This is a genomic window from Acinetobacter sp. ATCC 27244 (genome assembly GCF_000156555.1).
In the GTDB taxonomy this organism is placed as follows: Bacteria; Pseudomonadota; Gammaproteobacteria; order Pseudomonadales; family Moraxellaceae; genus Acinetobacter; species Acinetobacter haemolyticus.
Genome location: NZ_GG665962.1, coordinates 254105 through 297796 on the forward strand (window position 1 = coordinate 254105; position 43692 = coordinate 297796).

The 43692-nt window shown below is 40.2% G+C and carries 45 protein-coding genes and 1 pseudogene; 25 read left to right on the plus strand and 21 right to left on the minus strand.

Going from position 1 to position 43692, the window contains the following annotated elements:
- Window positions 1-63: 63 nt before the first annotated feature.
- Window positions 64-999, minus strand: a complete 936-nt coding sequence (locus HMPREF0023_RS13205) for a lauroyl acyltransferase (RefSeq protein ID WP_008942314.1) — start codon at window positions 997-999, stop codon at window positions 64-66.
- 207 nt (window positions 1000-1206) lie between these two features.
- On the opposite strand from HMPREF0023_RS13205, the gene HMPREF0023_RS13210 reads away from it, so the two are divergent.
- A complete protein-coding gene (locus tag HMPREF0023_RS13210) occupies window positions 1207-1749 on the plus strand; it encodes a DUF4334 domain-containing protein (RefSeq protein WP_005083657.1) in 543 nt (180 codons plus the stop codon).
- A 55-nt stretch (window positions 1750-1804) separates the two neighbouring features.
- On the opposite strand, the gene HMPREF0023_RS13215 is transcribed toward HMPREF0023_RS13210, so the two are convergent.
- Window positions 1805-3718, minus strand: coding sequence for an ATP-binding cassette domain-containing protein (locus HMPREF0023_RS13215; RefSeq protein ID WP_005088131.1), 1914 nt, complete (start codon window positions 3716-3718; stop codon window positions 1805-1807).
- Between the two features lie 32 nt (window positions 3719-3750).
- Between HMPREF0023_RS13215 and HMPREF0023_RS13220 the strand changes: the two genes are divergently transcribed.
- On the plus strand, window positions 3751-3996 hold the full coding sequence (locus HMPREF0023_RS13220; RefSeq protein ID WP_005083653.1) for a SlyX family protein: 246 nt from the start codon (window positions 3751-3753) through the stop codon (window positions 3994-3996).
- A gap of 41 nt (window positions 3997-4037) precedes the next feature.
- On the opposite strand, the gene HMPREF0023_RS13225 is transcribed toward HMPREF0023_RS13220, so the two are convergent.
- Entirely contained in the window at window positions 4038-5048 is a 1011-nt protein-coding gene (locus HMPREF0023_RS13225; RefSeq protein WP_005088135.1) for a zinc-binding alcohol dehydrogenase family protein, read from the minus strand.
- A gap of 118 nt (window positions 5049-5166) precedes the next feature.
- Here HMPREF0023_RS13225 and HMPREF0023_RS13230 point away from each other — a divergent pair, with 118 nt between their 5' ends.
- From HMPREF0023_RS13230 to HMPREF0023_RS13270, 9 genes and pseudogenes are all read left to right on the plus strand, one after another.
- Window positions 5167-5529 (plus strand): winged helix-turn-helix transcriptional regulator, encoded by a 363-nt coding sequence (locus tag HMPREF0023_RS13230; RefSeq protein ID WP_004637806.1) that lies wholly within the window; start codon window positions 5167-5169, stop codon window positions 5527-5529.
- A 160-nt stretch (window positions 5530-5689) separates the two neighbouring features.
- The gene (locus tag HMPREF0023_RS13235; protein WP_004637807.1) at window positions 5690-6139 is read left to right on the plus strand and encodes a hypothetical protein; all 450 of its coding nucleotides are present in this window, start codon (window positions 5690-5692) and stop codon (window positions 6137-6139) included.
- A 33-nt stretch (window positions 6140-6172) separates the two neighbouring features.
- Window positions 6173-8812 carry a type I DNA topoisomerase gene (gene topA / locus HMPREF0023_RS13240; RefSeq protein ID WP_008942315.1) on the plus strand — a complete coding sequence of 880 codons (2640 nt, stop codon included), beginning with the start codon at window positions 6173-6175 and terminating at the stop codon, window positions 8810-8812.
- Between the two features lie 88 nt (window positions 8813-8900).
- On the plus strand, window positions 8901-9659 hold the full coding sequence (locus HMPREF0023_RS13245; RefSeq protein ID WP_008942316.1) for a hypothetical protein: 759 nt from the start codon (window positions 8901-8903) through the stop codon (window positions 9657-9659).
- Between the two features lie 183 nt (window positions 9660-9842).
- A pseudogene (locus tag HMPREF0023_RS13250) lies at window positions 9843-10412 on the plus strand (HdeD family acid-resistance protein).
- 120 nt (window positions 10413-10532) lie between these two features.
- Complete coding sequence (locus HMPREF0023_RS13255) at window positions 10533-12512, plus strand: ATP-dependent helicase (RefSeq protein ID WP_004637812.1); 1980 nt, start codon at window positions 10533-10535, stop codon at window positions 12510-12512.
- Window positions 12513-12575: 63 nt separating this feature from the next.
- The gene (locus HMPREF0023_RS13260) at window positions 12576-12821 is read left to right on the plus strand and encodes an RNA recognition motif domain-containing protein (RefSeq protein ID WP_026056275.1); all 246 of its coding nucleotides are present in this window, start codon (window positions 12576-12578) and stop codon (window positions 12819-12821) included.
- A gap of 118 nt (window positions 12822-12939) precedes the next feature.
- Entirely contained in the window at window positions 12940-13443 is a 504-nt protein-coding gene (locus HMPREF0023_RS13265) for a DUF6586 family protein (protein ID WP_004637814.1), read from the plus strand.
- A gap of 113 nt (window positions 13444-13556) precedes the next feature.
- Window positions 13557-13835: a hypothetical protein gene (locus tag HMPREF0023_RS13270; protein WP_005083636.1), complete on the plus strand. Its 279-nt coding sequence runs from the start codon at window positions 13557-13559 to the stop codon at window positions 13833-13835.
- Window positions 13836-13885: 50 nt separating this feature from the next.
- Here the strand turns inward: HMPREF0023_RS13270 and HMPREF0023_RS13275 are convergent, their stop codons facing one another.
- From HMPREF0023_RS13275 to HMPREF0023_RS13290, 4 genes are all read right to left on the minus strand, one after another.
- The gene (locus HMPREF0023_RS13275; RefSeq protein WP_004637816.1) at window positions 13886-15601 is read right to left on the minus strand and encodes a cation:proton antiporter; all 1716 of its coding nucleotides are present in this window, start codon (window positions 15599-15601) and stop codon (window positions 13886-13888) included.
- Window positions 15602-15849: 248 nt separating this feature from the next.
- Window positions 15850-16005, minus strand: a complete 156-nt coding sequence (rpmG, locus tag HMPREF0023_RS13280; protein WP_003654787.1) for a 50S ribosomal protein L33 — start codon at window positions 16003-16005, stop codon at window positions 15850-15852.
- A 12-nt stretch (window positions 16006-16017) separates the two neighbouring features.
- Entirely contained in the window at window positions 16018-16254 is a 237-nt protein-coding gene (gene rpmB / locus HMPREF0023_RS13285) for a 50S ribosomal protein L28 (RefSeq protein WP_004649871.1), read from the minus strand.
- A gap of 168 nt (window positions 16255-16422) precedes the next feature.
- A complete protein-coding gene (locus HMPREF0023_RS13290; protein ID WP_004637818.1) occupies window positions 16423-17877 on the minus strand; it encodes a coniferyl aldehyde dehydrogenase in 1455 nt (484 codons plus the stop codon).
- A gap of 122 nt (window positions 17878-17999) precedes the next feature.
- On the opposite strand from HMPREF0023_RS13290, the gene HMPREF0023_RS13295 reads away from it, so the two are divergent.
- From HMPREF0023_RS13295 to HMPREF0023_RS13315, 5 genes are all read left to right on the plus strand, one after another.
- Window positions 18000-18704 carry a TetR/AcrR family transcriptional regulator gene (locus tag HMPREF0023_RS13295; protein WP_004637819.1) on the plus strand — a complete coding sequence of 235 codons (705 nt, stop codon included), beginning with the start codon at window positions 18000-18002 and terminating at the stop codon, window positions 18702-18704.
- Between the two features lie 83 nt (window positions 18705-18787).
- A complete protein-coding gene (gene purU, locus HMPREF0023_RS13300; protein WP_004637820.1) occupies window positions 18788-19654 on the plus strand; it encodes a formyltetrahydrofolate deformylase in 867 nt (288 codons plus the stop codon).
- Window positions 19655-19889: 235 nt separating this feature from the next.
- Window positions 19890-20648: an energy transducer TonB gene (locus HMPREF0023_RS13305; protein WP_005088145.1), complete on the plus strand. Its 759-nt coding sequence runs from the start codon at window positions 19890-19892 to the stop codon at window positions 20646-20648.
- Window positions 20649-20690: 42 nt separating this feature from the next.
- Window positions 20691-21311: a MotA/TolQ/ExbB proton channel family protein gene (locus HMPREF0023_RS13310; RefSeq protein WP_004637822.1), complete on the plus strand. Its 621-nt coding sequence runs from the start codon at window positions 20691-20693 to the stop codon at window positions 21309-21311.
- 1 nt (window position 21312) lies between these two features.
- Window positions 21313-21717 carry an ExbD/TolR family protein gene (locus HMPREF0023_RS13315; protein ID WP_004637823.1) on the plus strand — a complete coding sequence of 135 codons (405 nt, stop codon included), beginning with the start codon at window positions 21313-21315 and terminating at the stop codon, window positions 21715-21717.
- A gap of 57 nt (window positions 21718-21774) precedes the next feature.
- Here the strand turns inward: HMPREF0023_RS13315 and msrA are convergent, their stop codons facing one another.
- From msrA to HMPREF0023_RS13355, 8 genes are all read right to left on the minus strand, one after another.
- Window positions 21775-22299 carry a peptide-methionine (S)-S-oxide reductase MsrA gene (gene msrA, locus HMPREF0023_RS13320; protein WP_005088147.1) on the minus strand — a complete coding sequence of 175 codons (525 nt, stop codon included), beginning with the start codon at window positions 22297-22299 and terminating at the stop codon, window positions 21775-21777.
- A gap of 104 nt (window positions 22300-22403) precedes the next feature.
- Entirely contained in the window at window positions 22404-22880 is a 477-nt protein-coding gene (locus HMPREF0023_RS13325; RefSeq protein ID WP_005088148.1) for an META domain-containing protein, read from the minus strand.
- Window positions 22881-23004: 124 nt separating this feature from the next.
- On the minus strand, window positions 23005-24060 hold the full coding sequence (locus HMPREF0023_RS13330; protein ID WP_004637827.1) for a DUF4105 domain-containing protein: 1056 nt from the start codon (window positions 24058-24060) through the stop codon (window positions 23005-23007).
- A gap of 18 nt (window positions 24061-24078) precedes the next feature.
- Window positions 24079-24588, minus strand: a complete 510-nt coding sequence (locus tag HMPREF0023_RS13335) for a dihydrofolate reductase (RefSeq protein ID WP_004637828.1) — start codon at window positions 24586-24588, stop codon at window positions 24079-24081.
- A gap of 20 nt (window positions 24589-24608) precedes the next feature.
- A complete protein-coding gene (gene thyA, locus HMPREF0023_RS13340) occupies window positions 24609-25451 on the minus strand; it encodes a thymidylate synthase (protein WP_005083621.1) in 843 nt (280 codons plus the stop codon).
- A gap of 204 nt (window positions 25452-25655) precedes the next feature.
- Complete coding sequence (locus HMPREF0023_RS13345) at window positions 25656-26231, minus strand: xanthine phosphoribosyltransferase (RefSeq protein WP_004637831.1); 576 nt, start codon at window positions 26229-26231, stop codon at window positions 25656-25658.
- Between the two features lie 144 nt (window positions 26232-26375).
- Window positions 26376-27092, minus strand: coding sequence for a DUF3108 domain-containing protein (locus HMPREF0023_RS13350; RefSeq protein ID WP_004637832.1), 717 nt, complete (start codon window positions 27090-27092; stop codon window positions 26376-26378).
- Between the two features lie 194 nt (window positions 27093-27286).
- Complete coding sequence (locus HMPREF0023_RS13355) at window positions 27287-27970, minus strand: hypothetical protein (RefSeq protein WP_004637833.1); 684 nt, start codon at window positions 27968-27970, stop codon at window positions 27287-27289.
- 236 nt (window positions 27971-28206) lie between these two features.
- Between HMPREF0023_RS13355 and HMPREF0023_RS13360 the strand changes: the two genes are divergently transcribed.
- Together HMPREF0023_RS13360 and HMPREF0023_RS13365 are read left to right on the plus strand one after the other, a co-directional pair.
- The gene (locus tag HMPREF0023_RS13360; RefSeq protein ID WP_008942322.1) at window positions 28207-29091 is read left to right on the plus strand and encodes an energy transducer TonB; all 885 of its coding nucleotides are present in this window, start codon (window positions 28207-28209) and stop codon (window positions 29089-29091) included.
- Window positions 29092-29360: 269 nt separating this feature from the next.
- Entirely contained in the window at window positions 29361-31520 is a 2160-nt protein-coding gene (locus tag HMPREF0023_RS13365) for a TonB-dependent siderophore receptor (RefSeq protein WP_005088153.1), read from the plus strand.
- 70 nt (window positions 31521-31590) lie between these two features.
- Here the strand turns inward: HMPREF0023_RS13365 and HMPREF0023_RS13370 are convergent, their stop codons facing one another.
- Genes HMPREF0023_RS13370 through miaB form a run of 4 tightly spaced genes read right to left on the minus strand, consistent with a single transcriptional unit; the run spans window position 31591 to window position 34976 of the window.
- Window positions 31591-31890, minus strand: a complete 300-nt coding sequence (locus tag HMPREF0023_RS13370) for an antibiotic biosynthesis monooxygenase family protein (RefSeq protein ID WP_005088154.1) — start codon at window positions 31888-31890, stop codon at window positions 31591-31593.
- 11 nt (window positions 31891-31901) lie between these two features.
- Complete coding sequence (gene ybeY, locus HMPREF0023_RS13375) at window positions 31902-32387, minus strand: rRNA maturation RNase YbeY (RefSeq protein ID WP_005088155.1); 486 nt, start codon at window positions 32385-32387, stop codon at window positions 31902-31904.
- A gap of 18 nt (window positions 32388-32405) precedes the next feature.
- Complete coding sequence (locus HMPREF0023_RS13380; protein ID WP_017394568.1) at window positions 32406-33485, minus strand: PhoH family protein; 1080 nt, start codon at window positions 33483-33485, stop codon at window positions 32406-32408.
- Window positions 33486-33524: 39 nt separating this feature from the next.
- A complete protein-coding gene (miaB, locus tag HMPREF0023_RS13385) occupies window positions 33525-34976 on the minus strand; it encodes a tRNA (N6-isopentenyl adenosine(37)-C2)-methylthiotransferase MiaB (protein WP_004637839.1) in 1452 nt (483 codons plus the stop codon).
- 215 nt (window positions 34977-35191) lie between these two features.
- Between miaB and HMPREF0023_RS13390 the strand changes: the two genes are divergently transcribed.
- The 4 genes from HMPREF0023_RS13390 (at window position 35192) to HMPREF0023_RS13405 (ending at window position 39451) form a co-directional block, all read left to right on the plus strand.
- On the plus strand, window positions 35192-37183 hold the full coding sequence (locus HMPREF0023_RS13390; RefSeq protein WP_008942323.1) for a lytic transglycosylase domain-containing protein: 1992 nt from the start codon (window positions 35192-35194) through the stop codon (window positions 37181-37183).
- A gap of 28 nt (window positions 37184-37211) precedes the next feature.
- On the plus strand, window positions 37212-37898 hold the full coding sequence (locus tag HMPREF0023_RS13395) for a hypothetical protein (protein ID WP_004637841.1): 687 nt from the start codon (window positions 37212-37214) through the stop codon (window positions 37896-37898).
- 169 nt (window positions 37899-38067) lie between these two features.
- Complete coding sequence (locus HMPREF0023_RS13400) at window positions 38068-39054, plus strand: malate dehydrogenase (protein WP_004637843.1); 987 nt, start codon at window positions 38068-38070, stop codon at window positions 39052-39054.
- Between the two features lie 154 nt (window positions 39055-39208).
- Window positions 39209-39451: a DUF2789 family protein gene (locus tag HMPREF0023_RS13405; protein ID WP_004637844.1), complete on the plus strand. Its 243-nt coding sequence runs from the start codon at window positions 39209-39211 to the stop codon at window positions 39449-39451.
- Window positions 39452-39482: 31 nt separating this feature from the next.
- Here HMPREF0023_RS13405 and HMPREF0023_RS13410 read toward each other — a convergent pair whose 3' ends face one another.
- Both HMPREF0023_RS13410 and HMPREF0023_RS13415 read right to left on the minus strand, forming a co-directional pair.
- Entirely contained in the window at window positions 39483-40010 is a 528-nt protein-coding gene (locus HMPREF0023_RS13410; protein ID WP_005088160.1) for a hypothetical protein, read from the minus strand.
- A gap of 92 nt (window positions 40011-40102) precedes the next feature.
- Entirely contained in the window at window positions 40103-40711 is a 609-nt protein-coding gene (locus HMPREF0023_RS13415; RefSeq protein WP_004637846.1) for a 2OG-Fe(II) oxygenase, read from the minus strand.
- A 118-nt stretch (window positions 40712-40829) separates the two neighbouring features.
- On the opposite strand from HMPREF0023_RS13415, the gene HMPREF0023_RS13420 reads away from it, so the two are divergent.
- From HMPREF0023_RS13420 to HMPREF0023_RS13430, 3 genes are read left to right on the plus strand one after another with little or no spacing between them, the layout of a single operon-like run.
- On the plus strand, window positions 40830-41687 hold the full coding sequence (locus HMPREF0023_RS13420; protein WP_005083594.1) for a 23S rRNA (adenine(2030)-N(6))-methyltransferase RlmJ: 858 nt from the start codon (window positions 40830-40832) through the stop codon (window positions 41685-41687).
- Between the two features lie 38 nt (window positions 41688-41725).
- Window positions 41726-42559: a CDP-diacylglycerol--serine O-phosphatidyltransferase gene (pssA, locus tag HMPREF0023_RS13425; protein ID WP_004637848.1), complete on the plus strand. Its 834-nt coding sequence runs from the start codon at window positions 41726-41728 to the stop codon at window positions 42557-42559.
- A gap of 16 nt (window positions 42560-42575) precedes the next feature.
- Window positions 42576-43637 carry a DUF6670 family protein gene (locus HMPREF0023_RS13430; RefSeq protein WP_008942324.1) on the plus strand — a complete coding sequence of 354 codons (1062 nt, stop codon included), beginning with the start codon at window positions 42576-42578 and terminating at the stop codon, window positions 43635-43637.
- The last annotated feature ends 55 nt before the right edge of the window (window positions 43638-43692 follow it).

The following is a 43692-nucleotide window of genomic DNA, read 5'->3' on the forward strand; positions in this document are numbered from 1 at the left end:
GATGTGAAAGCACAACCTCATTTGCCCGAGTTTTGCAGGATGCGAAACTCGGGTTTTAATTTTTTAATAAATATCTTCATACCCTTCTGCTCGGGTTTTGAATCTACGGTGAAACCACATCCATTGTGTCGGTGCAATACGTAGTTGAGCCTCAATAATTTTATTTACACGAATCGCATCATCTACTTCATCTTCACTTGGCATATTTTCGACCATAGGCTCGATAAGGACTTTGTATTTCGGATTGCGAATATCACCATAACGGTAAAAATACAGTGGAATCGCAACCGATTTAGAGATTTTTAATAAACGACGATGCGCAGTCACGGTTGCAGCAGGTACACCAAAAAAGGGAGCCATCACACCTTGTTTTAAACCAAAATCTTGATCTGGACTATACCAAATAGCACCGCCATTTTTTAAACGACGTACTAAGCCCCGCATATCATCATGATCAATTTGTTGTTGGTAAATGGTCGCACGACAACGATAAATTAACATATCGAGCATTGGATTGTTTTGTGGTCGATAAACTACATCAGGTTCGAAATATTGAGCACAAATAAAACCACCAGCATCAAGTAGAGTGCTGTGTGTGCCAAGTAGTAGAATACCTTTACCTTGAGCCTTTGCGTTGGTGATATGTTCTAATCCATCTATGCTATGACGACCCTTAAACCAATTTGGGCAATACCATGCATTTAAAGTTTCAAACATACCGATCATCATATCAATGAAGACCTGTTTGGCTTTCGCCTCGACTTCCTGAGCTGACCATTCAGGAAAACACAGCTCTAAATTCCTTAGCGTGGTTTTACGACGTGATTTAAGCAGGTGCCAACACAAAGCTGCTAAAACATGCGCCAAGCGCCATTGAATCGCCCAAGGCAGGATAGCCAAAAGCATAAGAAAAGTAATGGCGATCCAAATTTTCCAATATTTTGGAAGTAAAAATTCCCATCGAAACTCGCCAGGAATATAAGACTGTTGTTGGCTCATAGACTTAGATGCGTAAATTAATTGAATTTTTGTGAAGTGTAACACGAAGTTGCTTGTGAAATAATTGTTCTAAGGGGTTTGTTATATTGCTTATAAAAAGCATAAACTGGTGTTCGAGTTTTGGCCTATTCCTATGCAAATGAAAGGAAAACATCTTAATCTGGCCATATTATCGAAAATTTAAAAACAAAAACTAAGGAAAAATAGATGAATATCCTAGAGTTGCTGCAAGGGAAGAAAATGAATTCTCAGGAGATGGTGGGCTTCTTTGATCATTTGGACGAGATAGATTGCGAGTTTATGCATGGTCAATGGAAAGGTTTAGAGGTATTCACTGATCATCCAATGAATGGTGTACTAGATCATGCAAATTGGTATGGAAAATTATTTGTAGACAATGAAACCGTTTTTCCTCTTGTTTTGTTTAATCCCAAAAGAACCGCATTGTTTTCGATTGATCCTAAATGGTTGCCACTAAGCTTGGATTTTAATCTTCTAAAAAGAAATAGTCAGTATCTGGTCGGTGCTTTGAGATTACTCAAAACAGATAAAAGTAAAGCAAGACTAAGAATGACAGAATTTAGAGGTAAATCATCTGCAACCATGATTTATGATGAAAAGCCGATTCATGATGTATTTAGACGTATTGACCAAGATACAGTCCTTGGTTGGATGGATTTAAAAGATCAATCTCAGCCTTATTTTTTTATTCTTATACGAGATGATATGAGTAAACTCAATTTAGAATAGACCAATCTTCAAATTGTTATTTAAAACAATTTGAAGATTGGGTGATCGAATTGAATTATGAGCCTTTGCTAAGATTTTCTAACACATCCCAACGTTCTAACTTTTCTAGCAGTAACTCTTCAATTTCTGCTAGACGTTGGCTGGCTAAAGTCGCTGCATTGGCATCACTCACAAACCATGAACCATCCGCTAGTTTGTCTGAAAGTTCAGTTTGTTCTGCTTCTAATTTCTCAATCTCAGCAGGAAGTTGCTCAAGCTCACGTTGATCTTTATAGCTTAACTTAACTTTTTTCAGCGCTGGGGCTGCGGCGGCTAATGCAGCAGCTTCAGCTTTGGCTTGCGCTTTTTTTACATCACTTTTTTGATCAACGACCTTCTGATCTGGACGTTGTTCCAAGTAGTCTTGATAACCACCAATGTACTCATCAATATTGCCTTTGCCATCAAACACCCAAGTTGAAGTCACGACATTGTCCATAAATGCACGGTCATGTGAGATTAACAGGAGAGTACCTTTATACTCAGACAACATTTCTTCAAGTAACTCAAGTGTTACCATATCCAAATCATTGGTTGGCTCATCCATCACAATTAAGTTTGATGGTTTGAGAAGAAGTTTTGCCAATAGAATTCGGTTACGCTCACCACCAGAAAGAGCTTTCACAGGTGTGCGTGCGCGTTCAGGTGAGAATAAAAAGTCCTGTAAATAACTATAGATATGACGACGATTACCATTCACATCGACAAAGTCTGAACCTTCTGACACATTGGCCATGACGGATTTCTCAAGATCCAGTGCATTACGTAATTGATCAAAATAAGCAACTTCGAGTTGTGTCCCTGTTTTAACCGAACCACCGTGTTGGATTTGACCTAAAATCGCTTTGATAAGTGTAGTTTTGCCGACGCCATTATCGCCGACTAAACCAATACGATCTCCACGTAACACGATTGCAGAGAAATCTTTAATCAGTGGTTTACTGTCATAGCTGACGCTTAAATTCTCAATCTCAAACACCAACTTACCTGAACGGTTGGCCTCTTGGGTCGCCATGCTGACTTTGCCTTGTTGTGAGCGGCGTGCTTTGGACTCTTCACGTAATGCTTTTAAGGCACGAACACGTCCTTCGTTACGGGTACGACGTGCTTTAATACCTTGACGAATCCATGCTTCTTCTTCAGCAAGCTTTTTGTCAAATAAAGCATTTTGCTTTTCTTCGGCTTCCATTTGTTGTGCTTTGAGATCAAGGTAGCGTGAATAGTTACCTTCATAGCTGCGCAAAATGCCACGATCAAGTTCAACAATTCGTGTAGCGATGCTGTCTACAAATGAGCGGTCATGTGAGATAAATAAAAGCGTTAGATTATTTTGGTCCAGTAAGAATTTTTCTAGCCATTCAATACTTTCGACATCCAAGTGGTTGGTTGGTTCGTCGAGTAATAAGACATCTGGTTGGGTGAGCAGGGCGCGCGCGAGGAGCACACGACGTTTACGACCACCTGAAAGGTCAGCCAAATCTGCATTTGGATCGAGTCCCATTTTGCCCAAAATAGTATTTACTTTGTTTTCTAACGCCCAGCCATCTAGCTGATCTAGTTTGTGTTGTAGCATGCCCATACGATCACAGGCATCCATATCACCGAGTACACAGGCATCGCTTGCCTCATGGTATTCTTTTAATACACTGGCGGCTTCACCAGCACCATCGGCAACAATATCTGCTACTTTACCCGAATCCATAGGTACATCTTGGGCTAACATTGAAACAGTTAAACCATTTTGAATCGAAACTTCGCCACCATCAGGCAATAAGCTTCCCTCAATGAGTTTAAGTAAAGTAGACTTACCTTCACCATTACGACCGATTAGACACACTCGCTCACCTCGTTCTAGGTTAAAGTTCGCGCCGTCGAGTAGGGCTGGTCCGCCAAATGCGAGATGGACATCCCTTAAAGTAATATAGGCCATAATGTTTCCTAAAAGCTCAGATGAGGTCTGAAATGACTAAACAACAAAATTTCGATGATCACGCGTCATTGTCCGCACCCATTGAAGATTTGCAAGTGCGAATTGCATTTTTAGACGATTTAGTTGAACAACTCAATCAACAGCTCGCTATTCAGACACAAGAAATCGCAGTTTTAAAGAAACAGATGCAAATTTTGTATCAACGTGTTGAGGCTTCTGACTTGTCTGAAGGCATTGCACCTTTTGATCCGATGAGTAACAAACCACCGCATTATTAATTCATGGTAAGTGATCGACTTACCATGAAGCGAATTTATATTTAGAAGCCATGTAAAACGATTTTACCTTTGGTTGAACCACTTTCAATTTGTTGATGTGCTGTTATTAAGTTTTCAGCATTTATTGGTGATAAAACTTGGCTAACCGTGGTTTTAATTCGCCCATCATCGACTAATTGAGAGACTTGATTTAAAAGTTCGCTTTGTTTGATCATATCTTCCGTTTGATACATTGAACGTGTAAACATAAACTCCCAATGAACTGAAACCGATTTTGATTTAAAGAGTTTAATATCAAGCTGTTCTGGGTCATCAATTAGACCAAAATGCCCTTGTGGCGCAATCAATTCAGCGATGTCGGCAAGATGTTGATCAGTTTGAGTGGTCGAGAATACATACTTTGGAGCAGTGAGATTTAACTGCTTGACTTGTTCTGCTAAAGGTTGACGATGATCTAATACGTAATCCGCACCAAGTTGCTCAATCCATGATCGGGTTTCGGTACGAGAAGCTGTGCCAATAACCGTCAAGTTAGTTAATTGTTTCAAAAGTTGAATCGTAATAGACCCAACGCCACCTGCAGCACCAATAACTAAAATAGTTGTATTCTCTGGTGCTGTGTGGGGAACTTGTAGTCGATCAAATAGCATTTCCCAAGCAGTGATTGCAGTTAGAGGTAAAGCTGCTGCTTCAATCATATTTAAGGATTTGGGTTTGTGTCCTACGATTCTTTCATCAACCAATTGCAATTCACTATTACTACCTTGTCGATTGAGTGCGCCTGCATACCACACTTCATCTCCAATCTTAAAAAGAGACACTTTTTCTCCAACGGCCTCCACAATACCGACTGCATCCCAGCCTAAAATTTTCCATTGTCCTGATTCAGGACTGACATTTTTACGAATTTTGGTATCGACTGGATTAACCGAAATGGCTTGAACGCGAACAAGGAGGTCATGTCCTCTGGTGACAGGCGATTCTATTCCAATATTCACTAATGAATCTGTAGATGCAATTGCACCTGCATGTTGATATGCCACAGCTTTCATGGTTGTGCTTCCTCTAGGTTGGATGGATTCTACTTGATAGGCTGTTCAGCATAACGTAAGCTTTAATTTTGTGACTACAGACAAATAACGCTCATAGTGTCAAAAAGGATACTGTAAAATGGCAAAAGTTCGACATTCGAGTTTTGATTGTTCCCCAGGTTGCTCAGTTGAAGCGGCAATCAGCTTAATTGATGGGAAGTGGAAGACCGTGATTTTATGGCATTTACTCAATGAGGGGACTTTACGTTTTAATGAAATCCGTAAACGTGTCCCGAGTATCACGCAAAGAATGTTGACCAATCAGCTTCGAGAATTAGAACAAGATGGCATCATTCATCGTGAAGTGTATCCTCAAGTCCCCCCGAAAGTTGAATATAGTTTGACTGATTTAGGATACAGCCTTGAACAAATTCTGATTGCGCTAAAAAGCTGGGGAGATGCGCACCTTGATCAATTCGGTAAGTTATCTTTAACATCTTAAACGCTGTGTTAAAGGAAGGCGCTGTAGACGCAGCTTTTTAAATAAGCCGGGATTTGGTGTTTAGAGTATAAAACTGGATTCCATATTATTTTTATGTTGTAACTTGCGTTTTTGATTCAACTTATGTAACGCTAATAAAAGGAAGTTTTGGGCACCTTAAATGAGTAATGTTGGAATTTGGATAACGGCAGCGATTGTACTATTTGTACTTGGCTCTATTTTTGGTTTACGTGTGAGTCCGCGAGAAAAAGCGCTTGGATCAATGCGTGATCAAGCTCGAAAAATGGGATTGCATCCTCGTATTATTGTTGCTCCAGAGTGGACCAAAGTTCCAATGGCAACCGAAAAACGTGCCAGTATGGTGGCCTATTATAGTGTATTGATTCCAGATGCACGTTTAGCACTTATGCGAGCAAGAGTTGTTGATGGAAAGCTTCAAGTCGTGCAAGGTGATCAGAAATTTAATGATTTAACCATTGCATTAAAAGGAGTTTATGCTATTGATATGCAGGCAAACTGTGTTGGGTTGTATTGGAATGAAGAAATTGATTTAAAAGCCACACAGCTTGATGAAATGAAAGCTTATTTATACCAATTAGCTCAACGCTAATTATCTGATTAATGACAGGAAAAACGATTTATTATGGCGAATACTCCACGCTCTGCTTCAGAAAGCACAGCAGCTTCCGCATCTGCTGCAAAGAAACGTGCCTTAGTGATTGTGGAGTCGCCTGCAAAAGCGAAAACAATTAATAAATATTTAGGCTCACAATATGTGGTGAAGTCTTCCGTTGGTCATGTGCGTGATTTACCGACAGGAGGTGGGGCAAAATCCACCGAAAAGAAGCCTGCAACGCGTGTTAAATTAACGGAAGCACAAAAAGCTGAAAAAGCACAATCTGCCTTAATTAATCGTATGGGTGTCGATCCAGAACATGATTGGATTGCACACTATGAAGTGCTTCCAGGTAAAGAGCATGTAGTCGCTGAACTTAAAAAACTTGCTAAAGATGCTGACGCAATCTATCTCGCAACGGATTTGGATAGAGAAGGAGAAGCGATCGCTTGGCATTTAAGAGAAGTGATTGGTGGTGATGACAGTCGTTATCATCGTGTGGTCTTTAACGAGATTACCAAAAATGCGATTCAGGAAGCCTTTAAGCAGCCAACACGTCTTGATTTAAATCGTGTCAATGCACAACAAGCTCGTCGATTCCTTGACCGTGTTGTTGGTTTTATGGTTTCACCATTGCTGTGGGAAAAGATTGCCCGTGGCTTATCGGCAGGTCGAGTTCAATCTGTTGCGGTCAAACTGGTGGTCGAACGCGAGCGTGAGATTCGTGCTTTTATTCCAGAAGAATATTGGCAAGTCTTTGCGGATACGTTGTCTAAAAAAGACGACATCCGTTTAGAAGCCGTTAGACAAGCGGGTAAAACGCTTAAACTCAAGAATAAAGCTGAAACAGATGCGCTATTAAGCGTATTAAAAGATGCCGAATACAAAGTCGCATTACGTGAAGATAAACCGACCAAGGTTAATCCAAGTGCACCATATATCACCTCAACCTTACAGCAAGCGGCTAGTACACGTTTAGGTTTCTCAGTAAAGAAAACCATGATGTTGGCGCAGCGTTTGTATGAGGGTGGTTTTATTACCTATATGCGTACCGATTCAACCTTCTTGAGCGATGATGCTGTGAATATGGTACGTAATCATATTCAACAAAACTTTGGTGAAAAATATGTGCCTGCTAAGCCAAATCGTTATGGCAACAAAGCGGGAGCGCAAGAAGCCCATGAAGCCATTCGTCCATCTGATGTTGGCTTGACAGGGGATAAGCTTGCAGGTGTTGAACGAGATGCACAGCGTTTATATGATTTAATTTGGCGTCAGTTTGTGGCTTGTCAGATGACGCCAGCAGAGTATTTGTCTTCGACCTTAACGGTTCAGGCGGCTGATGTTGAACTTAAAGCCAAAGGTCGTACCTTAGTTTTTGATGGTTTTACCAAAGTTCGTGGTGCAAACAAGTCAGACGATGATGTATTACTGCCGGCTGTAAAAGTGGGTGAGGTGCTCAAGTTAGAAAAGCTTGATCCGAGTCAGCATTTTACCAAGCCACCTGCACGTTTTACTGAAGCATCGTTGGTTAAGGAATTAGAGAAAAAAGGCATTGGTCGTCCATCAACCTATGCAGCGATCATTTCAACTATTCAAGATCGTGGTTATGTGAAGTTGGAAAATCGTCGTCTCTTTGCCGAGAAGATGGGAGAAATCGTCACGGACCGCCTTGATGAAAGCTTTAATAACCTGATGAATTATGCATTTACCGCTGATTTGGAAGGGCAGCTAGACCGTGTTGCTGTGGGTGAGCGGAACTGGAAGGAGCTACTTGATACATTCTATGGCGACTTTAAAAAGCGCTTGACCAATGCGCAAGGCGAAAACGGTATGCGCCGTAATCAGCCTGTTGAAGTCGCGGATGTTGCTTGTCCTGAATGTTCTCGTCCGATGCAAGTTCGTACAGGAACAACAGGTGTATTCTTAGGATGCTCAGGTTATAACTTGCCACCGAAAGAGCGTTGTAAGGGAACATTGAATTTAACCCCAGTTGAGTCTTTAGCTGCGCTATCGGATGATGATGGCGCTGAGACAGCCGATCTCATGTCTAAACATCGTTGTCCAAAATGTGGTACAGCAATGGATAGTTATGTGATTGATGGTGGACGTAAGCTTCATGTCTGCGGTAATAATCCAGACTGTGATGGTTATGAGCTTGAGGAAGGGCAATTTAAGATCAAGGGTTATGATGGTCCAACCATTCCTTGTGATAAATGTGATGGTGAAATGCAGCTTAAAACTGGACGTTTTGGTCCTTATTTCGCATGTACCAGCTGTGACAACACTCGTAAGGTCTTGAAGAGTGGTCAACCTGCGCCACCGCGCGTAGATCCGATTAAAATGGAGCACTTACGCTCAACCAAGCATGATGACTTCTTTGTACTGCGTGATGGTGCTGCTGGTTTATTCTTGGCAGCAAGTAAATTTCCGAAAATTCGTGAAACACGTGCGCCAAAGGTTGCAGAATTACGGAGCGTTGCAGATCAACTGGACGCTAAATATCAGTTCTTATTACAAGCACCAGATGTAGACCCTGAAGGGAATCCGACAGTGGTGAAGTTTAGCCGTAAGAACCAAATACAATATGTGGGTTCTGAAACTTTGGAAGGGAAGCAGACCAAATGGAGTCTGGTGTTCCAAGATGGGAAATGGGTTGAGGCTTAAAAACTGAGATCATCAAAATGCTAGCAATCGCTAGCATTTTTTATAGCCAAAATAAAAAATAGATAAGATTTAGTTGAAGGGGGAGTACATGTGGAAAAATATTCGAGTCATCTGTTTACTGATGGTGTTATTGATTGTCGCAGTCAATGCATATCGTGATCAAAATCAAGACTGGAATCAGCCAATCATGCTGCTGTTACATCCGATTAATGCGGATGGGATGGTGACGACACAACAGTATATTGAGCAATTACAATTGCGTGACTTTGCTGAGATTAAAGATTATTTGGAAAAAAATAGTCAGTCGTATCGTGGGCAAAGTAGTTATTTTATGCTTCAGATTGGTCGTCAATTGAGTCAAAAACCGCCTCAAATGCCAGCACAACCAAGCCTTCTGAATAATATTTTATGGAGTTTAAAATTTCGTTTTTATGCATGGAAACAACATCAATCTGTTGATGGTTCACCGACATTAACGCTGTATTTAAACTTCCATGATCCTAAGCAAAGCAATGAATTGAAGCATTCAACTGCTTTAGAGCGTGGTCGGATTGGTTCAGTGAACTTATTTGCTTCGGATAGACAAGCTGCACAAAATAATGTGGTTATTGTGCATGAGTTACTTCATGGATTCGGTGCAACTGATAAATACAATTTAGCGACTGGAGAGCCACTTTTTCCAATTGGATATGTACAACCAGAGCAGCAGCCGTTGTATCCACAGACACAAGCTGAAATTATGGGTGGGCGAATCCCGCTATCAGAGCATAAAAGTAAAATGCCGAATGGTTTGGAGCAAACTATAATCAGTGCGCTGACTGCACAAGAAATTGGCTGGATCAAGTAATTTGTGGATAAGTTCTGACTTATCCATACCTGCTGGATTACGCTTACTTAAAGAAAAATGATGCAATAAAAGCCTGCTTTTTCTGACATTCCTTCATTAATTATCAACATGCCTTATACAGAGTTTAGGGAAAAACTTGCTCAATATAGAGATATAACATTGATGATAAAAGAGTAAATAAATATGAAAACAGTGGGTAATGATTTGATTCGTAATCAGCTGCACGCTGATCGTAAATGGTATTTATTATTAGGCATTTTATTGGTTGTCTTTGGCTTCATTCTTTTAGCTGCTTTACCGTTTGCAACCCTTTCCGCCGTTTTATTATTCGGTGTGTTGATGATGTTAAGTGGTGTCATGCATTTGGGTGCTGCATTTATTGTATTTAAAGGTGGAACCCGATGGTGATGGGCAATATTTGGAATATTGTATTTAATTGCAGGTTATTTTGCTTTTACCACACCTGTGATTACGGCTGTCGTGCTAACGAATTTGTTAGCGATTGCTTTAATTATTGCTGGCATGATTCGTTTAATTAATGCATTTATTCTAAAACCGCTTTCTGGGTGGGGCTGGATTTTGTTTTCGGGTTTATTGACATTGTTGACTGGTATCTTGATTTTGTCGTTACCAGGATCACCTTTTTGGGTATTAGGTATGTTTCTTGCGATTGATATCCTATTCCAAGGAATTAATTACCTCACCTTTGCAAATGCGATTAAACAATTACCGCATAGTTCAACCGCTGTTTGAGTGAAGCGATCATTTTAAAATTAAGAGCATGCATTGACATGCTCTTTTTGTTTTGCCGCAAGGCGGATTGAAGCATTTTAGTCTGCTAAAATAGTAATTCATTTTTAATTGACCATTTCTATGACGCTTGCCAAGCTAATTGATGAATTAAACCCACAACAGCGACTCGCTGCAACAACAGTTGCTCAAAACTGTTTGGTCTTAGCTGGTGCGGGTTGTGGCAAGACCAAAACCATTGTGGCGAGAGCAGCGTATTTAATTGATCAGGGTCTACCAGCTCAACAGATTCAGATTCTCACGTTTACGCGCCGTGCCGCGAGTGAAATCGTGACGCGTGTTGAACAACATATGGGTGCACAGGCGAAGGGCTTACGGGCTTCGACATTTCATACCTTTTGTATGTATTTATTGCGTCGTAATCCGCGTGCATTTGGTTTGACCCAATTCAGTATTATTGATCGTGATGATCAGCTACTGATGTTTCGTTTGTTACGTGGTAAAGATAAAGGGAATGTGCTGCCTAAAGCGGCTGAGCTGTGTGATTTGTACTCGTATGCACGAAATACCAAGACTAAACTATCAGAAGCCTTGGTGGCGCAGCTACCACAAGCTATCGAGTATAAAGCACAAATTACTGAACTCATGAAAGCTTATGAGCAGCGTAAGCGAGAGCGAAACTTCCTTGATTACGATGATATTTTGGCGATCGTGGCGGTACATTTGCAGAATTCACCTGAACTGGTGAAGTGGGTAACAGGGTTTTGCTCAGCGCTTTTGGTCGATGAGATGCAAGATACCAATCCTTTACAATGGGCTTTGTTGCAGCCCTTGGTCGGTAAAGTGAAATTATTCTGCGTAGGGGATGACGCGCAATCTATTTATGGCTTTCGTGGTGCGGATTTTGAAAATATTCATCACTTTAAAGAGCGTGTGCCTGATGCAGAAGTGCTGACCTTGCAAATGAATTATCGTTCGACACAAGGCATTTTAGATTTATCCAATTGGTTACTCGATCAAAGTCAGATTGAATATGATAAACATTTGAAAGCCTATCGTGGGCAGGGCTTAAAACCCCAACTTCATATTTTAAGTAATGAGTTTGAGGAAGCGAACTGGATCATTCAGGATTTAAATCAGCGTCATCTACAAGGCGCTGCGTGGTCTGAGCATATGGTGTTGCTGCGCTCAGGATTTAGCGGGCGTTATTTAGAAGGGGCATTGATCGCGGCCAATATTCCTTATCGCTTCATTGGCGGTGTAAAATTACTTGAATCTGCACATGTTAAAGATGTATTGAGCCTGCTGCGGGTGAGTGTCAATCCACAGGATGATTTGGCTTGGATGCGCTTTTTGACTTTATGGGATGGGGTGGGGGATGTCGGTGCAAGTAAATTAGCGCAAGAGTTGATTCAGCTTCCTGATATTGAGGCTCGCTGTCAGCGCTTAGAACGCCACGGTAAAGTTCCACAACAAGCGATTTTGATCTTGATGCAGTTGGATGTGTTACAGCAACATGTGGAAGCCTGTATTGGTTTGGCGCTTGATGCGCTCAATGAACAATTAGAGAATAACTATAAAAACAAAGATTGGTCTCGTCGTACGAAAGATTTTGATTTGGTTAAACAATTGGCACGTAAGCATCGTTCTCTCGGGGAGTTTTTAGAAGAATATGTCCTCGATCCAATCTCTGTTTCAGAAATTGATAAAACACCTGATCAAGATTTGGTGACTCTGATTACGATCCACTCGGCGAAAGGAACTGAGCAAAAGGTCTGCTACGTCCCACATGTGTCGCCAAATCAATATCCACACGCTAGAGCACAAGGTGATTTTGATGATGTTGAAGAGGAACGGCGTGTATTGTATGTGGCATTGACACGTGCGGAAAATGAATTGATTTTGACCAAACAGAATTTAAATCTATGGTCACAAGATCAATATGATGAGTTAGGGCGGAAGATAGAAAGCTACTTTCTAAATGATTTACCTCAACATTTAGTGGATGTGCAGATTCATCGTCAGGTTCCATCGTCATTTAATAAAAGTAATTGGCAGCGTAACTCAGCAATAAGTTTAGGTTTTGGTATTGATCTCGATTAAACTAGGCATATTCAATTATTTTGATTCATTTCTTTAAAAATGAATCATTTTTTAGGTTTTAGCATGAAAATTTTAGTTCGTAATTTAGATCGTTCCGTGACTGATGCAGAAGTCCTTGAGTTATTCAAGCAATATGGCAAAGTCGAATCTTGTGTCGTAGTGAAGGACGAGGCAACAGGGAAATCTAAAGGTTTTGGCTTTGTAGAAATGACCAATCCTAGAGAAGCTGTTAAAGCGATTAAAGGCTTAAATACCTTACGTGTCAAAGGTGTGGGTATCCGAGTGAAAGCTGCAGACGATAAAGCTTAAATTATTCGTAAGGAATCACTTCCTCGTCTTTCTTTGATGTAATCTCGGCTATTTGTTTCTCACATATTTCGTTTTACAATCGATCATGCTTTAAATTATTTGAAATAGGGATTTATCTATGTCTCGTGTTGCTCGTTATCATGCTGATCGGACCAATCAAAAACTGTATTTTGCTCGACTCGCATGTCAACAAGCAGAGCAAACTGAACATATTCAACAAGTGCAAGCGCATCGTGAAGCTGCTGTATTTCACTTACATGGTGCGATTTTAGCGTTCTTACAAGAATTGGTACGTTATTATCGTCTGAATGATTTGCAACCAACTTTCAAGTCAATTGAAGAGCATATGGCTGACAAGGGGCAAGTTTCACCTGAAGTTGCGGTGTTACAACAATTAGCAAAAGATGGTTTTATTGCTGAGTTAAAACGAGCTTACCGTATGTGCCAATATGCCCCTGAGCCGACTGCGCCTGAACCTGAAAATGAGACTTCTTCAAATCTGATTATTAAAGTCACGCAAAGCCCTCAAGCATGGTTACCCGATGTAAAAATCTTGCGTGAATGGCATCGTGAACTCAGCCATTTAATTGATGGTTTTCGTAATGAAATGGTTGAGTTTTAAGTCTTAGCAGTGAGATACTTGAAATCTATGCACATCGTACTTATATAAATAAGACGTGAGAGTGTAAAGCACAGTTGTGTTTTGCCACCATGGTTGAAGCATGGAGAACTTATATGTCAATGCAGCAGTTAAAAGAATTATTTGGTAATCAAGAAGCCGTTCTCGAATTAGTTCAACTCGAAGGTGGTGTACTTGCTTTGCGTAATGCAGGTTCTGAGAATGAACCTTTAGTAAAAATTCAATTTAGCGAAGAAGTGAAACAAATACTCGGTGATCAAACACCTACCGTCGCACAACACATGATACAAGCGGCGCTCTTTGGTCTGTTGGAAAAACAGATGAATCAATGGCAAGCTGAAGTGGTGGATGAACAACCACAGCATTTCAGCTGATCAAAGCAAAAAAAAGCGTACTTCAAGTACGCTTTTTTATGTTTTAGGAATTAATGTCCAACAGGGTGATGGGCAAGTTCGATTTGATTGAGAATATGGTGGCTCATATTCTTTGCCATTTCTTCTTTGGCATAGAACACCTCACCAATATTTTCCTCTCGAATAACGGCTGCTTCCTCTTTACTTTCAGCACAGATGAGAACTTGAATTTTCGGATTAAGCTTTTTAGAAATATCGACGATGCGATGAATATCTAAGATATCCATTGGTGAGATCACCAACAAACGAGCATGATGAATGTGTGCTTGAATTAATACATTTGGTTCGGTTGCCTCACCACTAACCGCAGCAACACCTTCAGCTCTTAGCTTTTCTACTATTTCTCGGTTTTCCTCTGCGATCACAACTTTGATATCTTGTGCGATGAGATTCTCCGTAATACGACGTCCAACACCGCCATAGCCGATAATCACGACCTGATCACGTAAATACTCTTGATCTACTTCATCTGGAAGCATGGCAAGAGGGTCACCACTACGCTCTAACAAGCGTGCTAAATGCGAACGTTGACGAATCCAGCGTTGTGTCGGTTCAATTGCTGAGAACACAAAAGAGTTTAATGTGATCGAGAACAAAGCTCCCGCTAAAATAAGATTTTGTGCTTCGAGCGTAAGTAATCCTAGTGCGACCCCCATGGTTGCCAAAATAAATGAGAATTCGCCAATTTGTGCGAGACTTGCACCGACTGTTAAAGCTGTATTGAGGGGATAACGGAAAAACAAAACCAGAGCAATCGCTGCAAGCGTTTTACCAATCATAATGATCGCAACAACTGCGAGAATATGATGTGGTTCTTTGAGCAAGATGCTTGGGTCGAATAGCATCCCGACCGAAACAAAGAACAAAATGGCAAAGATTTCACGAAGAGGAAGTGTTTCCTCTTCAGCACGATGACTAAAGTCTGACTCTTTGACCACCATACCCGCAAAGAAAGCACCCAGTGCCATAGAGACACCAAATACCGCATAAGAGCCATAAGCAATCGAAACTGCGGCAGCCACAACCGTTAGGGTAAATAACTCACGTGAGCCAAGACGAGCAACAAACTGCATGATCATGGGTACAACGCGCTTACCTACAATCAGCATAAAGGCAATGAAGCCCGTTACTTTTAAAAGTGTTAAGCCAATTGTGACCCAGATACTCTGTTCAGGATTTGTGCCATGCAGGGCTTGCCCACCGAGTAATACAGCAACAGCAGGTAGTAGTACCAAAGCTAAAACCATAACCAGGTCTTCGACCAAAAGCCAACCCACGGCAATTTTGCCGTTGACCGAGTCGAGTAAACCTCGATCTCCTAGGGCTTTAAGTAGAACGACAGTGCTCGCACACGATAAGCTGAGACCAAAAATGAGTGCAGCTCCAAAGTCCCAGCCCCAGTACATAGACACACCAATACCAAGCAAGGTGGCTACAGTGATCTGTAAAATTGCACCAGGTAAAGCAATTCGGCGAACTTGTAATAAGTCATTGATCGAGAAATGCATGCCCACGCCGAACATGAGAAACATCACTCCAAGTTCGGCGAGTTGATTTGCGAGTTTCATATCACCCACAAAGCCTGGGGTGTTCGGGCTAATAATAATCCCGGCAATAAGATAACCAATTAAAGGAGGTAGGCGTAAACGTGCTGCGATAAAGCCAAAAACCAGCGCCAAACCAAAACCAGCAGCAAGTAATATAATTAAACCAACGTCATGTGGCATTGTCGCTCCTTAATCATTGCGGTTAAGGTATAAATAAATGAGCATAAAACATGCCAAGAAAATTTCGAATAAATTGTAACAAGTAAAATCGGATTTGTTGATGTCAATTTTTTTAATTATCAAAAAAAATTATGTAAATTTTCTCCAACTTTGAGCGGTATTCTGAGTTTCATAGCAATAGATGCAGAGTTGAAATGTTAAGCAAAAAAAACGACTTCAATCGAAGTCGTTTTTTTAAAGAACTAAAATTATTTAATTTTAGCTTCTTTGAAGATTACGTGTTGACGGATTTTTGGATCAAATTTTTTGATTTCCATTTTTTCCGGCATAGTACGTTTGTTCTTAGTAGTGGTATAGAAATAACCTGTACCAGCTGTAGAAACGAGGCGAATCTTATCACGCATTGTTCAGACTCCTTAGATCTTTTGACCTTGAGCACGGAGATCAGCAACAACTTTCTCGATACCCAATTTATCAATAATACGCATACCTTTAGTGGTTAAACGAAGACGTACAAAACGCTTTTCGCTTTCTAACCAAAAACGGTGGTGGTGCAGGTTCGGCTCGAACCGGCGTTTGGTTTTGTTGTTTGCGTGCGATACGTTGTTACCAACGATAGGACGCTTGCCGGTAACTTGGCAAACCTTAGACATGGTGAACTCCATTGCTAGTTCATATAGCACGGTTTCGTGCAACTAGCCATTCAAGTAAACGGATGAAATCATTCAAGGGGCGTTTTATACCAAAAATACGATTAAAAGACAAGCGAATTTGGTAAAAACTCGGCATGATCTCGTGTGATAGATCATGCCTTGATCATCTTAACGGAATAGTGTTTTCAAAAGCAGTTTGTGTGCTGCTTTATTGTACGGAGGTAAAATAAATTTCAGACTATAAAGTTTAGGGCTGACTGGATTTGACATCATTGAGCGTTCATGAGAGAAGCTAAAGAAGCCTTCTTTACCATGATATTTACCCATACCTGATGCGCCAACACCGCCAAACGGTAAGTCATCCTGAGCAACATGAGTTAAGACTTGGTTGATCCCGAAATGTCCAGAATGGGTACGACCCGCAATATATTCAGCACGAGCGCTATCGACATCAAAATAATAGAATGCGAGCGGGCGAGGGCGGCTATTGATAAATTGTAGTGCGTCTTCAATTTGCTCATATTCTAAAATCGGAAGAATTGGACCAAAGATCTCATTCTTCATGATTTCCATGTCAGTTGTTACACCTGTGACTAATGTCGGTGCAATTTTACGTGCTTCAGTGAGAGATTCATTGTTATTGTTTAATTCAACAATGGTTGCACCTTGCTTATGAGCATCTTCAAGATAGCCTTGGAGGCGATTGTATTGTTTATCGTTCACAATCGAGGTGAAGTCTTTGTTATCAGCAAGTGTTGGATACATGCTATTCACAAAGTCTTGATAATGTTTGGTGAACTCTTGAGTTTTTCCTTTAGGAAGGAACATATAATCAGGTGCGACACAGGTTTGACCTGCATTCCACAATTTACCAACAGCAACACGTTGTGCGACATCGCGGATATTCATGGAAGAATGTACAAGCGCAGGTGATTTACCACCGAGCTCCAAGATCACAGGTACGAGATTTTGAGAAGCAGCAGCCATCACTGTTTTACCGACAGAGGTTGAGCCAGTGAAAATCATTTTGTCGAATGGTAAATGACTAAACGCATCAGAGATTTTACCGCCGCCGTTTACAACTGCGACAAGTTCTTGAGGAAATGCTTCTGAAAGTGCATTTTCAAGTACATATCCAAAATTAGATGAGGCACTTGAGATTTTGATCATGGCGTGGTTACCCGCAGCCAATGCACAGATTAGTGGTCCAACCGAAAGCAATAGTGGATAGTTCCACGGTGCAATAATTCCGATTACACCGAGTGGTTGATACTGTACCCAACCTTTTGCGGGTTGATGTAACATGCTGATATGGCGTTTAGAGGGCTTCATCCACTCGGTTAAGTTCTTGCTATAGTACTTAATATGTTCTAAACAAGTTAGAACTTCACCAATTTTGGTTTCCATAACGGCACGATTGCCATAATCTTGACTAATTGCATCCGCAAATTGATCTTGATATTTTACCAAGATGTTTTTTAATCGAGCCAAGCGTTCAATACGTTCTTTTGCGCTTGGTACAGGATGGCGTTGGTAAGCTACTTTTTGTTGCTCAAGCAAATCATGTAATCGTTGCACGTCAACATGAGGTGTCATTGCGGTTGTTTTTGTTTGACTGTTCATAGGAGTAGACCAAAAGAAATCTTATTACTTTTTAATTTTTAGAGTAAATACTCTAAAGTGTCAAGTCGCTTTTATGGGCTTGTTTTATAACCTATTGATAATGTTATAGATGGTTGAATTCAATGTCGCATGCTAAACCAAACAAAACCAAAGACAGAATTTTGCAAATCAGTTTGCAATTATTTAATGAGCGTGGTGAACGTTCAGTCACAACCAATCATATCGCGGCTGAACTCGGCATTAGCCCAGGCAACTTGTATTATCACTTTCGTAATAAGCAAGAAATCATCAAAGAACTAGCATTGCAATATCAGGCTGAAACTTTGGAAATGTTAGCGCTACCTGATGATCGTCCTCTCAATGCGAATGATAAAATTAGTTATTTTCAGGTATTAAGTAACCAGCTTTGGGCTTATCGTTTTATTCATCGTGATGTTTACCATCTTGTTGAAAATAATGAAGACTTTAGAAAGATTTACCCTCGCTTTGCAGGGCAGGTCATGCAGCAAGGACAAAAAATTTATCGTGCCTTTGTGGATGCAGGATTGATGAAAATGACTGACTCAGAAATTGAGGCATTGATCATTAACTTGTGGATCGTACTGACCAACTGGACCAACTTCTTATATATGTCGGGTCATATTAGTGACAACAATCGTTTGGAAGAAAAATGGGTCTGGCAAGCATTGCGACAAATGGTGTTCTTAGAAGGACCATATTTAATGGGTGAAAGTCGTCAAACCTATGAGCAATTATTGCAATCGCTTGGACCTTCAGAGTTATTTGCTAGCTTATCGAATCTTAAAAATGATGATGATCATCTGTGACTAGCTATTTAGTCGTAGGCAAAAAAGCGTTAGAATGCTCGGCTTGATTTTTTTAATTTGATTCGAATAAGTGAATTAACAACATGAACACGACTACTGCCCATACAGCACGACTACTGATTACTTGTGAAGACAAGCCAGGAATTGTGCAAGCTGTATCGAGCTTTTTGTATCATCAGGGAGCAAACATCACCGCACTTGATCAGTACGCAACAGAAGCTCAAGGCGGACGTTATTTTATGCGTGTTGAATTTGAGTTGGATCATTTACAATCACGTAAAGAAGCATTGATGCAAACCTTTGCGGCAAATGTTGCTGAACGTTATGGCATGCAATGGAAACTAAATTTTGTTGGCGAGCTAAAGAAAGTCGGCATTTTGGTTTCTAAAGTAGATCATGCTTTGTTAGAGCTATTGTGGCGTCATGCACGTGGTTCATTAGCTTGTGAAATCACTCAGGTGATCTCAAATCATCCTGACTTACGTGAAGCAGTGGAAAACTTTGGGATTCCATTCCATGTTGTGCCGGTGAATAAAGACAATAAAGCAGAAGCTTATGCACAAATTAATGACATGATGCAAGGCAATGATTTATTGATCTTAGCGCGATATATGCAGATATTGAGTGAAGACTTTGTTTCTCAATGGGAAATGAAAATTATCAATATTCATCATTCATTCTTACCTGCTTTTGTGGGCGCAAATCCATATAAGCAAGCGTATGAGAAAGGGGTGAAGTTGATTGGTGCAACAGCGCATTATGTGACTGCTGATCTTGATCAAGGTCCAATTATTGAACAAGATGTTGAGCGTGTGAGCCATGACTACAATGTTGAGCAGTTACGTGAGTTAGGTGAAGATGTTGAACGTAATGTGTTGGCACGTGCGGTAAAGTGGCATCTTGAAGACCGTGTGATTGTTGATGGCAATAAAACGGTTGTGTTTCAATAAGCGATCAAAAATTTTAAAAGTATGCTTTTTTAGGCATACTTTTTTTATGTGAATGTTTTGTTATGTTATAACGTTACTTTTTTGTGTGGCTTATCAGTGATTTGAAGTATATTCACAAAAAAACAGTTGCAAATGAAAACACTTCTCATTTATTATTATGGCACTTTAATTGTTCTATCCGATGTGTGTAATCGTTTTTTAGACTAACACCATCTATATAGGTACTTAGATTCTTATGAGTCCATCTCCTGCATCATTTAACACACCAAACCCGATGAAAAAGAAAATCATCACTGCTTTAGTTGCAGTTATGATTGGACATGTGGGAGTCTTGTGGGCAGTTAGCCACATCAAAACGATTGAGTTAAAACCAATCGAAAAAGAACCGCTTAAAGTCAAATTCGTTAAGATTAAAGAACCACCAAAAGCTGAGCCTCCTAAGCCAAAAGAGACCCCTAAACCTGAACCGAAAAAAGAGGTAAAAGAGGTTAAGGTCGTTGAGAAACCTGTTGCGCCACCTCCAAAGAAAATTGAGAAAGTGCAACAAGTTAAGGCTGAAGCACCGAAGCAAGTGATTCAAAAAACTGAACCAAAAGTTGAAACCAAGATTGAAACGACTGTTGTTAGTACAACGGTAAAAGAAAAGGTTGTTGAAAAACCACAACCAGTCCAAGAGGTGGCGAAACCCCAGCCAGCAGCTGATCCGTCACCGAGAACCGTATCAATTGGTGGTTCAGGTGTACAATGGAGTCGATCTCCAAGAATTAGCTTCACACCTAAAGAGTTAGATAACCAAGCACGCACCATTATGGTTATGATTGAAGCGGATGAAAAAGGCCGTGTAACCAATGTGCGTGTGACACGCAGTTCGGGCATACCTGCTTTGGATGAAAAAGTAGTACGTGCTGTGAAAAGTGCAAAGTTTAAACCGTATATGGAAAATGGTGTTGCTTACCCAATTCGAGCAGAGCAGCCGTTTGATCTTAATCCTTAATAAATTTGAGTCCTTGTGACAGATTAAATCAGGAGTTCGTATATGAACTTTTCAGTTTATTGGCAACACGCAGATGCAGTAAGTAAAACACTGTATTTTGTTCTTCTCGCAATGTCGATTGCAACGTGGACGATTTTTATCCTACGTATTTTAGGAACACGCCAATTAAAACAACAAGCTTATGCTCAGCTTGCTCAGGCTTTGGCTACACTGAAAGCAAAGTTACAACCACTCACCTTTGAACAGCGTAAAGCGGTTGCTGAACAAGCTTTGCTTCGTCAGATTTCTGCTGAAAAATCGCAAGCTGAAAAAGGCGTTTCAGTCTTGGGTACGATTGCTTCACTTGCACCGTTTGTGGGTTTGTTCGGTACGGTGTGGGGGATTTTCCATGCACTTGTCGCTGTTGGTAAAAGTGGTCAGGCAGGCTTAGCGCAGGTTGCAATTCCTGTCGGTGAGGCATTGATCATGACGGGTCTTGGTCTTGCTGTTGCGATTCCTGCGGTATTGGCTTACAACATTTGTATGCGTTTTAACCGTGGTTTGGCACATGAACTTCAAGATCAAGCACATCTGTTGCTTATCGATACGATGTTGCAACAAGAGACAACGGTAAAAACTGAAGCTAAAGCAACGCAACAAAGTTTAGTTGGAGGTCAAGCTTAAAATGGGCTTTCAATTGGGTGAAGACCACGACAGTGGCATGAATGAGATGAACCTCATTCCTCTGATCGATATTATGTTGGTATTGATGATTATCTTTTTAGTCACAGCAACGGTTGCAAACCCATCAATTCCATTAAGTTTACCAAAAACAACTGCTGAAATTATCGATCCACCACCAAAAGCAATTACGATTAGTATTAATGCCAAAGGTGAAGTTGCTTGGGATACTCAGATCATTAGTTTGGATGAGTTAGAAACACGCTTTGCAGAAGCGGGTCAAGCAACTACAAAACCGACAGTGCAGTTACGTGCAGATAAAGAATCAAAATATGACACGGTTGCACAAGTCATGTCTCGTGCCAGTGAAGCTGGATTGAGTGATATTGCTTTCGTTAGTGAAAACTAGAGCTAGCGCCTATCATTGAAAAATTAAAGCAACTCTTTCGAGTTGCTTTTTTTATTGCTATTCAGTTTTGAGTAAATCTAAAAACTTAGAGCGTAGCTTGGATAATTTGGGTGGAATACTAAAGTTGCAATAACCTTGGGAAGGATTACGGGCATAGAAATTTTGATGATATTCTTCAGCTGGATAGAAAGTCGGTTCAGGACTTAGTTCAGTCACAATGTTGAGCCCTTCATCCTCTAAACTTTGGATGACCTGTTCGGCTTGTTGTTTCTGCTCTTCATTGAAATAATAAATAACAGAACGGTATTGTGTTCCAATATCATTGCCTTGACGGTTTAATGTGGTTGGATCATGGGTGGTAAAAAACACATTTAAAAGTTGGGTGTAACTGATTTGTTGCTCATCAAAATCGATAAGCACAACTTCAGCGTGTTGAGTATTACCTTGGCAAACCTGCTCATAGCTTGGATTCTGCACAATACCGCCAGCATAACCACTGACTACTTTTTTAACGCCTTTGAGCTGTAAAAAAACTGCTTCTACACACCAGAAACATCCACCACCAAATAGTGCTTGTTGCATTTAAGTCCCCAATTTCTAATTTTATGAATGCCTTTAAAGTAAACGATGTCGACAAAAAGTAAAAGCCCGTGTTTGCAACGGGCTGTGACTTTGATCAAGGTGAATTACGGTAATGGTTGAACCACCGTAACGAAAGTTACAAGAACTTGTCCAGAAGCATCTAGGAATTTTAGTTCATGTCCTTTCAGCTGGTAGTTTGTAGTTGCAGCTAAGGCATTTGCGTATTGACGTGATAGGTCATTGTTGTCTTTACCAATACATGCCATCTTGGTTGATGCGACAGCACCTAAACGTAAAATAGCACCTTGGCTTTCGAAGCTTCCTTGAATATTGTTACAACCATCTGCACCAAAAAAGCGTTTAGCTTGAGCATCAAACTGAATCGAAGGTCGTTTTATTGATAACTCATTACTTTTGACTTCGATACCGTTAATATGTGTAGCAATCCACGTGCGATTATATAAATTGATTGTTTCTTTCTGTGATGCGTTTGGAGAGGTGCTTAAAGATTCTGTGGTTGTACAACCCGTCATGATGATCGCAACTGCCAAAGTACAAGAAGCTAATAATGGTTTTAACATAAATGAAAGATCCGAGTCTTTGAGTTTAATGATTTTAATTAAACTTAATAAACGTGGATCTGAGCCGCATATTACGTATCATTTTGTAAATATTGAGATAGGTTTGATTAAATGAGCAGAAAAATTATTCAGTTTTGGGTAGTCCTGCGCGAATGACTTCAGAATAATATTCACTACTTTGATTTGGTTGTTTGGCATATTGTTCGGTACGTGGATTGATATGTGCCAGTTGATACCATTCTTTCATGCTGTAATTCTGATTCAGTGCTTTGAGATCATGTAGATAATTTGGCAAATAACCAGAAGCCAGTAAGCGGTAATCTTTGGGTAATGCTTGCTGGCTAATTGCTTGTGCCATATCAAAGATTAAGGTGGTACAGTTACTGGTCAGGGTGTTATACCATTTTGCTTCTGCACGCAGTTCATCTGCCTTTTTAAGATATTCAATAAATAATGCTTTACGTTCCGCAGCAGGAATTTTGATCGGGAATAAATAAACCTGTTCATTACGAATATTGCTACGTGTATAGACGATATCTTTCTCATCGGATGCAATTAGGCTTAACTCATATTTACGAAAGAATCCTCCGATCGCAGAGAAAGATTCGCCTTTTTCTTTTCGAATTTCGATCGAGAATACCAGTGGTTTTTGATCTGAGAAGTCAAAGCTCACGAGAGTATGTGCGATTTGGGGACCCATCCAGTAGGAGGCAATCACATTGATTCCTGTGATTTTGTTCAGATCAATTGTCCGATCCTCCCAGTGAATGTCATAACTACCATCGGGGTACCAATTAAAGTTTCGTACCTTGTGCAATGTTACAATATCGCCTTTTTTCTCATAGCTGAGTTGCTCAGATACCTCAGGATCCCAGACGCGGTCTTGACGTGCATCTAAAGAAAAATACCATAACAAAGAACAAGCGAACGCGAAACAATAGAGCAGAATATCTGTACGTCGACTAAAAATATGTCCGCTGACATAGAAACCAAGCAAACTCAGTGCGAAAAGTCCCCAAAGAATAATGATAATGCGACTAAAGATCGGACCAAGGGGTTGCTGTATCCATAAGGCTAAACATAGCCAAATACTGGAAAGGATCACGAAAAGAGTAAAGGTACTATGTAAGAACCATATCCCTAATCCAATGAAGAACTCACGTGATCCAATCTCATGCATAACAATTCGCAGTCCATTTTATTTTTGGTAAGTCGCGAACTCGAAGGCGATATTTGATTTTTCATCAGTATGTAGTTCTGAGTTCACTTTTTGAAAATTCTCAGAGATTTTTGGGTAATGTGCATCGCCTTGAACATCTAAATCTACATGGGTCAGTTCTAGGCGGTCAGCAATGGCAAGTGTTTGATTAAAAATCTCTCCTCCACCAATAATAAATAAGGATGCTTTTTCAGAGTGTTGTACGTCTGTAAGTGCAGCATCTAAAGCTTCCTCAATACTATGCGCAATTTTTACACCATCAAATTGCCAAGATGGATCTCGCGTAATCACCCAATTCACGCGATTCGGTAATGCACGTCCCATCGACTCAAGCGTCTTACGACCCATGATAACCACACCACCTTGAGTGATGGCTTTAAAATGTTTGAGATCTGCAGAAATATGCCACGGCAGGGCATTTCCTTTTCCAATGCAGTGATTTTTATCCATTGCCACTACGTGGACAACTTCTGTGCCTTGCCATGCCATAAGTGAGCTCTCTTATCGTTTTAAACTGCAACAGGTGCTTTAATTGCTGGGTGTGATTCATAACCCACGATTTCAATATCTTCAAATTTAAAATCAAAAATATCGGTAATTTCTGGATTCAGTTTAAGCTGGCACAACGGTAGAGGATCACGGCTAAGTTGTAATTTCGCTTGTTCAAAATGGTTCGCATAGAGATGCGTATCACCACCTGTCCATACAAAATCACCGACGCCTAAACCGCAAACCTGTGCAATCATATGTGTCAGCAAGGCATAGCTGGCAATATTAAATGGCACACCTAAGAACACATCAGCACTGCGCTGATAAAGCTGGCATGACAATTTATTATCTTGTACGAAAAATTGGAATAGCGTATGACAAGGCGGTAAAGCAACCTTTCCAGCCTCGTTAGGATTCCATCCAGACACGATTAAGCGACGTGAATTTGGATTGGTTTTAATTTCGTTAATCAGCCATTTGATTTGATCAAAACCATTTTGTTGATAACTACCATCCTCATTTTGAGTTGCACCAAAATTACGCCACTGATGTCCATACACTGGACCTAATTCACCTTCTGGACGATCAAAGCGAGCGGTTTGTTCGGCAGTTGCCCATTCATCCCAAATGGTGACTTTGTTGTCTTTGAGATATTGAACATTAGTATCACCTTTGAGGAACCACAGTAGTTCAATCACGATGGAACGAAAATGGACTTTCTTGGTGGTAAGTAATGGAAAGCCTTTAGAAAGATCAAAACGCATTTGATGACCAAATACTGAACGTGTACCCGTACCTGTACGATCACCTTTGTCGCCGCCATTGTCGAGAATATGTTGTAAAAGGTCTAAGTATGTGCGCATAGCTTTCTCTAAAATCTTGTGTGAACTTTCAGTTTGAGTGGCATCAATGGGTTCAATCAATCGAGTGTAGTTCCATTGACTGGGTATAGAATGATACTTGATTATTATGATTAAGGCACTGATCTCTGTTGCTTCGATGATGAAATCCTACAAAAGAAAAGAGCGCTTTATATTGAAAGCGCTCTTTCGAATTCATAATGTTGCTTATTCAGTCACAAAGGTTACTTTGCCATCGCTGAGGGATTTAACGCGTGCCAAAGACTCTACACGATAGCCTTTTTCGAGTAAGACATCACGACCAGGTTGGAATGACTTTTCAATCACGATCCCTACTCCAACCACTTCAGCATTGGCTTGATGAATGAGGTCAATCAGGCCCAATGCCGCTTGGCCATTTGCCAAGAAGTCATCAATCACAAGTGCTTTATCACTTGAACTGATGTGCTTGTTAGAAATAGCAATTGTACTTTCAGTTTGTTTAGTAAATGAAAACACTTTAGAACGATAAAGATCATCTTTTAATGTTAATGACTGATATTTGCGAGCAAAAATCACAGGCACACCAAGCTCTAGACCCGCCATGATCGCAGGTGCAATACCTGATGCTTCAATGGTAATAATTTTGGTAATGCCAGCATCTTTAAAACGAGCAGCAAATTCTTTGCCGATCTGCTGCATGAGCACAGGGTCGATTTGGTGATTCAAGAAAGCGTCAACTTTCAAGACTTGATCAGATAGAACGATACCTTCATTTAAGATTTTCTGTTCTAGAGCGTACACGGGAGAATCCTCTAAACGGATGCTTTTTCAAGCAAAGGCATATTTTAAAAAGCATCAAAAAAATTGCAAGCCATAAATTAAAGCTTTGTTGATATTTCACAGAACTTTACGATGTTTGGTATATGGCTGCAATTTTAGCGCTGATTAATTAGTTTTACCCGTATAGCCTGTTAATAAAAGCCCATACGAAGATTTTCCGTCATTATGTGTCACCTTGACAGGGAGATAATCAAGTTTTGGCGCGAGCCAGAATACCGTGTTGCGTTCTGGTTTGTCGTGCTGAAGTACGACTTTAATTGTGTTAAAAGTCCCATAATTGGTTTTGATGGTTTCAGTACCTTGGCGAATAAAACGGCGCTCATCCACGGCTTTACTATCTGCAATGAAGTAGCGTGTTTGTAAGGTGTTACCATTTTTGAGATCTTCACGAACTTGTAATTCGGCATTCAGCTCATCTAAAACACCATCTTTCCAAGGGAAAGAGCGCTTTTTGTCATCTTTCTGGGTGTTAATTACTTTCGCACTAGGATTAAAGTTGATGTTCATAGTGTTGTTATGAATCAAGATCTTACTGGTACGACTAAATTTTTGCGATGTGATTTTATTGTCAGCAAAGCTAAATTGACTGGTTTCAGAGGCAGAGGCGATACCACCAGCACGTGCGTTAAAAGAATATGTCCAGTTATTACCTTGTTGAGCGAGTGTACGTGTTGCAGAACCTAGGTTTTTGTTATTGTAGCTAAATTGATAGTTTGCTTGGAATGGGGTCATTGCCAAAGCATGACTAGATAAACTGCCGCATAGAATCGCTGCAGATGTTACTGTTGCAATACCGAGCACTTTTGATAATTTCTGTGTCATAACATTGAGTCCTTAGAGCGAATACGAGGTATTTGCACTCATTTATCAGGAAAATTTAGATTTATTATGCCTGTAGATTGTGAAGAAAAGTTCAGCCTTTTTACTAAGCGCTTGTTAATTTTCGTATAAATCGTAAAGGTGGAGGCTCAATGGGGTAGGTGTAAAGTAAGAAGTAACCCCATTGAGCATTTTATTTATTTTCTTTTCGCTTTCTTCTGTTGAATTGGCGTCACAGTACTATCTTCTAACTCATCTTCACCAAAATCATCATCATTCGGTGGGTATAGAATCGCAGTGAGATTGACATTGCCCCACACGATGAGCTCAGCAGGTCGGACCCTTGCTCGGTTGACATGAACCTTACTCAAAGTTTCAATAATGCTTGGCTTTTTCCCAAACCAGCGATTTAGATCGAGATAGAGTAAATCATCTTTCACCGTTACAATTTCAAAATGCGCTAAAATTTTGCCTAAAGGATCTTCTTCCTTAAATTTTTGGTAATACCAAATCGCAATATGGAAGCCCCATTTTTGAAAAATGTTTTTGAATTTTGCTTCGATCACTTGAGTATTACTAATTTGTTCAAAAACCATCAGTTGAACATCCTGATTCATTTCCATTTGAATCAGTTTTAAATCAACGGATAGCGTCGTGTGTAAGCCTTTTACATCTAAAGTGGTGTATAGACGTAACCAACCATCATATAGATCTGCATGTAAATCTTGCATGATTTCGACATTATTGGTGACGTACCGCTCCATTGTTGCATTTACAAATACTTGTGAAAGTGGGAATTCTCTTTCTTCTTCAATGAAATCTTCGGCTTTTTGGTAAACTTTACGTAGACGTTTAACAACAGATGAAAGTAGCGTTTGCATAAAAGTTGTTCCAGAAAGTGAATGGTGTATTCGCCATCTTTGCTTAACTAAAAAGTAAAAATTAAATTTGTGGCTTGCAGTGTAGCAAAATTAATTGCTACATTTTCATAAAATGATGCGATGGAAGCACTCAAGCTATAAGTGGATCACATTTTTTCGTACTTTTGAATATTGGTTTGGTTTTTTTTATGCGGTAGCTGCCGTTGGGGATGAGACATTTTTGTCGCTTATATACCATGTGGAATAAAATAAATTTTCGTACTCAAATGACTTCCTTTTGGTGGCAAGATCCGATTTTTGTTGGAGCAGTTGTTATTGCAGTCATGGTACATGGCCTCGTACTGACAACACAATTTTCGATGCCGTCACCTACTGATACATCAACCAAAGAAATCGCCGTGTCTGTACGTCCAAGTCAAGATAAGGTCGAGCATGCAGATTTTTTAGCGCAAACTGATCAACAAGGATCAGGTGAATTTCATCAAGCACATCGTATGTCTAGTGATATGCCCACGCCAATGCAAAGTGATGCAACCACAGGAGAGCATGAGCTAGAAAGTCTCGAAACCATACAACAGAAGCGTGAACTCCTCTTTGAGGAAAAAGTGTTAATGACAGTGTTAAGTTGGCAAAAGCAAGCTGAACAGAATGAACGTAAGAAAGCATTAGAAGAATTACAAAGTCAATTTCAAGCCAAAGCTGCGATGGTGGCAAGTTTAGAAGCGCAATATTTACAACGCCAACAAAATTTTAGCCGTAAGCAACGTATTAAAACGGTTGATGGGATACAAGCGAAACAAGATGCATCGGCAGCATATCTCGATAAATTCCGACAAAAAGTTGAGTTGTATGGCAATCGTTATTATCCCGATGCGGCAAAACAGCAACGCTTAGCGGGTGAAGTACGTTTAATGGTGATTTTAAATGCGCAAGGCGGTATCCGAGCCATTCGTTTAATTGAGAGCTCAGGACATCCGATTTTGGATGAAGCAGCTCGTGCTTCTGTTCGCCGTGGTGCACCATTTGGAGCTTTTGACAGCAGTATGAAAGATATTTCTGAGTTACGGATTATCCGAACATGGCGTTTTGATCCAGTGGATGCTGAATTTGAAGTGCATTAACTAAGACAGAATTTACTTTGTTGTATGTGTTGAAATATCCATTAAAATTAATATCTTATATTTTATGAGTCATCTTTTTTAAGTACAAACTTCATAGTCATAGTTGCTTTTGTCTTATAGTTCTTGAATTGATAATAAAAACGATTATCATTCGTCTTGTAATTTCTTTAATTCTCCTTTAGGGCATTCATACATCCTTCTTTAAAATTTCGGGGGGAAGTGGTGTGTGTCTCCAAATGCTCTAAACTTTGTGAAAAGGATATGTTTGCATGCAACACGATTCTGAATTGAGCTTATTTAAAGCACACCCGCTTGTTCTGGCAATGGCAGCAATATTTTTACCCTCATTGACTTCTGCTCAGTCAAATACAGAAAATGCACAGCTGCCAACGATTATTGTAAAAGCAGAGCGTGACAAAGCTTCTACCTCCTATACCGCTGAAACGGCATCGACAGCATTACCATTAAATTTAAAGCTAAAGGAACTCCCACAATCTGTTTCTGTTGTAACACAACAACGTATGCAAGATCAGGGACTCACAACTTTGGTTGATGTTGCTGAGAATGTCACAGGGTTAACGGTCAATCGTTATGAGACCAATCGAGGTGGCATATATTCACGAGGCTTTGTTGTGGATAATTATATTATTGATGGTATTCCAACAACTTATACATTGCCTTGGTCTTCTGGGGAAATCTTTGCAAGTACTGCAATCTATGATCATATTGATATTGTTCGGGGCGCAACAGGTTTGACCACAGGTACTGGTAATCCATCTGCCGCAATTAATATGGTGCGTAAACGTGCAACGAGTAAAGTTCCTACTGCGAATATTGAAGTGACTGGCGGTAGTTGGAACAATTACGGTGTCATGGGCGATATTGCAAATAGTTTAAATGACTCTGGAACATTGCGTGGGCGAGCTGTTGCGAAATACGAGGAGGGTGATAGTTTTACTAATTTATTAAGTAAAGAACGTTTAACGCTGTTACTGACAGGCGAAGCAGATTTAACAGACTCTACTTTATTATCTGTTGGGATAAGCTATCAAGAAGATGATCCACGTGGGCCAATGTGGGGTGGTTTACCTGTTTATTTTAGTGATGGTACGCGAACAAACTTATCTAAAAAAACCACAACAAGTCAGGATTGGACACGTTGGCAGGTGAAGTATACCAATTGGTTTGCAGACCTTACTCAACAAATTAATGACAACTGGAATGTAAAGTTTTCTTATGCTCACGGTAAGAGAGAAGCTGATTCTAAACTGTTTTATGTCTCGGGTTATCCTAATAAGGAAACGGGCATGGGGTTATCTGGTTTTGCTGGTTCCTATGATGTAAATATTGATCAAGACAATCTTACACTGCAGGTTGATGGCCAATTTGATTTATTTGGTAGAGATCACAAAGTCGCCGTTGGCTATCAATATTCAAATCAAGATTTTACTGCACTTGGTCGTACGGGCACTATGACACAGCCTATAGAGAGCATCTATCGTTGGAATACGTCTCTTGCTGAGCCAGTGTGGGGGGATTGGACATCTTCAGAAAAATACACCGTAAAGCAAAATGCAGTTTTTGCTGCAGCGCAATTATCTTTACTTGATCCTCTTAAGCTCATTGTAGGGGGGCGTGTGACAGATTATGAAAAAGATTTAGGTGCCAAAGCAAAGAAAATTAAATATGAGCATGAGTTTATTCCTTATGCAGGGTTGGTTTATGACATTAATTCAAACTATTCTACTTATGTGAGTTATACCAGTATCTTTCAACCGCAAAATCAAAAAGACATGAGTAATAACTACCTAGATCCAATTAAAGGCAATAGTACCGAAATTGGTTTGAAATCATCATGGTTTGATGATCGCTTAAATGGTACTTTGGCGATTTTTAATATTAAGCAAGATAATTTGGCACAGGCGGCGGGGCAGATAGAGCGAAATGGCGTACAGGAAACCTATTATCGTGCAGCAAAAGGTGCAGAGAGCAAAGGATTTGAACTGGAGGTGAGCGGACAGATCACTCCAAATTGGAATCTTACAGCAGGATATAGTCAGTATGAGGCGACAGATGCGAAAGGTGATGATATTAATACCGAACTGCCGCGTAAAATGATACAAACCTATACTACTTACCAATTTTCAAATCAATGGGATGCATTAAGTGTTGGTGCAGGTATTAATTGGCAAAGTGATACTTATATTTTTGCGAAAAGTGTGCCTGCTGGTGCTGATCCTAAGATTGTACAAGGTTCATATGCTTTGGTTAATTTAATGGCCAAATACAAAATTAACAAAGACTTCTCAGCCCAGTTAAATATTAACAATGTATTTGATAAAGATTATTACGGTGTATTCCCTGCATATGGGCAAATCACACATGGCGAACCACGTAATGCAACATTAACGTTACGTTATCAGTTCTAAAAGTTTAATAAATAAAAAACGGCTGAATTCAGCCGTTTTTTATTGAACATGTGGATAACTTAAATGTTATTCACAATCCATTTTGACTAGAGTAAGCACGCTCAACTTTGCAAATTTCCACGCTAAAGTGTTGGTACCATATTTCTTTACCTAGACGCTGAGCAACTTGATGTTCAGCGTCTTGTTGCCAATATCTGATATCTTCATGGTTGTGCCAATAAGACAACGCAATTTCAAAGCCATTTTCACTACATGCTTCGAATTTGATACAGTTAAATTGGCTTAAAGCTTTATTTCTCAGCTTTTGTGCCATTTCAGAGTAAGTTGCATCGAGTGTATTGATTGTGGCTTTAAAAATGACAACATACATAAGCGTTTCAACTAGATTTCATCAGCTTGGTAAGGATTGGCAATGTTGAGTTTCTTCAAAATTGCTATTTCTAATGCTTCCATCTCTTCAGCATCAGATTCACTGGTTTCATGGTCATAACCGAGTAAATGCAAAATGCCATGTACCAATAAATGTGTGAAATGATCCATTGGTGTTTTTTGTTGCTCTTTCGCTTCTTGCAAAACCACAGGCATACAAATGACCAAATCACCCAAAGGTTCAGCATCTAGCAAACTTAGCATTTTCTCTGGAATGTCACTTGGAAAAGAAAGTACATTTGTTGGTTTATCTTTTTCCCGATATTGCAGATTTAGTTCATGGCTTTCTGCTAGATCAACACAAGCAATGCCAATTTCACAATCAGCATCGAAACCGACATGACGTAATGCGGTTTCGATGTGTTTTTTGATTTGACCACGTTTCAGTGGTAACTCAGCAGTTTGAAAGTCTTGTTGCAGACTTAAATTGATTTTCAAAATAAACCCTTAATCATCTTAATGCTGTGCATCCGCTTTTTCATCGTTCTCAGCAATTAGAGCTTCTTGCTTGGCTTTACGTTCGGCACGAGCTTCAGCTGACAAGCGCTGTTGTTCGCTGTCCCAACCTTCATAAGCTTCTACAATTTTTTGTACTAACTGATGACGAACCACATCTCGAGAGTGGAAGCGGGTAATATGAATTTCGTGTACATTTTCCAGTACACGGAGTGCTTGTGCTAAGCCTGATTGCTGTCCACGTGGTAAGTCAACCTGTGTCACATCACCTGTAATCACAGCACGAGAACCAAAACCTAAGCGTGTGAGGAACATTTTCATTTGCTCAGGTGTGGTGTTTTGCGCTTCGTCTAAAATCACGAATGAATGATTGAGTGTACGCCCACGCATGTAAGCAAGAGGCGCAACCTCAATCACTTGGCGTTCAATTAGTTTGGCAACTTTCTCAAAACCGAGCATCTCATACAAAGCATCGTATAGTGGGCGCAAATATGGATCGATTTTTTGAGTAAGATCACCCGGTAAGAAACCTAGTTTTTCCCCAGCTTCGACAGCAGGGCGAACCAATAAAATACGTTGAATTTCATTGCGTTCTAACATGTCAACCGCAGCGGCAACCGCTAAGTAAGTTTTACCTGTACCTGCGGGACCAATACCAAAAGAAATATCGCTTTGCAAAATACGTTGTACATAACGCTTTTGGTTAGCGCCGCGAGGATTAATTCGTCCTTTGCGTGTTTGAAAATACACATCTATCGGCGCGTCATATTCATCCAACTCCTCACCCACCAACTCGAAATCACGTTCGGATTGTGAGGATTGAATCATGAGATGTAACAGATCAGCGCTGATTTGTTGTGATGTTTCAGACTCTTGATAGAGCCGTTGCAATAATGCTTCGGCTCTTTCGACCGTTTCTATATCACCATCGAGATAGAACGCATCTCCTCGGTGAGTAATTTTGACATCTAAACGTTGTTCGATTTGTTTTAAATGCCCGTTATATGCACCGAGCATGCTTTTTAAGCGTTCCATGGAAATCTCAGGGAACATTACTGTACGTCGAATCGCTGCAGTCAAGAGAAGCCCTTTTTGTTGACTTATAAGAATACCTCTACATTACGCCACGTCAGGTTCAAGATTCAAGAGTTCACCATAAACTAAATTTAAAGTTTTAATTTCAGTAATCTCGATTTCAGCAAAACGACCAACCCAAGCTGCATCGCCTATAAATGTAACCAGACGAGTATTATCAGCTGTCCCAATCAAGATATTTGGATCTTTATCAGATACTTTCTCAATTAAGACACGTTCGATCTTACCGAGCATAGCATCAGTTTTATCGATGCTTGAGCGTTTAATCACCTCTTGAACTTGTGCGAGACGATCCTTTTTCACTTGTTCAGGTGTGTCATCTGGAAGATCAGAGGCAGGTGTACCCGGACGTTTTGAATAAACAAAACTATAAGAGTGATCAAAGTCTAAATCTTTAATGAACTGTAAGGTTTCTGCGAAATGTTGATCCGTTTCACCAGGAAAGCCAATAATGAAGTCACTTGATAAATGCATATCAGGGCGAACTTTACGGAGTTTGGCTATTTTATCGATATAGACATCAATGGTGTGGTTACGTTTCATGGCTTGCAATACGTCGTTTGAGCCACTTTGTACAGGTAAGTGCAAATGCGAAACCATTTGCGGTAAATCACGATAACATTGAATCAACTCATCTGAAAACTCAAGTGGGTGAGAAGTGGTATAACGTAAACGTCCAATACCTGGAATTTCTGCCACTAAGCGAAGTAATTCTGGGAATGTACAAATTCCGCCTTCAAAAGTTTCACCACGATAACCATTTACGTTTTGACCAAGTAGGCTGATTTCACGAACACCTTTTTCAGCCAACCCAGCGATTTCTGCTAGAACATCATCTAATGGTCGTGAAACTTCTTCACCACGAGTATATGGTACCACGCAGAAAGAACAGTATTTTGAACAGCCTTCCATAATCGAAACAAATGCTTTAAAGCCTTCGACGCGAGGTTCTGGTAAGAAGTCAAATTTTTCAATATCAGGGAAGGAGATATCGACCAGTTTAATTTTTTCTTTCTTTGGTTTTTCAACTTGCGCTTGATGTTGATCTAACATTTGCGGCAAACGGTGCAAGGTTTGCGGACCAAATACCATATCGACATAAGGCGCACGTTTTTGAATGTTGTCACCCTCTTGAGAGGCAACACAACCACCGACACCAATCACGAGGTCAGGATTTTTCTCTTTAAGTTTGCGCCAACGGCCGAGTCCACTAAATACTTTTTCTTGCGCTTTTTCACGAATAGAGCAAGTATTCATTAAAAGGATGTCAGCTTCATTTGGATTGTCAGTGAGCACATAGCCATGTGAATCACCTAACAAATCTGCCATACGATGACTGTCATACTCATTCATCTGACACCCTTGCGTTTCAATATATAACTTCTTCATTGAAACATCAGCGGTGTGCATTGGCTGGGTAACAGTGTTTTCTGAGGCAGCGTGTGTCGCACTTGGAATGAATGTTTGAACCGTCATGCAGGCTCCTAAACAAGATGGGTTTAAATAAACGGCGGATTATAACAGTATTTTTGTCAGAACGCAGAGAATAAAAAACTGACAAAAATGGACAGTTTGTGAATAAAATTGTATGCATTTTAATGAATATGAATCAGTAAGTTACATAACACAACAATAGTGGAAAGCTAGACTTATTACACTATATCACTAGGGTGAATAGGGCATATTGATTGATGAAGATGAAAAAGCAACGTGATTTGATAACAATGGATGCTAAAAAAGTGAAGTATAAGAACAGTTTCCGTTATTTTTTCGCAGTGGGAGGTATGTTCGCATGTTCATCCCTATACGCTTTAGATATTCAATTCAATGATGCTTTGCGTGCGGCAAATGCCAGTAATATAGCTTTACTCGATCAATTCCAAGAACAAATGCAGAATGATGTATTGGGGTATTACCCTGAATACTGGAAACTCAATACCAATTTAGCCTCACAGCCTGCCTCTGCCATTATTAGTTTTGCTCAACGCTACCCACAATCAGCAATGGCTGAAAAGTTGGCAGCTGACTATGTTGAAGAAAAAGTGAAATACGCCAGCTTTGCTGAAGCCAAGCCCGTACTCAGTTATGTCACAAACCCTGATCAAGCAGAAAGCTGTGCTGTTGCCCAAGTTCGAGCACAAACAGGAGATAGCCTTGTTTTTGCAGAGTACAAAGACATTTGGTTAACCACCACGACACAACCTGAATCATGTAATGGTTTAGGGCGATTGATGCTGGCTAGCCCGTTGATGACCGCGCAAGATCGCCAACATCGCTTGTGGTCACAACTACGTGCGGGGCAATCTGGCTTTGCGATCACCACAGCACAATCAATGGGGCTGAATTTATCGCTTGCACAGCTCAATCAGATTCAAGCCAATCCATTGGGCTATCTATGGAGCGCTGCTAAAAACAACGACGCAGATTATGCATATTTGATTTTTGCTTTGGGGCGGGTCGCGGATAGTGATCTAACCAATGCATTGGCGAATCTTCCTCGTGCGCTTCAAGATACGCCACAAGCTGTACAACAATATCTATATCGTACAGTCGGTTATGTGGGAGGTACGACTGTGATGAAAAATGGTTTTAATCGTGAAGTATTAACTGCATTTGATCAAAGCTATGGTTATCCATTTAGTCCTGAGGAAGCCGAAATTTATGCAAGACAATCCATTCGATTTGGTTCTTGGGAAAGTCTGATTCGGGCAATAGATGCGATGTCTGTGACGCAAAAACAAGAAGATCGTTGGCAGTATTGGTTAGCAAGAGCGTCTGAGCAACGTGCCGATGCTGCGTCTAAGCAAGCAGCACAGCAGATTTATCGTAAATTGGCTCAAGCTGGTGATGATTATCATCATTTGTTGGCCAAAGACCGTTTGGGCCAGCGTTATCACCATCAACCATTTAATGAGCAACCCTCTGCCCAAGATACGCAACGACTTAATCAAAATATCCATTTTAGACGTGCATTTACCCTTAGAGAAATTAATGCACCAGCCACATATATCAATCGTGAGTGGAATTGGGCAGTACGCCAAGCTTATTTACAGCAAGATGATGGTTTGATTCTCGCTGCTGCAAAACGCGCGCATGATATGGGATGGTATGATCGGGCAATTTATGCTGCTGATCGTACGACCACCCGTCACAACGATACCTATCGATTTGCTACACCTCATCGTGCGAACGTCACGAGCCATAGCAATAATGCAGGTGTAGATCCTGCTTGGGCATATGGTTTAATGCGCCAAGAAAGTCGTTTTGTCACCACAGCACGTTCTCATGTCGGTGCTGGTGGTTTGATGCAGATCATGCCAAATACCGCAAAGTTAATTGCGCGACAAATGGGTGAAACCTACAATCCAGCTGCGCTGAGTGAAATGAATACCAATATTCGTTATGGTACTTTCTATCTTTCAATGATTCAGGGACAACTTAGCGGCAATGCAGTGCTGGCTACTGCGGGTTATAACGCAGGCCCTAATCGAGCACGACGTTGGCAGCCTGACAATCAACCTTTGGCGGCAGATCAATACACAGAATCGATTCCATTGTTGGAAACACGTGACTATGTCAAACATGTCATGACCAATGCAACGCATTATGGTGTGGTATTGGGGCAAGGGCCACAGTCCCTAGAGAAAAGGATGGGTGTGATTCCTGTGCGAAATAGCCCTTGAAATATAAGCTGATATTAAATTTGAAGTCATGAAGTTTTGGTATTTGATGAAATCAATAGATTTTTTAAAACGACGGTTTACAAGGTGGGTACAGGCTTTAGGCTGTATGCTTGTGCTTTCGTTTGCCTCATCATTATATGCTGCGAGTAACCAAAATCTCGCGGGCTATATTTTACATGTAGAAATGACGCCAGCGGTATGTGCTTTAGATTCATCAAAACAAAAACAACGTAAGTGTTTGGAAGGTTATTCTTTAACAATTTCAAGTTTATTGCCAGAAGTTCCAGTCAATCGGAACTGCGAAACAAAATCATCAGCCGCATTATCTCCATTGCAATCGACCGTGGTCGCACGTGTCATGCCGAATGAAACTGAGCGGGTACAACTTTGGCAAAATGTTGGAGGTTGTGTCCCGATGAATGCGAGCCAATATTATAGAACGATTATTAATTTCGCTGAACGTTTAAAGATACCTGCTGATCTGACCAGTCAAAACACGATTAGTGTACAAAAAGAAAATCTGAGACAACAATTTACTAAATTAAATCCCTCTTTACCTGCAAATGGTATTCGTTTTAGTTGCCAATCTTCACGATCAGACTCCATTTTGACCGAGATCCGAGTGTGTTATCACAAAAATGGGCAGTATAAACAATGTGCAAGTCATGTTGTGACAGGTTGCCCAAGTGAATTTACAATTAAGGGTAGCTATTAACTTTTCTAGCTGCACTTAATTTGTATTTTCTATCAGACTTTTGTTGAAATTCATTCTCTTTTATATGCATATGCTGCTGCTTTAGAGTACAATCTTTGCCGTTTATGATGATTTGACTGGATAGAATCACTATCTAGTCCAATTAAGGACCCTCATTGGAGACAATTACATGAAGCAACCCGTTCGTGTTGCCGTTACAGGCGCTGCAGGTCAAATTGGTTATAGCTTATTATTCCGTATCGCAAGCGGTGAAATGCTTGGTAAAGATCAACCTGTAATTTTACAATTGCTTGAAGTTCCTGTTGAGAAAGCCCAACAAGCGCTTAAAGGCGTAATGATGGAGTTAGACGACTGTGCTTTCCCATTATTGGCAGGCATGATCGGAACTGATGATCCTAAAGTTGCATTCAAAGATGCTGACTATGCATTATTAGTTGGTTCTCGTCCACGTGGTCCTGGTATGGAACGTGCTGACTTATTGAAAGTAAACGGTGAAATCTTCATCGGTCAAGGTCAAGCATTAAACGAAGTTGCTAGCCGTAATGTAAAAGTATTGGTTGTAGGTAACCCTGCAAATACAAATGCTTATATCGCAATGAACTCTGCTCCAGATCTTCCTGCGAAAAACTTCACAGCGATGTTACGTCTTGACCACAACCGTGCGTTGACTCAAGTCGCTCAAAAAGCTGGTGTTGCTGTTGCTGATATCGAAAAATTAACGGTTTGGGGTAACCACTCTCCAACGATGTATGCTGACTACCGTTTTGCGACTGCAAATGGTGAAAGCTTAAAAGACAAAATCAACGATGCTGAGTGGAATAAGGATGTATTCCTTCCAACAGTTGGTAAGCGTGGTGCTGCGATCATCGAGGCGCGTGGTTTGTCTTCTGCTGCTTCTGCTGCAAATGCTGCAATCGATCATATGCGTGACTGGGCATTGGGTACAAACGGCAAATGGGTAACTATGGGTATCCCATCTGACGGTTCATATGGTATTCCAGAAGGCGTTATGTTCGGTTTCCCTGTAACAACTGAAAACGGTGAATACAAAATCGTTCAAGGTTTAGAAATTGATGAGTTCAGCCGTGAGCGTATTAACTTCACGTTGAACGAACTTGAAGAAGAGCGTGCAGCAATTGCTGATATGCTAAAATAATTTATCACTGATAAATTAAAAAATGCCTCCGATTGGGGGCATTTTTATTGTGTAGGAACCACACAAAAAACAACAAGAAAACAAAGTGCTTCACTGCAATAGTGCGTGCTTTATTGATACATTAAAAGAAGAAAAAAGCTAAGGGAGAATAAACATGTTTGAACAACAACCTACACTAGAACTGTTATTTGAACAGCTTGGGTTAGAAGCGGATGAAGCGGCTATGGAGCTTTTTATCCAAACGCATCAATTACGTGCCGAGGAAAAACTGCATGAAGCTGATTTTTGGAGTGCAGGGCAGCGAGATTTTTTAAAAAGTCATTGGGAAAAAGATGATGAATGGGCGATAGTGATTGATGAGTTAAATCAACAATTGCATGTAGACAGCACGGAATAATCATAAAAAAATAAATAAAGCTCACAAATCATTAGTGAGCTTTATTACGTAGAAGTGTTTTAAACCAAGCCTCTTGTCGTACTTGATCGAAAGCAGGGTGGGCTTGAAGCAATTCAAGATCATGATCTAGGCAAGACACATATTTTTTCAACCAATGTCGAGTAAGTGCATATTCTTGCTTTACAACAGATGCATAGGCGAGAAAGAAATAAATGTCTAAGTGATCATGATGTGCTAAAGGTTTTAAGATCTGTTGTGTAATCAAAGCGAAACGTTGCTCTTTGTTGAGCTCAAAATAAATCATATATGCTTTAGCTAAATACAGTGACAAACTCAAATACAAGCTTAAAGGCATCTCTTCGTGTTCAATACGTGCTTGTTCAAGTAATACAATTGCTTCTTGTAGAAAATGTAATTGTTCCTGACGAACATGGCTGTGCATCACTAACTGCAAACGTAAGTCCGCACGTTCTAAAGCAAGCTCGGGGGTGTTGCCACTTAAATAAAGTTGGTCTGTTTCCCCAATCCGAGAAATTACCTGTTTGGTTTCATTCGACATGCATTGATCCACAAAAATCGTCAGTTAGGTAGGTTATATAAGGTTGTTTTGAGAAATTTAAAGGTTTAGTGTCCCTTGATATTCATTCGATCCTAATTATTCCAAATAGAATTTCCACTTCTTAACCATGCAGTAATAGAGAGACGCTGTTGTTTGGAGAGAAGAACTTCATGCAATATATCACTTTGGAAAATAGCAAGGCGATTGGGGGTAGGTTGAATGATATGCCACTCCCCATTCTTATCCTGTAAACGCAATTGACCACCCCAGTCTTCCTGCCAATGTTCGTGTAGATAGAAAACAGTTGAAATCATTCGATCATTTTTTAGTTGCGGATTATCGCGATGTAACGCGTAAAACTCACCTGCGTTATAGCAAGCAAAATGTGCTTCTACCTCTTTAATCCCGAGATAGAATGCTTGATTTAACGTTTGAGATAAGCTTTGTAAGGTCTTGATGTGTTGTTGTGCGATGGGCAGTTGATGATCAATCCATAAAATGTGGTCGCTTCGAATATGACTGACAACGCCATTCTGTATTCCCGCTGCTCGAAACTCCTCCAGATGAAGACTACATTCTTGAACCAGATCGATTATATATTCTTTAGGGTACGCGTCATTCACTAAAGCAAAACCAGACGTATTTAAATCATCTAAAATTTGATCAATATTCCAAGATGTAGGAAGAGAGGTGGATTGCATACAGCTCCAGTTAACATTCATTTGATTACAGTACAATTTTAGCTGATCACATCAACGCTAAAGAATAGCTTTTATTTTCATGATAAACTATCCTTTGAATTGAGGAATAATTGTCAACATGAATTACCGTCACCATTTCCATGCAGGTAACTTTGCCGATGTTATGAAGCATGTGCTTTTGCTTCAACTGCTTAATCGTTTAAATGCTAAAGATAAGCCATATCGATATATCGATACCCATGGTGGGGCAGGTAAATATGACTTATCTCTTGCACCAGCGCAAAAGTCTGGTGAGTTTTTAACAGGGATCCATCGTCTCGTACAGTTGGGCGAGATAGAAAAGCGTCAAGCACCTGAGGGTGTGCAAGAATATTTGAAACTAGTTGAAAGTTTACGTGCCGAAGAGGGCAAAGGTAGTTACCCGGGTTCCCCGTGGTTTGCTTTGCAAGGAATGCGTGAAATTGATAAGGCAACTGTTTTTGAAATGCAGCGTGATGTGTTTCAACAGCTACGCCAAAATATCCGTGATAAACGCATGGGTTTACATGAGCGAGATGCTTATGAGGGTTTGCTCGGCGTTATCCCACCAAAAGAAAAACGTGGGTTGGTCATGATTGATCCACCATATGAACTAGAGCGTAAAGATTTCCCACAATTAGTCGAATTACTCCAAGCTGCTCATAAAAAATGGCCGACTGGTGTGTTTGCTGTATGGTATCCAATTAAAGATCGCGCCATGATTGAACGTTTCGAAAAGAAAATGTTTAAAACAGGCATTCGCCGTCAATTGGTTTGCGAAATCTGTGTATGGCCTGATGATACGCCTGTGGGGCTAAATGGTTGCGGGCTTTTGGTGATTAACCCACCTTGGAAATTTTCGGAAGATGCGGATCAAGCATTACAATGGTTATTTCCACATTTGCGTATGCAAGAAATTGGCGGTCATGCCGCAGTGCGTTGGTTGGTGGGTGAATAACCCATCAACATCAAGATATTGTTGAGGAATTGAAAATAATGACAAATTCTCTGAAACCTGATTCTGATTTAAATAAAGATGGTCGAACTTTCGATGGCATTACATTTGAAGTGGAAGAGGAAGAGCATACGCAGGAAGGGCAAAAAGTAAAACGTCGTGGAATTTATTTGTGGCCGAATTTAATTACAACAGCGGCGCTTCTATCTGGTTTTTATTCCATCATTGCAAGTATGAATGGTAATTTTAATCAAGCGATTTATGCAATCTTTTTAGCTGCATTGTTGGATGGTTTAGATGGGCGTGTAGCACGTGCAATCGGGGCACAGAGTGCGTTTGGTGAACAATACGACTCATTATCTGATCTGCTTGCTTTTGGTGTTGCGCCTGCAATTTTGATGTATAGCTGGAGTTTACACGATCTTGGTCGTATAGGTTTGGCATGTTGTTTTATCTATACCGCTTGTGCAGCTTTCCGTTTAGCTCGTTTCAATGTACAGATTGGTGTGGTCGATAAGCGTTATTTTATTGGTATTGCAAGTCCACTCGCTGCTGTAGCTGTGATTTCGATGGTGTGGGTCGGGCGTGATTTTCCATTTATTTTTGATTTAAAAGACATTGTGATTCAAATTATTAATGCCGCTGTCATGGTTGGTATAGGTTTGCTCATGATTTCAAATATTAAGTATTACTCATTTAAACAAATGGACCGTAAGCGTGTACCTTTTGTTGTGATGTTGCCCGTGGTCTTGATTTTTGCAGCGATCACGTACAACATTCCAGTAGGGATATTGACAGTTTGTATTATTTATATCCTCTCTGGATTTGTAACGACTTTGTTGGCGAAAAAGAATGATTCAAAAATAACAACTTAAAAAATGGAGGTTCAGTATGCCAATATTGATCAGTAATAATCAATTAAAGCAGCTGAACCTCAATAAGTCAGATGCTCTAATCTTCTATCCACCTAAAGGTTTGTTTAAAATCGTTTATCAGGCATTGATCCTGCCGAATCTTCCAGCGCCCTTCCATTATCTGAATTTTATCAGCCTCATTGGACAGCCACGCATTCCGGTTTGCTATAACGCGAGTGCAGTAATGACAACCGCAATTGATACAGCAACCGTATTGGTGAGCAGTAGTGTAGCAACGGTTGGGCATCTTAAAAGTTATAGCGCAAAAGATCAGTGCCAATTTGATGTTGATCGTTATCAATTTTTAAATATTGATCATATCCATGTTGATCCACCCAACTATTATTTTAAGCGCTTTGATGATGAGCTTAGTTGTGAATTAAAAGTAAACACATTTGCTGAAGTTGAAAATCACTCTGCGTTACAATGGGGAGTTGCTGATTATTGGTATACACGATGTCAATGCGAAGGGGAACTGGTATATAAAAAACAAAAATATCAAATCGCAGCACAAGGGGTTTTAAAACATGCTCGCGCTGTACATTTACCTTTTATTGCATTTCACTTCTTTACCTATCAAATTATTCAAGTCCATGCTGAATTGCAAATTATTCTCACAGAGTTAAGAAATCAATGGAATCAGATTATTTTTACTCGAATAGAAGTTCAATATGATCAACAACCAAGCATACTTTACAATCAAAATGTGAGTTTTGATGTTATGCGAGTTTATCCAAAAGTACGAACGCCAAATGGACGTGATATGTACTTAGCGCGAGAATTTATTTGGCAGTACCAGCAAGGTGATCAGATTGTTTTTCAATTACATGGTCAAAGTCGTGGTGATTATAAATTTGGATTAGCTGCAGGTTATGTCGGAAGTTTTAACTATCAGCTTTTTTGGAATAATGAGGCGTATCAAGGATCAGGTTATTGTGAATACATTGATTGTCGACCTTTACATTGGCAAGAAAAAAATAAAACCGAGCAAATAATAGATAAAATTCCACATTTTCAGCCCTATTTGTGCAAGAAGTAGACAGTCGTTCTGGTAGATGTGAAAAACCTCTTGCAACTCATTTCTAATCCTCTAT

What these genes read in the sequence shown, in the direction of transcription:
- HMPREF0023_RS13205 (WP_008942314.1), bottom strand. Translation starts at nt 999, where the DNA reads ATGAGCCAACAACAGTCTTATATTCCTGGCGAGTTTCGATGGGAATTT.
- HMPREF0023_RS13210 (WP_005083657.1), top strand. Translation starts at nt 1,207, where the DNA reads ATGAATATCCTAGAGTTGCTGCAAGGGAAGAAAATGAATTCTCAGGAG.
- HMPREF0023_RS13215 (WP_005088131.1), bottom strand. Translation starts at nt 3,718, where the DNA reads ATGGCCTATATTACTTTAAGGGATGTCCATCTCGCATTTGGCGGACCA.
- HMPREF0023_RS13220 (WP_005083653.1), top strand. Translation starts at nt 3,751, where the DNA reads ATGACTAAACAACAAAATTTCGATGATCACGCGTCATTGTCCGCACCC.
- HMPREF0023_RS13225 (WP_005088135.1), bottom strand. Translation starts at nt 5,048, where the DNA reads ATGAAAGCTGTGGCATATCAACATGCAGGTGCAATTGCATCTACAGAT.
- HMPREF0023_RS13230 (WP_004637806.1), top strand. Translation starts at nt 5,167, where the DNA reads ATGGCAAAAGTTCGACATTCGAGTTTTGATTGTTCCCCAGGTTGCTCA.
- HMPREF0023_RS13235 (WP_004637807.1), top strand. Translation starts at nt 5,690, where the DNA reads ATGAGTAATGTTGGAATTTGGATAACGGCAGCGATTGTACTATTTGTA.
- topA (WP_008942315.1), top strand. Translation starts at nt 6,173, where the DNA reads ATGGCGAATACTCCACGCTCTGCTTCAGAAAGCACAGCAGCTTCCGCA.
- HMPREF0023_RS13245 (WP_008942316.1), top strand. Translation starts at nt 8,901, where the DNA reads ATGTGGAAAAATATTCGAGTCATCTGTTTACTGATGGTGTTATTGATT.
- HMPREF0023_RS13255 (WP_004637812.1), top strand. Translation starts at nt 10,533, where the DNA reads ATGACGCTTGCCAAGCTAATTGATGAATTAAACCCACAACAGCGACTC.
- HMPREF0023_RS13260 (WP_026056275.1), top strand. Translation starts at nt 12,576, where the DNA reads ATGAAAATTTTAGTTCGTAATTTAGATCGTTCCGTGACTGATGCAGAA.
- HMPREF0023_RS13265 (WP_004637814.1), top strand. Translation starts at nt 12,940, where the DNA reads ATGTCTCGTGTTGCTCGTTATCATGCTGATCGGACCAATCAAAAACTG.
- HMPREF0023_RS13270 (WP_005083636.1), top strand. Translation starts at nt 13,557, where the DNA reads ATGTCAATGCAGCAGTTAAAAGAATTATTTGGTAATCAAGAAGCCGTT.
- HMPREF0023_RS13275 (WP_004637816.1), bottom strand. Translation starts at nt 15,601, where the DNA reads ATGCCACATGACGTTGGTTTAATTATATTACTTGCTGCTGGTTTTGGT.
- rpmG (WP_003654787.1), bottom strand. Translation starts at nt 16,005, where the DNA reads ATGCGTGATAAGATTCGCCTCGTTTCTACAGCTGGTACAGGTTATTTC.
- rpmB (WP_004649871.1), bottom strand. Translation starts at nt 16,254, where the DNA reads ATGTCTAAGGTTTGCCAAGTTACCGGCAAGCGTCCTATCGTTGGTAAC.
- HMPREF0023_RS13290 (WP_004637818.1), bottom strand. Translation starts at nt 17,877, where the DNA reads ATGAACAGTCAAACAAAAACAACCGCAATGACACCTCATGTTGACGTG.
- HMPREF0023_RS13295 (WP_004637819.1), top strand. Translation starts at nt 18,000, where the DNA reads ATGTCGCATGCTAAACCAAACAAAACCAAAGACAGAATTTTGCAAATC.
- purU (WP_004637820.1), top strand. Translation starts at nt 18,788, where the DNA reads ATGAACACGACTACTGCCCATACAGCACGACTACTGATTACTTGTGAA.
- HMPREF0023_RS13305 (WP_005088145.1), top strand. Translation starts at nt 19,890, where the DNA reads ATGAGTCCATCTCCTGCATCATTTAACACACCAAACCCGATGAAAAAG.
- HMPREF0023_RS13310 (WP_004637822.1), top strand. Translation starts at nt 20,691, where the DNA reads ATGAACTTTTCAGTTTATTGGCAACACGCAGATGCAGTAAGTAAAACA.
- HMPREF0023_RS13315 (WP_004637823.1), top strand. Translation starts at nt 21,313, where the DNA reads ATGGGCTTTCAATTGGGTGAAGACCACGACAGTGGCATGAATGAGATG.
- msrA (WP_005088147.1), bottom strand. Translation starts at nt 22,299, where the DNA reads ATGCAACAAGCACTATTTGGTGGTGGATGTTTCTGGTGTGTAGAAGCA.
- HMPREF0023_RS13325 (WP_005088148.1), bottom strand. Translation starts at nt 22,880, where the DNA reads ATGTTAAAACCATTATTAGCTTCTTGTACTTTGGCAGTTGCGATCATC.
- HMPREF0023_RS13330 (WP_004637827.1), bottom strand. Translation starts at nt 24,060, where the DNA reads ATGCATGAGATTGGATCACGTGAGTTCTTCATTGGATTAGGGATATGG.
- HMPREF0023_RS13335 (WP_004637828.1), bottom strand. Translation starts at nt 24,588, where the DNA reads ATGGCATGGCAAGGCACAGAAGTTGTCCACGTAGTGGCAATGGATAAA.
- thyA (WP_005083621.1), bottom strand. Translation starts at nt 25,451, where the DNA reads ATGCGCACATACTTAGACCTTTTACAACATATTCTCGACAATGGCGGC.
- HMPREF0023_RS13350 (WP_004637832.1), bottom strand. Translation starts at nt 27,092, where the DNA reads ATGACACAGAAATTATCAAAAGTGCTCGGTATTGCAACAGTAACATCT.
- HMPREF0023_RS13355 (WP_004637833.1), bottom strand. Translation starts at nt 27,970, where the DNA reads ATGCAAACGCTACTTTCATCTGTTGTTAAACGTCTACGTAAAGTTTAC.
- HMPREF0023_RS13360 (WP_008942322.1), top strand. Translation starts at nt 28,207, where the DNA reads ATGTGGAATAAAATAAATTTTCGTACTCAAATGACTTCCTTTTGGTGG.
- HMPREF0023_RS13365 (WP_005088153.1), top strand. Translation starts at nt 29,361, where the DNA reads ATGCAACACGATTCTGAATTGAGCTTATTTAAAGCACACCCGCTTGTT.
- HMPREF0023_RS13370 (WP_005088154.1), bottom strand. Translation starts at nt 31,890, where the DNA reads ATGTATGTTGTCATTTTTAAAGCCACAATCAATACACTCGATGCAACT.
- miaB (WP_004637839.1), bottom strand. Translation starts at nt 34,976, where the DNA reads ATGACGGTTCAAACATTCATTCCAAGTGCGACACACGCTGCCTCAGAA.
- HMPREF0023_RS13390 (WP_008942323.1), top strand. Translation starts at nt 35,192, where the DNA reads ATGAAGATGAAAAAGCAACGTGATTTGATAACAATGGATGCTAAAAAA.
- HMPREF0023_RS13395 (WP_004637841.1), top strand. Translation starts at nt 37,212, where the DNA reads ATGAAGTTTTGGTATTTGATGAAATCAATAGATTTTTTAAAACGACGG.
- HMPREF0023_RS13400 (WP_004637843.1), top strand. Translation starts at nt 38,068, where the DNA reads ATGAAGCAACCCGTTCGTGTTGCCGTTACAGGCGCTGCAGGTCAAATT.
- HMPREF0023_RS13405 (WP_004637844.1), top strand. Translation starts at nt 39,209, where the DNA reads ATGTTTGAACAACAACCTACACTAGAACTGTTATTTGAACAGCTTGGG.
- HMPREF0023_RS13410 (WP_005088160.1), bottom strand. Translation starts at nt 40,010, where the DNA reads ATGTCGAATGAAACCAAACAGGTAATTTCTCGGATTGGGGAAACAGAC.
- HMPREF0023_RS13415 (WP_004637846.1), bottom strand. Translation starts at nt 40,711, where the DNA reads ATGCAATCCACCTCTCTTCCTACATCTTGGAATATTGATCAAATTTTA.
- HMPREF0023_RS13420 (WP_005083594.1), top strand. Translation starts at nt 40,830, where the DNA reads ATGAATTACCGTCACCATTTCCATGCAGGTAACTTTGCCGATGTTATG.
- pssA (WP_004637848.1), top strand. Translation starts at nt 41,726, where the DNA reads ATGACAAATTCTCTGAAACCTGATTCTGATTTAAATAAAGATGGTCGA.
- HMPREF0023_RS13430 (WP_008942324.1), top strand. Translation starts at nt 42,576, where the DNA reads ATGCCAATATTGATCAGTAATAATCAATTAAAGCAGCTGAACCTCAAT.